The organism is Mesorhizobium sp. M8A.F.Ca.ET.208.01.1.1, assembly GCF_004791315.1.
GTDB lineage: Bacteria > Pseudomonadota > Alphaproteobacteria > Rhizobiales > Rhizobiaceae > Mesorhizobium.
On the sequence record NZ_SRUT01000009.1, the window covers coordinates 115,344 to 173,014 of the forward strand.

A 57,671-nucleotide genomic window follows, 5' to 3' on the forward strand; every position below is an offset into this window, starting at 1 on the left:
AATGACTGCCTTGCGGCGCCCGCCTCAGGACAACCCGTCTGCAAGCCAGGTCAGGCTTGATTATGAGCGGAATGGCGCGGGGGCTAGATGACCCTCCCGGAGCGGTGAACGAATGTGCGAGCGGAAATGCGCCGGCGCACCGACCTCAGATCTAAGCCGTCGGGCATGAGCGCTTGCCATTCAAGCATGTCTTCAAGTCTTCCTGCTACCTCTAATGCCCCCCGATCTTGACAGAGCGGTGCTGCCGTCCGATGCCGTATCTCCCGGCGAAAGAAAGCGAAACTCGATGATCCAGGACAAAGCTACCGTAAGCGTTGTGGGACCGACGTCCAGGCGCGGGTAAGATCGCGTGGCGCATAATCCATTGGTTTCAATCGTAATTCCTGCGCACAACACGGAGGCAACGCTGGCGCGCGCGCTCGATTGCCTTCTCGAGCAGGAGGTCTTGGACTGGGAGGCGATCATCGTCGACGACGCCTCCACGGACAGCACCCCCGCGATCATCGCCGGTTATGTGGAACGAGATGCCCGATTTCGGACGTTGAGTTCTTGCGCGCATAGCCCCGCCGGCGCGCGCAATGACGGGATTTCGACGGCGCGCGGCCAGTGGCTGATGTTCCTGGATGCCGACGACTGGGTGGATGCCAGCTTCCTTGCGAAAATCCTGGCCGCACTGAAAACCGCTCCCGATGCAGTGGCCGCCTATTGCGGTTCACGGCGCGTGATGCCCGATGGAGCATTCACCCCTTCGAGCATCGCCCCCGAAGTCGCGATCCAGCCCTTCGAAACGTTCGCCCGCCGATGTGCCATCGCCACTCACGCGGTGCTGGTCGACCGGGAAACAATCGTCGAGTTGGGCGGTTTCGATGCGTCGCTGCATACCTGCGAAGACTGGGATCTATGGCAGCGCGTCGCACGCCTCGGCAAAAATTGGGTGATGGTCGACGAGCCGCTCGCTTTCCATCGGGCCAGCCCCAACGCGCTCAGCCGCAATTCGACGCAGATGCTGGCGGATGCGGGAATCGTGATCGCCCGCGGCTTTTCTCCTGATCCCAGGGTCAAACGCCCAGGATTAGCTCACGCCAATGGAGCGACCGAGGCGACCGGGCGAACCGCTTCGGAAGCACTCGCGTGGTTCGCGTTGTGGAACGCTGCATCGGATTGCGGCAGCGGCGGCAGTTCGATCGATCCGCAATCCCTGCGCGCGCTCCCGGCAGGACGTAAATGGGCGCGTGAGATCGCCAAGGTAGCCTTCGATGGCCTGATGGTGGGAAGCCTGTCGGTGCCAGCGCATTTGGCTGCCCGGTGGGACAGGTTTGGCGGCGCCCTGACCGCGTTGATCATCGAACTCGGCAAGGTCTGGGGCGATCCGGTCGCGGCTCGTCGCGTCCAGTATCATCTCGAGCAAATGCTTCTCGATGCCGACGATCTTGCCGCACCTCGCAGGCTGGCGCGGACACTCGGAATTCGCGTCGACGCTCGAAATCCAACCTCAACCGAGCTTCCGGAAGGAATCGATCAAATCTATGCCTACCTGATGATGGATGGCCGGATCGAAGCTGTCGTTCAGTTCGGCGTGCTCGGGAACGTGACAAGGCGTCATTGGATTGAACTCATCCTGAATTTGGCACCGCAAAAGGACGACGGTGCCGACACGTCAGAGACGCTTGCAGCCGAGGCACTGTCGACCACGGCGGAACGCCGGCCTGATCCGGACAGTCACTTCGGCAAACTCGCGCGATTGGCCTCGGAAGCGCGGGAACTGGTTCTGTCGAGCGCCGAAGCCACGCAGCCCCTTCCGGCGCCGCGCCGTTCACCGGCCTCGGATGGACACGACAAGGATCGTACGGCGTTCTGGAACAGCTATTTTGCGACAGAGGATCCCTGGAACTACACCTCGACCTACGAGCAGGAAAAATATGAGCGGCAGCTCGAAATTCTGCCTGCCGGCCCCATTGGACAGGCGCTTGAGCTCGCCTGCGCAGAGGGCCATTTCACGCGGCAGCTGGCGCCGCGAGTGGGTCATTTGACTGCAACTGATATCTCCGCGATAGCGGTTGAGCGGGCGCGCGCGCGATGCAGCGATCAACCGAATGTTGAATTCGGCGTACTGGATTTCATGGCGGACACGCTCCCGGGCGAGATGGATCTGATCTTCTGTTCGGAAGTGCTCTACTATCTCGATGATCTGGCCGAGTTGCAGCGCTTCACCAAAAAAGTCGCCGAGGCGTTGGCGCCTGGCGGCAGTTTCATCAGCGCACACGCATTCGTGCTTCGGGACAATCCCGAAAGGACGGGCTTCGACTGGAACACATTCGGTGGCCAAACGATCTCGGAGACGTTGACGGCGACAGAAGGCCTCGTCCTCGAGCAATCGATCCAGACCGAACTCTATCGCATAGATCGCTTCCGCCGCCTGTCACCGGGCCACATGGCGACGGAGCCGGTGATTGATCATGTGCCGGTCCGCGCATCCATCGGAATCGGGGTCGCGCGAAATATCGTCTGGGGCGGAGCGCGGGCCTTGCGCCGCGACGTCGCGCGTAGCGAGCGGCGGCAGCGTATCCCTGTCCTCATGTATCACGGCGTCGCCGATGAAGGTCCAGCCGCGCTCGCCCGTTTCCGGCTCACGCCTGCCGCATTCGCTGGCCAGATGGCATGGTTGCGGGCCAACGGCTTTCACGCGGTCATGTCCGAGCAACTGGAATGGTCCATCGCCAACCGTCAGCCTTTCGCTGGCCGCCCGGTGCTCATCACCTTCGATGACGGCTTCCAGAACTTTGCCGACCATGCCTGGCCGATCTTGCGCGCGCACGACCTGACCGCGGAAGTGTTCCTGGTGACGGACCTGGTGGGTGAAAGTGCAAAGTGGGACGCCGTCAGCGGTCCGCCGACGCGGCTTATGGATGCCGGAACGGTGCGACGTCTCGCCGCCGAAGGTGCATTCTTCGGAAGCCATCTGGCGACGCATCGCGCCATCGATGGTCTGTCGAGCTCTGACCTTGCGGCCGAGCTCCTGCGCTCTCGGATGTTCGTCGAACGGTGGACCAGTCGGCCAACCTCGGCGTTCGCGGCCCCCTTCTCCGTCACCGACCGGCGGCTTGGCAGGCTGGCCAGGGAGTGCGGCTATCGGATTGGCTTCGGCGGCAGACACGGGCCGGCGGACCTTGACAGCGATCCCATCGACCTTCCGCGCATCGAGATTCGTGGGGATCGCTCGCTCGACGACTTTGTTGCCACCGTCGAGGCCGTGCTCAATTGAACGGCGAACTTTGTCGGTGTCATTATTTCCGCTCACAGTGCGCAAGAGCGACGAGACGCTTCGCACCAGTATCGCACATGCCGCCCTAAGGCCCGAGACAGACGAAGGCTTTCCATCCATTCGCATCGGGGCAGGATTTTGGTAAGCTGTCGCATCGCAACCGGGTGGAGCTGTCGTTCCTGTGGTCGACGATCGTCTTCTCGAACGCAAGATGACCGAGATCGAGCAAGCGCGAGCTTGGAGCCCGCGCGTCATGTCAAAATTCGAAATGCTTATCAGGAGCGGCGACGACCGCGCGCTGTATCGGGTCAATCCTCTGGCCTTCGCCCGCGAAGCAGTGTTTCTCTGGGGGACTCGCCGAAGAGCTGGCGATAGTTCGCTGCGAAGCGGCCAAGATGGGTGAGCCCAACCTCCATCGCGATGCTTGTGACACTCGAGCCTCTTGCTCCCCGGGCGGTGAGCAGTCGCCTGGCTTCATTGAGACGGAGCGCCCTGATGAATTCCAGCGGGCTTAGAGCAAAGGTGGTGCGAAAGGCGTACTCCAATTGACGGCGGCTGACGCCGATTTCCTTACACAACCGGATGATGGGGATGTCTTCGCGGATATGGGCGCGAATGAAAGCCTCGGCCGCCCATGCCTGCCTGAGATGACGGCTGGAGGACCGATCCAATCCTGCGTTGCTAGGCGCACCAGCGAAGGCGTCAGCCATGCCTCGCAAATATTCCATCAACGCGATCGGAGTATGCTCCGGCAGAGCTGCACCGCTTGCGGCTGCTTCGAAGCGATCTGCCATCGCCTCCATTTGGCTTCGAAACATTTTCGCATCGGTGGTGGTGAGCTGAACGGCGTTTGGGTGGTCTGCAGCCCTAGCCAAGATCGTGCCAGCGGAAAGTGCCTGGATCTCTACCCAGATCGACATCGGGACAACGGCGCCTGTATAGCTAAGGCCGGGCCGGACCGTTGCTGTTACGCTCGTGCCGGCGGGGATTTTCACGATCATGTCGTCTTTGAGCGGAATGCCGCAGATCGTTGAGTCCCGGGCCTGCTCTATGGCCACTATCGCCACGGAACCTGGGGCAAAGCCGCCGCTGGCGCGGAAGGCGCAGTTGAATTCGGCCAGATCGAGCGCCCACTTGCCGTGGGACCGGATTTGCCGGAGTCGCGACGGCAGTTGCCCTGGCGAAAGCCTGTCGACCTTCACAGGCAGCCCAGAGGCGGCATCGCCGAGCCCGTCTGGGCCGAACTGTACGTCCCTGTGCGAAGGCGATGAAGGCCAGGTGCTCAAAAATACGTCCTTTGCGCAAAGTGGATAGCAGGATGATTGTATTAGCTGTAACTTAAATGCAAATTGCGCGAGATCAATCGGCGCAAAGTATCGTCGACTCACGGCCAATGGGGACTGTGGACGAAATAGATCTCTCGGTCAGCCGGATGCGCCGAGAACATCGAGCGCCTTTGCCATGATTATCGTGTGGCGCCGAGACCGGAAGGGCGTATTGCACAGGGTGTTGGTGTGTTAATCTGTCACGTTCCGCTGCATCGCGGCCGAATTGATCTAGCGCAAAGCGAGACTTCATCCAGTCTAAGATGCTGCATCGAATATGACTTGGTCGATGAAGCCGTCTCTTCGTCGCGATTGACGGTCTACGAGGAAGAGAAATGGGGGCTATCAAGAACAGGCTTTGTCGGTTATCGGGCCGTGCACGACAACTATAGCCACGATGGCTTCGTGAACAAACTCACTCAGCAGGGGCCGATGTTGGGGTTCACCTATCAATTCGCGGTCGCCCAATAGAGGATTGTTGTGAAGTGGCTGCTTCATGGCGGCCGGGAAGCAGAACGTGGTCTGAAGCGTCGGCCTTCAGAGTGAGTGACGATGATATCTCAAAAGCATTTACCCCTAAGGGGAGAAGGGTGGGAGAGTATGAGTATCGATCGAGACTTCCCGGCTGAAGCCGGCACAACCAACAGAATAACGCGGCGCGATGCATTGATGGCCGGCACGGCGGCTGCCGTTTCGCGCTTTGCGGTTCCAGCCGGTCTATCAGGCGCGCTTGCCGGCCTTGCCGGTGTTCAGCCCGCGGCGGCTCAAGGGACACCTCCCAACATCGTCTACATCATCTCCGACGACCAGGGCTGGAGGGACGTTGGCTTCCACGGCTCGGACATCAAGACGCCAAACATCGACAAGCTGGCTGCCGAGGGCGCGCGGTTGGAACAGTTCTATGCCCAGCCGATGTGCACGCCCACCCGGGCGGCGCTGATGACGGGACGCTATCCGTTGCGCTATGGGCTGCAGATGGGTGTTATCCCGTCAGGCGGCGGCTACGGCCTAGCCACGGACGAGTACATCTTGCCTCAGATGCTCAAGGACGCCGGGTACAAGACGGCGATGGTGGGCAAGTGGCATCTGGGTCACGCGAAGGCCGAATACTGGCCGCGCCAGCGGGGATTCGATTCGTTCTACGGCGCCCTGGTTGGCGAAATCGATCACTTCAAGCACGCTTCCCATGGCGTGATGGACTGGTATCGCAATAACAAGCCGCTAAAGGAGCCCGGATACGATAACACCCTGTTCGGCACGGAAGCCGCCAAGGTGATCGAAAAGCATGACGGGAAGGCGCCGCTATTCTTGTACCTGGCATTCACCGCGCCGCATTCGCCTTATCAGGCACCCGAAGAACATATCAAAAGATATGCTCATGTTGCCGACGACCAGCGCCGGCTCTACTCCGCCATGGTTTCCGCGATGGACGACGAGATCGGCCGGGTCGTTGCCGAGCTCGAGAAGAAGAAAATGCGCGACAATACGATCATCCTCTTCCAGAGCGACAATGGCGGTGTGCGAGATGCAATGTTTGCGGGTGAATCGAAGGTCGGCAACAGCCTACCGGCCGACAATGGGCCGTACCGCAGCGGCAAGGGCACGCTTTACGAGGGCGGCACCCGCGTCTGCGGCCTGGTGAACTGGCCGGGCAAGGTGAAGGCTGGCGACGTGAACGGCCTGATACATGTCACTGATATCTATCCGACACTTGCCGGACTTGCCGGGGCAAAACCGACCAAGAACAAGCCGCTCGATGGCATGGATGTTTGGGAAACGATTAGCGAAGCCAAGCCCTCGCCCCGCACCGAGATGGTCTACAATGTCGACCCGACCGGCGGCGCAATCCGCCAAGGCGATACGAAGCTCGTATGGGCAGCCGGTGTGTTGGAGCGGGTCGAACTGTTCGATCTTGCAGCCGACAAATCCGAAAAGACCAATCTGGCCGACAAGAATCCTGACAAGGTCAAGGAATTGAAAGGAAAAATCGTGGATCTCGCCAAGCAAATGGCGCCGCCGCTGTTGATAGGAGAGGCGATCAAGCTGACCTTCGGCGCACCGCCCATTTCGGCTGATCCAGCCACGGCGTTCAATGAGCTTGGAGACTAAACGCGCAGGATCGAAGTCCGTAGCTGCCAAAACCATGGACGATGTCGCCACGGCTGTGCCACCTGGAGGGGATCTGGAGTCCGTACGCTCCGTTCCCGGGCGCAGCCCGCCATTTCCAAATATGGTGTGGGTGCCAGGCGGCGAATTCCTGATGGGCTCGAACAGCCACTATCCCGAGGAGGCGCCCGCGCACCGCGTCATGGTCGCCGGCTTCTGGATGGATCGCACGACCGTCACGAATGACGAGTTCAGGCGCTTTGTCGAGGCCAGCGGTTACGTTACGCTGGCCGAGCGTCCGGCAAATGCTGCGGACTATCCTGCGGCGGGCGCCGAGTCATTGGCGCCGGCTTCAGCGTTGTTTGTCAGGCCCACGCGCGGCATCGATCGCAGCAATCACTACAACTGGTGGGCCTACGTGCGCGGAGCGAATTGGCGGCATCCGCGCGGCCCGGCCAGCACCCTCAAGGGCCTTGAAACCCATCCAGTCGTCCATATCGCATACGAGGATGCGCAAGCCTATGCGGACTGGGCGGGAAAGGCGCTGCCGACCGAGGCCGAATGGGAGTTTGCCGCGCGCGGCGGACTGAACGGCTCGGAGTTCGTATGGGGCGACGAACTAACCCCGGGTGGCCAGCATATGGCCAACACGTACCAGGGTGAATTTCCATACCGAAATAGCTGCGAGGACGGCTACGAATGGACCGCGCCCGTTGGCTCGTTTCCGGCAAACGGCTATGGGCTCCACGATATGGCCGGCAACGTTTGGCAGTGGACCGCGGACTGGTATCAGGAGCACCGCCGGATCGAGAGCCCATGCTGCACGATGACCAATCCGCGCGGCGGTGAGCGCGAGGCGAGCTATGATCCGCTGACGCCCGATATCACGATCCCACGCAAGGTCACCAAGGGTGGGTCTTTCTTGTGCGCTCCGAGATATTGCCGGCGTTACCGACCGGCCGCTCGCATGGCGCAGCCCGTGGATACATCCACTTGCCACCTTGGGTTTCGCTGCATCGCTCGCCCGGAACGGTGACGTCTTGCACAGCAACATCGGTTTCTTCAAGGTAGGGGCAACGGCGGGCATAGATGTCGTTGCTTGCCGATTCTATCGGAAGGTCACAGCACGATGCCACTCATGATTCGACGATTGGGAGCCTGGTATCTGGCACGCGCGGCGCGACGTCTCGGAGATTTGACTGCGATGTTCGTCCTGATTGCCAGGCCGCTCGTCTTTGGCATCGCCCTCTTGCTGGCTGGTCAGGCAGAGGCGCAGGCGCCGGCGACCGTGCCGCCTGAAAGGGTCAAGCAGCTGTTCGAGCTTCTCGACGATCCGTCCGTGAAGGCCTGGGTGGTCGAGCAGCGAAAACAGGACGCCGGGCCAACCGAAGCGCCTGCCAAGGCTGGAGCTTCGCCGGCCGACGCATCGTCCGATGCCGTGGCCGCACCAGGCCAGATGAATACGATGGCATCCTCGACGCTCGATCGGATCAAGCATCATATCGAAAGAATCGTACAGACTTTGCCCTTGCTGCCGGGCCAGTTCGCGCACGTTCGCGCAAAGACCATGGAGGATATGTCCGGCAAGAGGCCTGCAGGCGTATTTCTGCTGATTGCGCTGTTCATCGCAGCCGGCCTGGCGCTCACTTGGGCAACGTACAAGTTGACCCGCCCATTCCGCCTTTGGATTATCGCGCAACCGAAGAATACGCCCATGGGGCGAGCCAAGAAGATTGGTGGCCGCCTGCTTTATTCCAGCCTGCTGATCGTCTCGTTCGCACTGGGCAGCGCCGGCGCATTCATGTTGTTCGACTGGCCGACGCTCATCCGCGAGATTGTACTGACATTCCTGATTGCGGCGGTCGTTACATGGGGTGTGCGCATGTACGTCATGGCCACGCTCGTCCCTTCCTTCATGAAGGTCGAGAGCGCCGTCGAGGTTCGTGCTTTGCCGGTCCCCAACGAAGCGGCTGACCATTGGTCCTATTGGCTACCCCGGATCGTCGGCGTCTTCGCCTTCTTCGGCGCCGCGTTCCACCTCTTGCCGGGTCTCGGCATCGATCCGGACGGAATGATGGTCCCGTCGCTGGGCGCCGATTTCGTCCTGCTGTTGCTCTTTCTGTTTGCCGTTTGGCGCCGGCCAAGGAAGCGAGACGGGGCGCCCCAAAGCGGTCACACGGGAGCGACATGGCTATTGACTGCTTATTTCGTCGTTCTGTTCCTGGAGCGCATTGCCGGCTTTAACATAATCTTCTGGTTTACCTTGGCCGCATTCTTCCTGCCTTTGGCAATCGTGCTGACGCAGCGCGGGGTTAATTTCGTGCTGCGGCCGGGTTCGGAAGAGGCCGGCCGGCCGACGATCCCGGCGGTGACGATCGCTGTCATCGATCGCGGTATCAGGATGATTTTCATCCTGGCGGCGGCTTACCTTCTCGCGCGTGTCTGGGGCCTGGACATGCAATCCATGCAGGGCAGCGATACGACGACGATGTTCATATTGCGCGGCTTGATCAATGTCGTGGTCATTGCGCTTGCAGCCGATTTCGGCTGGTCGATCATCAAGGCTTTGATCGAACGAAAGCTGGGCATCGAAGTACCGCACCCTGTGATCAGCGAGGAGGAGGGCCCGATCCTCGATCCGCAGCAGGCGCGACTGCACACGCTGTTGCCGATCCTCCAGAACATTCTGCTCGCATCGATCATCGTGATGGCGGTGCTGATGATGCTCTCCTCGCTGGGTATCCAGATCGGCCCGCTGATCGCCGGCGCTGGCGTTGTCGGCGTTGCGGTGGGTTTTGGGGCGCAGACCGTCGTCAAGGACATCATTTCGGGCGTGTTCTTTCTGCTCGATGATGCGTTTCGTGTCGGCGAATATATTTCCTCGGGCAATTACAAGGGTACCGTGGAAAGCTTTTCGCTGCGCTCGGTGAAGCTGCGCCACCATCGCGGTCCGCTGTTCACGATACCTTTCGGTGAACTCGGGGCAGTCCAGAACCAGAGCCGTGACTGGGTTATCGACAAATTCAACATCACCGTTGGCTATGACACCGATATCGACTTCGCTCGCAAGCTGATCAAGCGGATCGGCCTCGAACTGGCGGAAGATCCCGAGTTCAAAAACTGGGTGCTCGACCCGATCAAGATGCAAGGCGTGCAGGAGTTCGGTGAGTACGGCATCGTATTGAGAGTCAAGGCCATGACCAGACCGGGAGGCGCCTTCGGTATGAAACGCAAATTCTATGTGCGGCTGCGCCAGGTCTTCAAGGAGCAGGGCATCGAGCTCCCATTCCCGACCGTTCACGTCGAGGGGCTGCAGACCCCGCATGAGGCACAGAATGCGCCGTTGGAGATCACACCCGCGTTAAAAATGGCCGCCGCGCAATCGCACACTATTCGTCGCAGAAAAAAAGCTGGCGCAACGGAATAGGCAAGAGCGCCGTCACCGGACCGACTGGAACGGAAACTGATAAGGGTCGATCCAGAAGAATGGTAAATCGATGGGCCGCGCCGGCGCTCTGCGCAAAACGGCTATTGAGGCTGGATTCTCCAAACCCCTTTTGCTAGCCAGACAGGATGAGCAACCGATTGCCGCCCGCGTGGGCAAAGCACCTCAAGACCCAACCCTCGCCGAAGGCGGCATCACCGAAGGCTGCGCCATACAAAGCGCAGTCCAAGGCAGGCCCCGACCGCAGCCACGCCGACGACTTGCTTTTACGGCAGGCGCTCGAGTTGCAGCAGGCCCAACGTCTGTCCGAGGCCGAGGAACTGTGCCTCAGGGTCCTGGCTCGCACGCCCAACCATCCGCTGGCCCTGTATATCCTGGGAACGCTCGGGCTCGATTTCGACAACGAAAAGTCACTGCGGTATTTCGCTCGGGCGGTGGCAGAGGATCCGCGGAATCCTTACTACCATCTTAGCCTCGGCGAGACCTATTTGAAGGTCAGCGAATTTACGCCGGCGATCAAGCACTTTCAGTACGCCCTGGACTTGAAGCCGGATCTGGTGGAAGCGCTTTGCGCCTTGGGCGATGCCTACAATGCGTTTGACAAGGGGGAGATGGCGCTGCCGCTCTTTGAGAAGGCGCTCAGGATCGACCGAGATCATCCCGTAGCCCGGTTGGGGTTGCCCCGCGCGCTCGCAAGCCTCGGCCGTATGGACGAAGCCGCGGTTCATCTGAAAGAGGCAATAGAACGGCGCATCGCGGTACCGGCTGCCCACAACGCGCTCGTACGCACGCGCAAATTCGCTGAAGAGCCGCCAGAACTCGGGGCAATCCTGACGGAGCTTCAAGACCCGGGCCATGGGCCGGAGGGAGCGGCAGCGCTCCATCACGCCGCGGGAAAGGTTCTCAACGACCTCCGTCGCTATAAGGAGGCGATGGATCACTTTAAGAAGGGGAATGAAGCCGGGGGCCATACATTCGATCTGCAATCTTACCGCCGCTCGGTCGACGGCATGATCGCAACCTTCACGCCGGAACTGGTGGCTTCAAGAGCCGCGTACGGCAATCCCTCGGAGGCGCCTGTATTCGTCGTGGGCATGCCTCGTTCGGGCACGACATTGACAGAGCAGATCTGTGCCAGTCACCCCAATGTTCATGGCGCCGGCGAACTCAGCAAACTCAGGCGAACAGCCAATGGACTCGGTGTCGCAGACCGCTCCAGTGTGAACTTCGGCCAATCCATCGCGATGATTACTCCCGAACTGACCAGGACTTTGGCCGAAGAGCACCTTGCTTATCTGCGCGAGCGGGCTCCCGACTCGCTGCGAATTGTCGACAAGATGCCTCACAATTTCGAGCTGATCGGCCTGATTGGCCTTCTTTTCCCCAAAGCGCGTATCATTCATTGTCGTCGCGACGCCATCGACAATTGCATCTCCTGTTTCGTCCTGCAGTTCAATAAAGCCCACAGCTACAGTGCCGATCTTGAGACGCTGGGGCTTTACTACAGGGAGTATGATCGCTTGATGCGGCATTGGGATAATGTTTTTCCGGGTCGTATTTTCGAAAGTCGCTACGAGACGTTGATCGAAAATCAGGAGGAGCAGTCGCGCCGGCTCATGGATTATCTCGGATTGCCGTGGGACGATGCCTGCCTGCGCTTTTTTGACAAAGGCGGCTCCGTAAACACCTATAGCAATTGGCAGGTCCGCCAGCCGATCTATACGTCGTCCGTCAAGCGTTGGAAGAATTACGAAAGCGAGATTCAGCCGTTGATCGAAGCCTTGGGCGATCTTGCTGAGTTTTGACCGGTAGTGCCTGATGCTGCGCGCAGTTGGTTGCACCCAATCCCGCCGGCGTACGCTTTCCGCCGTTAGACCAGTCTAACAGGCTTTCCTCAGGCTGAACGCCGCGTTCCTTCACCTGTCCGGCCAGCGTATCCTGGCCACGGGCCTGCCGCCGTTTCGCGCGTCGCTTGCCAAGCAGTTTGGCTTCCTCCTTTCCTTTCGCTGCGAGGGTTGTTCTTCCACGTCTGCAAGCGCGGCAGCAGGCGGGCGGCCATGCCATTGGCTGTCCGAAGTTCCATACAGACGACATGAAAAAACCCGGCGGTTGCCCGCCGGGTTTTCGATTTCAATAAGGCAGCGCCTTTTAGAACGAACGCTGGAAGCGAAGCATGCCGCCGATTGCGTCGTCTTTGCCAGGAGTAATACCCGTCCAGTTCGACACGGAGTCGTCGCCGAGATGCGAGTAGTCGACTTCGGCCGTGATCGTGAGGCCGGGAACGATGTCATAGGCAACGTTCGCGGCGATGCCGATGTTCTTGCCTTCGTCATACGACGCCTGGAGGTTGAACGAGGTCTTTTCGTTGAACTTGTAGGTGCCGCCGCCCCAGACGGCCCAATTGCCGCTCCACGGCTTGTAGAAGCCGCGACCGCCAGCCGGGAACGTCCAGGTGCCGTCGGTGAGGTTATCATCGGAGCCGTAGCCGCCCATGATGAAGAGCGAGATCTGGTCGGTGGCGTTAACGTCCAAGCGAACCTTGCCGGAGACTTCTTCATAGTTGCTATCGTAAGCGATGACGCCAGTGACCGCGCCCCAGCCCTGCGTCCACTTCACACCACCGACGACATGCGGAACGTAGCTGTCGATCGTGTCGAAGCCCGAGCCTTCTTCGAGAGAGACGACGGCCGAGAAGCCGTTGCCAGCGTCGAAGTAGTACTGCACGACGTTGGTGTCGAAACCGCCATAGGGAACCAACGTATCCTGGATGACGCTGCCGGCGTAGCCGATGAACGTATCGAAGGCCGATTCGTCCTTACCTACGCGGAGACCACCGAGCTGGATCCAGGCGAAGTTCAGCGAGACGGTGTCGCCGTTCGTAGCTGTATTGAGCTGTCCGAACCTGCCCGAATCACGGTTGTTGTTCTGGAAGTTGAAGCGGGTCTCGGTGTAGGTCTTCAAGGTGCCGAGTTCGGTTTCCTGGCCGGTCCAGGTCTTCAGCGAGAAACGGGCATGCTTGTAGAAGGTGTCGTTGCTGCCGCCGTCCTCGTGATCGGCGCTTGTCGCACCGTCGAACGAACCCACGTCGCCGACGCCGATGTCGTAACGGATATAGCCGCCGATGCGCAGGCAGGTTTCGGTGCCGGGGATGTAGAAGTAGCCAGCGCCGTAGACGTCGCAGATCTTGACGTATTCAGCGGGTTCCGGCTCGGCGACGACGACGGCGTCGGCGGCGCGCGCACCGGAAACTGCGATCAGGGCCGCAGCGGAGCCGAGAAGCAGGCTCTTGATGTTCATTTTCTGACCTCCAGTCAAAAGTTAAAAAACGGGTCTGGGTATTCTTTGCTGAAGGACAGCGTTCCCTGCCCCATCCCCACTACCGAAAAAGATGCGCACCGCGCCGCTCCTTCGAATTCGACATTACCCATGAGCCGGCGGCGTTCAACAACGATCGTACCGGCGAAAGGGCTGTTCGGCTGCTATCCCCCAGCGTTGTTGCACAAATGACACGATTTGGCCTCACTCAGAAAGCTCTCGTTAACCATCGGGTCCGCGGCAACCGCTTATTCCCGGCCGAATCCGGCGATCGGCTGACGGAATCATGGCAAGGCCTTGCGTCAACTGCCAGGAAACTGCCGCGGATCCGCCGCATCCGGGGAAAAGCCGATGTTCGGCGCGTTCACATTTCCTTGCTGGTTGACATCGGATGCCTCCTCGACGTCGCCTCAGTTTCCGGACCAGCAAATCCGGCCGCAGCCGCACCATTCCGATGACCGGGCGGAAGGAAGTCATCAAGCTGCCTCCGACCGGGCGCCAGCCGAAAGAACCGCCACCAGGCTTAGCCAGGCATGGTTCCGAGCCACCTGGAACGATGCCAAGGCGGAAGTCGGCCTCGGCGCCGATGATCAGGTCGTCCCCACATCCTGCGCCACCACCTGTGCTTCACATCTTGTCCAGGGCGGCATCGACATCAGGCGCGTGCGGATGTGCCTCGGCCGTCCGCCGTCTGAATGACGCCCCCCCGAGCGCTCGGCGGCTGCGCCTCTGGGAACTTCCACGTTCCGTCCAGAACCTCCGCGCGTGGCCGATAGAGCCGCCCACATAGTTCCAGTCAGCCATTGTCGACAGGGGCAGCCTTGCCATCACGTCCTCCCCCTGACGAATAGTGGCACGATCAAGCCATCGGTGCCGCGCCGTGCCGCTCGCGCGCGGTCTTGCGGATGATTTCCGCGATTTCCGGGCTGCTGCTGCACAGCATCTGGAAATCCGCCGCGTGCAGCGACAGGAGTGAGACCGCCGTTGCGGCGCTGACGGTCGCCATGCGCGGTTCGCCGCTCATCAACGCCATCTCGCCGAAGAAGGCGCCAGGGCCAAGCTCCACCGGGTGTGGCGTCGCGACGCTGACACGCCCCTCCACAACGAAGAACATCCGATCCCCGGTCTCGCCCCTGCGGCAGATCACGGCACCCGCCGGCAAATTACGAGGTCTCAACGCGCGCACGATCTCGACCAGCGCGGCCGGGCCGAGCTTCTGAAACAACGGCACGCCGGCGACCAATTGCCAATTGCGGACGAAATCCTCGCGACGGATTTCTTGATAGAAGCCGGAGGCAAGAATGCCGGCCCAGAGCGCGAAGACGCCGATGCCACACATCATGACCGCCCCGGCAAGGACGCGGCCGGCGAAACTTTGCGGAATGGCGTCGCCATAACCGGTGGTGGACAGCGTGACCACCGCCCACCACATTGCCTGGGGGATGCTGCCGAACTTTTCCGGTTGGATGTCGCGCTCGATGACATAGGCGGCGAGCGCGACACCGAACAGAACGACGCCGAAGAGCGTGGTGACGCCGATCAGGTTGCGCGCTTCGTTGGCCAGCACCCTGCCCAGTACCGGGAAGAATGTCGAGTCGCGCAGCGGCTTCAGCAGCCAGACAGCACAGTAGAGGCTGCGGTCGGGGGTGCCGTCGAGCAGAAATGCAGCGAGCGGAACCAAAACCGCGAGCATATCGATGGCGATTGCCGGCGTCCTGTCCAGAAGGTCTCCCGCCCGGCGCTTGAGCAGCGTCTCGGCCATCTGCAGAAGATAGGCGCCCCAAATGACCGCAAGCACGGCAGTCAGAGCCAGCCTGCTTCGTCCCGACATGTTCGGCATCGTGAGCGCAGCCACCGCCAGCAGCCCAGGCGCGGCCAGCACCGCGTTGAGCGGCGCGTAAATTCTCAGGAAAGGCAGTACCGACATTCTATGCCCACGAGCGGATGCTATTCCTCCAGAATAGGATGCCTTCAAGGCAAGCGCAAAGGTGCTTACTTTCGTCTTTCGCGTACTCAAAGATACGGTCCATGAGATCCGATTCGCTTGCGGTCGTCCCGCCAGTCCAGAATGAGGCGCCCTACCTTGACTTTATGGTCCAATGACTCAGTACCCGCGCCTTGAATACAGCATGAATGCCGTTCGCAAGGCAGGCGAGCGGCTGGCAACACCCATGCTTTTCGGACCAGACATCACTGCCGGCCAGTACGTGGACGCACTCGAAATCTTCTCGATCGCCAACAGCTGGCGCGCCTCGCACTTTCTGCCGATGCGGAGCGTCCAGTTCTCTGTCGGTCACCACATGAGAGCCCTGCGACTGAAGGGCGACATGGCATCGCGTCCGAAACGCATGGCATCGATTCGTCGGAAGCTTCGAGAGTCCACCACCAATTTGGACACCATGAACGACATCGGCGGTTGCCGAGCGATCATGCCCGACATCAAAAGTGTCCGCTCGCTTCTCGCATCGATGCGAGACAACTTCCCCCATGAGATACACCCTCGGGAATTCAACTATATCGATGAGCCGAAGCCGGACGGCTATCGAAGTCACCACATTGTTTTCCAGTACCGACCCAGAGCTGCCGACACCGAGGCTTTCGAGGGTCGACGCATCGAACTGCAAGTTCGGACCACACTTCAGCACTCATGGGCAACCGCAGTTGAGGCTGTCGGGCTATTCCGACGCCAGGATTTGAAGCACGGAAAGGGCGAACAAGATTGGCTACGCCTTTTCCAGCTTATGTCGGCGGAATTCGCGCACATTGAGCAGTGCCCCGTTCATATCGGTGCTCCGGATCACAATGACCGAGTGCGAGAATTGCGGGATATCGACAGACGTATAGGGGCGACGAGCATATTGGAAGACATAAAGAATATTACTCTCTCCTCGAAGAACTTCGCACAGTCGACTGGAAAATATAGATACTACTTTATTCAATACAGCAATGATCATAATGTGACCGTCGAGCCATTCCGAACTCTTATGTCCGGCGCGCGGAAATTGGAAGATATAGAGAAGAAAATCGAACTAAGGGACAGTGATGCAAAAGCGGCCTTGGTCGAGGTAGACAGGGTCGAAAAACTTGTTGAAATGTATCCTAACTACTTTGGGAACGTCTCCTTGTTTGTAAGCAATCTGAAATCCATCTGCACGGGAAAGGCGGCGTCGAATACAGTCTAGGTCAATCGTGCCCGCGTCGTGCGCGGGGTGGCCAGGAGCAGGCTCGTTTCGCTGCCCGTTATGCCGGGAATCAACCGGATACGCCGCAGCACCGCATCGAAATCCGTCAGGGATGCCGTCCCGAGCTCTACCACCAGATCCCAGCGACCATTGGTGGTATGGATGGTCGAGACTTCCGGGAAGCCGCCCAGTGCCCGGACCACGCGGTCGGCGGCATGGCCCTCGATCTCGATGAGCATGATGCCGCGGATGCGCTGATCGACCGCGTCGGCGCGCAACACCACCGTGTAGCCAATAATGTCGCCCGACCGTTCCAGCCGCTCCATGCGTGCCCGAACCGTGGCGCGCGAGACGCCGAGATCGACGGCGAGATCCGATACGCTACGCCGGGCGTCATGCCGCAGCAAGGTCACGAGCCGTTCGTCCAGTGCATCCATGGGGTACCATTTTGCTCAGTTTCGCTGCCATTATGATAAACTACGCTTTTCGGATTGCCAATTTTACCTGTTCGTATCGCCGGCTCGGCATGGTTCCCTCGCGGCCATCAGAACTTGGAGCGCGGGAGAAACAATGCGTTGCAGAATCGTCGGGGCGCCCGTGCAGGACGGTGCCGGCCGAATGGGATGCGAAATGGGGCCGAGCGCGCTGAGGACCGCCGGGCTTGCTGAGATGCTGTCCGGCCTCGGCCATGCAGTGGAGGATATGGGCGCCGTCCAGCCAATTCCGGTAAGGCGCGTCGTGCATGGCAACCTGGCGCTGAAGGCCCTGCCCGAAATATCGGCCTGGACATCCGCCATTGCCGCCGCGGCCTACGCAGCAAGCGAGGACGCCATGCCGATCTTTCTCGGTGGCGACCATTCGATCTCCGCCGGGACCGTGTCGGGCCTCGCCCGCCGTGCCTCGGAGGCCGGTCGCCCCCTATTCGTCCTGTGGCTCGACGCGCATCCCGATTTTCATACGCTCGACACCACCGCCAGCGGCAATCTGCACGGTGTTCCTCTCGCCTACGCCAGCGGCCAGGCGGGTTTCAGCGGCTATTTTCCCGATCTGCCGGCGGCGGTCGATCCCAAGCGTATCTGCACCATGGGCCTGCGCAGCGTCGACCCGGCCGAGCGCAGCGCGCTCAACCAGGCGGGCGTGATCGTGCACGACATGCGCGCCATCGACGAGCATGGCATCGCGCCGCTGCTGCGCGCCTTCCTGGCGCGCGTGTCTGATGAGGACGGGCTGCTGCATGTCAGTCTCGACGTCGACTTCCTCGACCCCTCTATCGCGCCGGCGGTCGGCACCACGGTTCCCGGCGGCGCGACGTTTCGCGAGGCGCATCTGGTGATGGAGATGCTTTCCGACAGCGGGCTCGTCTCCAGCCTGGACCTGGTCGAGTTGAACCCCTTTCTGGACGATCGTGGCCGAACCGCGACACTGATGGTCGACCTGACGGCGAGCCTGATGGGCCGCCGCATCATGGACCGCCCGACTCGCAGCCATTCAGGGAGCTTTTGACCATGACCGCGGCAAAACTGAACATCGTCCCCTTCGTCAGCGTCGATCGCATGATGAAGCTGGTGATCGCAATCGGCGTCGAGCGCTTCCTGACCGAGCTCGCCAGCTACATCGAGGAAGACTTTCGTCGCTGGGATCTTTTCGACAAGACGCCTCGCATCGCCTCGCACAGCCATGACGGGGTCATCGAGCTGATGCCGACAAGCGATGGGCGCCTCTATGGCTTCAAATACGTCAACGGCCATCCCAAGAACATGCGCCAGGGCCTGCAGACGGTCACCGCCTTCGGCGTGCTCGCCGATGTCGGCAGCGGCTACCCGATGCTGCTCACCGAAATGACCATCCTGACCGCGCTGCGCACCGCCGCGACATCGGCCGTTGCGGCCAAGTATCTGGCGCCGAGCGGTGCTCGCACCATGGCCATTATCGGCAATGGCGCACAGTCGGAGTTCCAGGCGATCGCGTTCAAGGCGCTGACCGGCGTCGATCGGCTCCGGCTCTACGACATCGACAGATCCGCGTCGCTGAAATGCGCGAAGAACCTGGCTGGCATGGGATTCGACATCACGATCTGCGAAACAGGGCAGGAAGCGGTTGAAGGCGCCGGGATCATCACGACCGTTACCGCCGACAAGCAGAACGCCACCATTCTCACCGACAACATGGTCGGCGCCGGCGTCCACATCAACGCCGTCGGTGGCGACTGCCCGGGCAAGACCGAACTGCACAGGGACATCTTGCTGCGTTCCGACATTTTCGTCGAGTTTCCGCCGCAGACACGCATCGAGGGCGAAATCCAGCAGCTGGATCCCGACCACCCGGTGACCGAGCTCTGGCAAGTGATCGCCGCCAAGACCCAAGGCCGCCGCGAAGCCAAGAAGATCACGCTGTTCGATTCAGTCGGCTTCGCCATCGAGGATTTTTCGGCCCTGCGCTATGTGCGCGACCAACTGCGAGCGACCGGCCTCTATGAGGAGCTCGACCTGCTCGCCGATCCCGACGAGCCACGCGACCTCTTCGGAATGCTGCTGAGGGCGGCCGTGCAAACGGCAGCGTGAGGACCTCGACCAAAACGAGCCCGTGGTTTTCTGGATGCCTGCTTTCGGGCGGACGTAAAGCCGACGTCGACGACCGAATGAGGCGCAAAGCTGCCGCGTCCTGGCAAATCTAGCATTCCCAATGCGGGGAACAACATAACGCTTTTGGTCACCCATCTCGCGTGGCCGAGAGGTTGGCCACAAGCCGGGCCACCGAGGTAACTTCGGCAAACACGCCAGTCCCGCCGGCGTGGAAATGCCCATACGGTCTCCTTCGACCAATATGAATCATAAGCCGTCCATCAAGGAATCCTGAATCCATTGAAACGCGACTGGTTTTAGCCCGGTGGCGCGGCAGCCACAGGCTGGACATTTCAGCCCACATGGAAAATGATCATGTTGCCGTGCACAATACTGCAGTGCTCTGATCTCGACGAAAGCCTGAGCGTAGAAGCGGATCAACCGACCCCCCGGGTCTAGCGAGCGAGGACGCAGATGGACACCCCAGGGAACGGGCAATTGCATCGCGACGCGGGCGGGCGACCCCGTCGATCGGCCGGCTGGCTTGCCCGCGCCGCCCTGTCGGCGGCATTACTGCTCGGCATGGCTTTCAGCGGTACTGCGTTTGCGCAGGAGCAGCAGCTACCCCTGGTGACGGCGGCCAAGCCGGTGGTCCGTGAAATCGTCGAAGACGACGAGTTCGTCGGGCGCTTCGAAGCCGTCGACCAGGTCGCCATCCGTTCGCGCGTCAGCGGCTATCTGGACAAGGTCAGCTTCCAGGACGGCGCACTGGTCAACAAGGGCGACCTGCTCTTCACCATCGACCAGCGTCCGTACCAGGCGGCCTATGATGCCGCCAAATCGCAAGTGGACGTCGCCAAGTCACTGCTCGAATTCTCCAAGATGCAGCTCGATCGCGCCGACGAACTTGCCAAGACCGGCAATATCTCAACCGCGACGGTCGACGACCGCCGGCGGGAATACCTTTCGGCGCAGGCGCAGATGCAGGGCGCGACGGCGGCGCTGACGACGGCCAGCCTGAACATGGAATTCACCGAGATCAAGGCGCCCTTGTCCGGCCGCATCGACCGCCGGCTGGTGTCGGTCGGCAACCTCGTGCAGCCGGATTCCACCTTGCTGACCACCATCGTTACGCGCGATCCGATCGACTTCTATTTCGACGTCGATGAGCGCCTGTATTTCAGCTACGCCCGCGACGCGAAGGCGCGTGGCGGCACCATGCAGGAAGGCGCCGGCGGGCTCGATGTGGAGGTTCGTGTCGCCGACCGCGCGGAGGCGGTATTCAAAGGCAAGCTCGATTTTGCCGAGAACCGGATCGACAATGCGACCGGCACTATGCGGGTGCGTGCGACGTTTCCCAACGCCGACGGCATTCTCCAGCCAGGCATGTTCGGGCGCATCAATGTGCCGGGGTCGCTGCCGCATGGCGGCGTGCTGGTGCCCGACGAGGCGATCGGCGCCGATCAGGATCGCCGCATCGTGCTCCTGGTGGATGAGGCCGGGATGGTGTCTGCGAAGCCTGTGCGCACCGGCCCGCTTCTCGACGGCTACCGGGTGATCCGCTCGGGCCTGACCGGCGGCGAGACGATCATCGTCAACGGGCTGATGCACGCCAGGCCCGGCACCAAGGTGAAGGTCGAGATGGTGACGTTGCCGCCCAAGGCCGAGACCGCCGGGTTGCAGCAATGAGGTTCGCACATTTCTTCGTCGACCGCCCAATCTTCGCGTCGGTCGTTTCGATCGTCCTGCTGATCCTCGGCGGAATTGCCTATACCCAGCTGCCGGTCGCGCAGTATCCCGAGATCGCGCCGCCGACCATCGTCGTACGCGCGCAGTATCCGGGCGCCGACGCCGAGACGGTCGCTGCGACCGTGGCAACGCCGATCGAGCAGGAGATCAACGGCGTCGAGGGTATGCTCTACATGTCGTCCTATTCGTCGGGCGACGGGGCGATGGCGCTGACCATCACCTTCAAGCTGGGCACCGATCTCGACAAGGCGCAGGTGCTGGTGCAGAATCGCGTGTCGGTCGCCGAGCCGCGTCTGCCCGAAGAAGTCCGCCGCCTCGGCATCACCACCACCAAGAGTTCGCCCGACCTGATGATGGTCGTGCACATGCTGTCGCCCGACAATACCTACGACCAGCTCTACGTCTCGAACTACGCCCGCTCGCGGGTGCGCGACATACTGCTCAGACTGGATGGCGTCGGCGACCTCATCATCTTCGGCGAACGCGAATATTCGCTGCGCATCTGGCTCGATCCGGAAAAACTGTCCGCCCTGGGGATGACCTCGGGCGATGTAGTGCAGGCGCTGCGCGACCAGAACGTCCAGGTGTCGGGTGGCTCGATCGGCGCGCCGCCGACCAACACCGGCACGGCGTTCCAGTACACGGTCACCACGCAAGGCCGCTTCAACGATGCACGCGACTTCCGATACGTGATCGTCAAATCGACCGACGACGGCCGCCTGATCTCGCTGCAGGACGTGGCGCGCATCGAGCTCGGCGCCAAGGACTACGTCACCAACTCCTATCTCAACGGCAAACCGGCGGTGGCGCTCGCCATCTTCCAGCGGCCGGGCACCAATGCGCTCGCCGCAGCCGCGGAGATCCAGGACAAGATGAAGGAGCTTTCCCGCGACTTCCCGAAGGGGTTGAGCTACGACATCGTCTACAACCCGACCGAGTTCGTCGCCGAGTCGATCCAGGAGGTCTACAAGACGATCCTCGAGGCGATGCTGCTGGTCATCATCGTCATCATCGTCTTCCTGCAATCGTGGCGCATGGCGATCGTGCCGATCGTGGCGATCCCCGTGTCGCTGATCGGCACGCTGGCGGTGCTTTACGCCGCCGGCTTCTCGCTCAACATGCTGACGCTGTTCGGCCTCGTTCTGGCGATCGGCATCGTCGTCGACGATGCGATCGTCGTGGTCGAGAACGTCGAGCGCAACATCGCCGGTGGGCTGGCGCCCAATCCGGCGTCGCATCTGACCATGAACGAAGTCGGAACGGCCATCATCGCGATCTCGCTGGTGCTGATAGCCGTGTTCGTACCGACAGCCTTCATCCCCGGCATTTCCGGGCAGTTCTACCTGCAGTTTGCGATCACCATCGCGGTGTCGACGGCGATCTCGGCATTCAATTCGCTGACGCTTTCGCCGGCGCTGGCCGCACTGCTGTTCAAGCCGCACCACACCGCAGCGGCGCCGCCGCGCTTTTTCCTGGCGCGGTTCGGACGGGCGCTCGCCGACGGCTTCAACCGCGGCTTCGACAGGGTCGCCCATTGGTATTCGAGCATCATCCGCGTGCTGGTCGGATCGTGGATAGCGATCGCCGCCATGCTGGCTGTTTTCGCGGCTCTCATCTACGCCACGGTCTACATGGTGCAGACGGTGCCGCGCGGTTTCATTCCGTCGCTCGACCAGGGCTATGCGATCGTCGTCGTCCAGTTGCCGGACGGCTCCTCGCTGTCGAGGACCGATGCGGTCATCCAGCAGGCGTCGCAGATCATCCAGAAAACGCCGGGCGTCGACTACGCCGTCGCCTTCGCCGGCTTCTCCGGCGCGACCTTCACCAACGCCAGCAACGCGGGCGTGATCTTCGCCAGGTTCAAGCCATTTGACGAGCGATTGAAAGCCGGCCAGTCGGCGACCCAGGTCATCGGCAATCTGTTCGGCAGCCTGCAAAGCATCAAGGAAGCCTTCATCATCGCACTGCCGCCGCCGCCGATCCGCGGTGTCGGCAATGCCGGCGGCTTCAAGCTGCAGATCCAGGAGCGCAACAGCGCCGACATGCGGCAGATCCTGGCGCTTGCCTACGAAATCGCCGGCAAGGCCAACAAGACGCCGGGGCTGACGGGCGTGTTCACCACCTTCTCGGCGTCGAGCCCGCAATTCTTCCTGGCGATCGATCGCGACAAGGCGCGCATCCTGAACGTGCCGATCCCCAACATCTTCGAGACGCTGTCGATCAATCTGGGGACCGCCTACGTCAACGACTTCAATGCTTTCGGGCGCGTCTACCAGGTGCGGGCGCAGGCCGACCAGGCGTTCCGCCTCGATCGCGCCGACATCTTGAAACTGAAGGTGCGCTCGGCGAGTGGCGCGCTGGTTCCGCTCGGCACGTTGATCGAGATCCGCGACGTCACCGGCCCGGCGCTGGTCCAGCGCTACAACATGTACGTCTCGGTGCCGCTGCAGGGCAACGCCGCGCCCGGCGTTTCCACGGGCGACGCGCTGGCATCGATGGAAAAGATCACCGCCGCGACGCTGCCGGCCGGTACCTCCTATGAATGGACCGAGCTCGCCTACCAGGAGCGCAACACCGGCAATGCCGCTGTCTATATCTTCGGACTGTCGGTGCTGTTCGTGTTCCTGGCGCTGGCGGCGCAATATGAAAGCTGGGTGCTGCCATTCGCCATTGTGCTGGTGGTGCCGCTCGGCGTGCTGGCGGCGTTGCTCGGCGTATCGTTCCGAGGGCTGGACAACAACATCCTCGTGCAGATCGGCCTCATCGTGCTGATCGGGCTTGCCGCCAAGAACGCGATCCTGATCGTCGAATTCGCGCGGCAGGCGCAGGAACGCGGCCTGTCGGCCGCCGAGGCTGCCGTCGAAGCCTGCCGGCTCAGGTTGCGGCCGATCCTGATGACCGCCTTCGCGTTCATCCTCGGCGTCGTGCCGCTGATGATCGCAACGGGCCCGGGCGCGGAAATGCGCCAGTCGCTCGGCACCGCGGTGTTCTCCGGCATGCTCGGCGTCACCTTCGTCGGCCTGTTCCTGACGCCGGTGTTCTACGTCACGCTCAGGTCGCTGTTTTCACGGCGCAAGCCCCGCGCCGAGGCAGAGCCTTCGGGCCCGGCAGAGGTGCCATCGGAGACGGCCGCCGAGTAGCGTTAGGAATTCGCCGCGTCGAGCGCGGCTTATCCCTCCAGGAAATCGGCGCGATGCGCTGCACACGACCCCACCAAACGGTCAAAAATCAGCCACTTACGCGGTCGTTTTGGTGGGCCCGCCGGGTCATCGTTTTCTACAGGAAGTCAATACGTTAGCGGCTGGTTCGCCAATCCATTTCCTTCGTATTCTCTCGTATGGTCTGGCGAACCTCTCAAACCGCCCGCTGTTGGCAGGACAGCTGGCAGCTGTTCCGGGGACCAGGAATGAGCCGCTCATTGTGCCGCAGCCCCACATTCCTTGACATCGGGTATTTATCCGAAATTATGTAGGAAAGAAGGATCGCAAGCATGACGGGAATCGCGCTGTCGGGCGTATCAAAGCACTTTGGCGCTGTCGAAGTGATCCGCGACGTGAGCCTGGACATTGAGCCAGGAGAGCTGGTCGTGTTTCTCGGTCCGTCCGGTTCCGGCAAGACGACGCTGCTCCGGATGATCGCCGGCCTCGAAAGCATTGACCAGGGGACGCTGACGATCGACGGGGTGCGCTCGGAGAACCTTGCGCCTGGCAGGCGCAACGTTGCCATGGTCTTCCAGAACTATGCGCTTTACCCACATATGACCGTCGCGGAGAACATGGCCTTTGGGCTGAGGAACATTCGGGTCGCGCCGGATGTCATACGCCAGCGGATCGCCGAGGCTGCGCGTATCCTGGAGATCGAAGCGCTGCTTCACCGGCGGCCGTCGCAACTCTCCGGCGGGCAGCGCCAGCGCGTGGCCATCGGGCGTGCGATCGTCAAGGAGCCCAAGGCATTCCTGTTCGACGAGCCACTCTCCAATCTGGACGCAGCGCTTCGGGCCCGTACACGCGTCGAGCTTGCCGAACTGCATCAGCGTTTGAAATCGACGATGATCTACGTCACCCACGACCAGGTGGAAGCGATGACGCTCGCCGACCGCATTGTGATCCTCAACGATTGCCGGATAGAGCAGATGGGAAGACCCGTCGATGTCTATGCACGTCCGGCGTCGCGCTTCGTCGCGACCTTCGTCGGGTCGCCGGCGATGAACATCCTGCCTGTCACGGTTTCGGGCTCGGGCGACAGGCTCAATGCGCGCTTAACCGATGGATCGCTCGTCGAACTTCCCGGCGCGCCAATCGACATGGATTGGCGCGAACTCGGAGTGCGGCCGGAATCGCTGACTGTCGTCGCCGAGGGCAATGAAGCATTCGCCACGGCGACCGTTGTCGAGCGCCTTGGCGAGCGAACGCTCGTCTATGCGCGGCTCGCGGATGGGACGCAGGTGACGGCACAGGATCGCGGGCTTTCGAGCGTCAAACCGGGCGACGCCGTTCGGCTGAAGTTCGACACCACGGCCCTGCATCTCTTCGCCGCGGACGGATCGGCCTGGCACGCACGCGCCGACGGAGCCTGAACCCGCCGAGCGGGTCGTGCCCTCCGGCATTGCGGTGCACCTGCCGGGGCTCTAGCCCTTGATACCTGCCGAGAGCGTTATAGCCTCGGTCACCCGGCGCTGGAAGAAGAGGTAGGCCAGTGCCACCGGCAGGCCGGCCAGTACGGCTGCCGACAGCTGGCGCGCGTAGTAGACACCGAAGGCGTCGTTGACCTGCGTAATGCCGACCGTGATGGTCATCATCTCGGTGCGGGTCACCGAGAGGAACGGCCACAAGAACGCGTTCCACGTCCAGATGAAGCAGACGATCGACAGCGCGGTGGTTACCCCCCAGTTCATAGGCATGTAGATCTTGAAGAGGATCCCGAATTCGGACGCATTGTCCATGACCGCGGCCTCGCGGAAGTCCTTCGGGACCTGATCGAAAAACTGCTTGTACACGATGATGATGACCGGGTGGATAAGCTGCGGCAACATGATTCCGGCCCAGCTGTTGAGCAGGCCGAGGTTGGCGACCAGCACGAAGTGATTGATGATCAGCGCCGAAGTCGGCACCATAAAGGAGGCAAGGATCAGCCACCAAAGCGCGATCCGCCCCGGGAACCGCAACTGCGAGATTGCGTAGCCGCACAGCATCGAGATGAAGATGGTGATGACCGTTACGCCGACCGCGACCGCCACTGAATTGACGTACCAGGCGCCTATCTGCGTGGTGGTCAGGGCGCTGACGTAGTTCTCCAGCGTCGGCGTCTCGGGCCAGAGTTCGATGTAGGGCCGCACGACCTCGTCGTCCGGTTTGAGCGATGAGATCACACCCCAGTAGAGCGGGAACGCCCATAGGATGGCCCAGACGAGCGTCAGTGCGGTGATGATCCCGCCCCAGAAGTTCCAGCGTTGAGCAGCCACCGCGTTCATCGGCGCCGCCTTTCGGCGAACCGGAGCAGTTGGAATTGCAGGACCGAGACGACCACCACAAGCACGAAGAGGGTCACGGCGACGGCTGCCGCCCTGCCTCCCTGGTTCTGCTGGAAGGCCTTCTGGAAGACGTAGTAGACGAGCACCATATTGTCGTTCGGCCGGCCGCCGATCGAGAACAGATAGACTTGGTCGAAGATCTTAAGCTGCAGGATGAGCTGGATGGTGAACACCAGCGAGGTGATCGGCCACAGCAGCGGCCAGGTGATGCGCCGGAACGTGGTCCATCGCGTCGAGTTGTCGAGCGCCGCGGCTTCGTAGATCTCCGCTGGTATGGACCGCAGTCCGGCGAGGAAGAGGAGGATCGAGAAGCCCGCGGTCCACCAGATCGTCACCCCGGCCACAGCCGGCAAGAACCAGACGCGCGACTTGAAGACCGGCACGCGCGGGATTCCGAGCCAGTCCAGCACATGCATCGCGATCCCGAACTGGAAATTCAGCGTCCAGTCCCAGATCAGATAGACGACGGACACCGGCAGGATGTAGGGCAGGAAGAACAGCGCCAGCACGATCGACTGGAAGCGGCCCTTGAGCCGCGACACGCCTAGCGCGATCAACAGGGCGATGAGTGTCCCTGGGACGACCGTCATCAGCACGAAATAAGCGGTGTTCCAGAGCGCGCGCCGGAACATCGGGTCGTTGTCGAGCCGCAGGTAGTTGTCGAGACCAACCCATCGACCAGCGCCGATCAGCGGCGCATCGGTGAAGGAGATGCGGAACATCTGGACCGTCGGATAGACGAACGCCAGCAGATAGATCGCCAGGAAGGGAGCGACCAGCACCAGCGCGACAAGACGTTCAGTGCGGGAGTTGCGAAGCATGGCTCTTCCTCGAACACGGCTGGGGCCGCCCTGGGCGGGGCGGCCCCAGCCTTGAGCCCTACATGCTGTTCAACTCTTCCTTGATGGATTTCACCGCCTCGCCGGGGTCCATCTCTCCATTGAGGGTCGGCACAAAATAATTTGACATGATGTCGAAGATCGGCCCGGCGACACCAGCCTTGGGCGACTTCGGATCGAAGATCATGTTGGCCGTCAGCGTCGAGTAGGTCGCATTGGGCTCCATTGCCTTGTATTCACCGGTTTCGGTGACTGGCTTGTAGGCCGGGATGTGCCCTGCCGTGGCCCAGAACAGCGAGTGCTTGTCCATCCAGGAGATCACCTCGAGAACGGCAGCACGCTTTTCCGGGCTGATTTCCTTGCCCTTGTTCTTCGGGATTGCGAATGAATGGCTGTCCGCATAGGTGCATGGCTTGCCGAAGATCACCGGGATCTCGACGGCGCCCCAGTCGAACAGCTTGCCTTGCTTGGCGAGGTCGGTCATCGTGGGAACTTCCCAGACGCCGTTGATCATCATCGCGGCCTTGCCCGAGGTGAACAGGGCGACGGTCGCGGGATAGTCCGTATAGGTCGACTGCAGCCCGGCCTTCGTCCACCCTTGCAGGACCGCTAACGCTTTCGCCAGCTTTTGAGGATTGTCGCCGGCGAGGAACTCGTTGCCCGTCAGAAGCTCGCCGCCTTGCTGGCACACCAGCGAATAAATGGTGCGGTACATGAAGTTGCCGTCGGCAGTGACGCTGCCCAGCGGGAACTCGACGCCGGCATCCTTCAACTTCTGCAGTGTCGCGGTGAATTCCTCGTTGTTTCTCATACCCACGGGACGGCCGTCGTCGCCGAGCACGCCTGCCTTCTTCAGGAGGACGCGATTGTAGTACAGGACGATCGGATGGGTATCGAGCGGCACCGCGTATTGCTTGCCGTCGACCGTCACGGCGCCCATCGTCGTCTGGGCGAAGTCCGAGGCCGAGAGGCCCATCTTGCTCATATCGTCGGCGGTGATTTCTTCGAGAATGTCCTGGCTCACCGCCAAGGGGATGCGGCTGGCATGATAGGTCATGACGTCAGGCGCCTCACCGACCGCGGCCGAGGTCTGCACCTTCGCGTAGAAGGGCGTGCCCCACTCCAGCGTCGTGGCGTCGATCTTGATCTTGCCGGCGTGGGCGGCGTTGAAGTCGGAGATCATCTGCTTCATGCGCACGCCGTCACCGCCGCCGAGGAAATCCCACCATGCGACGGTTTCTTCGGCCTGGGCCGCGACGGCCCAAAATCCTCCGGCCGCAACCACCGCTAGGGCCATCATCTTGCGAAAGTTCATCTCAGCTTCCTCCCGAGTACGGCGGTTAGATCCGCCTTGAACGTTTCAATGCTACACCAAACCACTTCGCCTGCAACGGATTTTACGGTATATATCTGATACTCGGATATTAACTCAAAGTGTCACGCGCACCATCGAGTAGGAGTGCGGCGGCAAGTTCAGCGTCATTTCCTTGCCGCTGAGCGCTGCCCCATTGCCTTTGACCGGTGATACGTTGTCCGGCGCGTCCTTCGTGTTGCAGGCCTCGAGATCGTCATGACGGATGATCGTATGCTCGATGGACTTGGCGGCGAACCGCTCTAGGGCGACGTCGGCCTCTATCGTCTCGGACCCATGCCGGTTGATTGCGAAGAAGGTCAGCGTGCCGGCGTTCGAATTATGCACGCCCGCAATGTCGAGCCATGGCACTTTGTCGGCAGCGGCCGCGTCATAGGTAGGCACCTCGACCGCGAGCTGCAGCGCGGTGCCGCGGCCGTGCTTGGAGGCCAGCATAAAAGGCCAGTAGATCGTCTGCCGCCAGGCGCTGCCGCCGGGATCGGTCATGATCGGCGCGATAACGTTCACCAGCTGCGCAATGCAGGCGATGCGAACAATATCCGACCGTCGAATGAAGGTGTTAATGATGCAGCCGACCTGCAGCACGTCCTCGAAATTGTAGATGTCTTCCAGAAGCCTGGGCGCTTCCGGCCAGTCCCAGTCGCGCATACGCTCGGCGTCCCGCTTGCGCTGATGGTACCAGACGTTCCACTCGTCGAAGGAGATCTTCACCTCCCGCTTCGAGCGGGTCTTGGCCTTCACGTAGTCGATGATGCCGGAGACCGTGCCAATGTAGCGGTCGAGTTTCGCCGGAAGAGCGAGATATTCGGCCGTATTCTTCTCGTAGTTTTCGAAATACATGTGGAGAGAGATGTAGTCGACCTGCTCGTAGGTCGCTTCCAACACGGTTGCTTCCCACTGCGGATAGGTCGGCATATTGGAATGCGACGAGCCGCAGACAACCAGTTCCACCGTTGGGTCGAGGCCGCGCAACGCCTTGGCCGTCTCGTTGGCCAGATGGCCGTATTCTTCCGCCGACTTGTGGCCGACCTGCCAGGGACCGTCCATTTCATTGCCGAGACACCAGAGGCGGCAGTTCCAGGGCTGCGCGCGTCCGTTCTTGGCCCTGAGGTCGGACCAGTAGCTGCCGCTCGGGTGGTTCACGTATTCAACGAACGCCCGCGCCTCGTCGAGGCCGCGGGAACCGAGATTGACCGCAAGCATCATCTCGGTGCCGGCCTTTTCGGCCCAGTCGGCGAATTCGTGGATTCCAACCAGGTTCGGCTCCGTGGTGCGCCAGGCAAGATCCAGCCGCCGCGGGCGGTTCTCCTTTGGGCCTATGCCGTCTTCCCAATTGTAGGCGGACACGAAGTTGCCGCCCGGGTAACGGCAGATCGGCGTGTCGAGCGCACGCACCAACTCGATCACGTCCTTGCGCATCCCCTCTGCGTCCGCTTGCGGATGTCCGGGCTCGTAGATGCCCGTATAGACCGCCCGACCAAGATGCTCGAGGAACGAGCCGTAAAGACGTTTGTCGATATCCGCGACGGCATAGGCCGCGTTCGCCGTGACTCTGGCCTTCATGATCCCTCCCACTGCGGATTATCAATCCGACTTTCCGGTCTATATCCGGGTCGCGGGTCAGTTAAGGGCGGAGTTCGTTCGCCCGTCAAGGGCCTAATACGCTCTCAAGCCTTCAGCAGGCGCAGAACGATGTCGTTGCTGTAATTGCCGAAGCCGCTACCGAAGATGTTTATGCCGCCGGGGTGACGTGCATCTTCCTTCACGCCGATTCGTATCCGGATCGAGCGGTGCCGCTCAAGCTCCAGATCAGCCAGCGAGCATTTGGAAACCTTGTTGTTGTTGCGATAGGTGCCGTTGTTCGTGACGCGCCAGTGTGTGAGGTCGCCATATTGCGAACCGGCCAGTTTCCACCAGCCGGGCGTATGCTTGCCGCGCTTGTCGCCATAGTCGGCTGGGGCCGTCCAGGTATCTATCTCGTGCCCGTTGATCGCTACCGTGATGTCCGATGGCCAATCCTTCGATGTGCCCGGGACCTCAGACGAAAGCTCCATCGCCAGTTCCAATCCGCCGACTTTGGCATTGGCAAGCGTCGCATTGTTGGGAAACTGGTATTCGACGAAGCCGCGCGTGAACCACAGCAGCCCTGCCCGCATACGGTCAGGATCGAGGAAGGTGTCGGGCACATCGAGAAGTCCGATGACGCCGTCTTTTGAACACAGGCCGCAGGGAGCGGAAACTTCGCATCTCGTATAGAGTCCAAGCGGCATCGCCACTTCTATGACGCCGAGATCCTGCGCCGGCGGGCGGTCCTTAAAGACGACAACCAACTCGGAGAAGGTCGAATAGCAAACCTTCTGGCTTCCCTTGCGCGCCTTCTGTGATTTCGTCTCGATCAAACCGACATCGACAAGAACCTGGATGTTTGCGGAAATCGTTGATTGCGGAAGACCCAGTTCTTCGGCCACTTGATTGACGTTTTTCGGCCCCTTGCGGTGCAGCAGATCGAGAATCCGGACCCGGACCTCGCTCGCGAGGCTCTTCAACAAGTCAAGCCGCTCAAGCGGATCGACAACCATGATTTCATTCGACATATGGCCCCGCAGTCGTCACACGGGGTTATGTATCAGCAGATCAGATACAAATAAAGACGGTGGCGTTATGAATTGAACCTCCTGGCTGGCATATCCTTCGTAACGACTTCGTCATTCAGTAGTTGACTAGCACGGCCACAACGGCGGCGCGTTGCCTGCGTTGACCAGTCCGGGGGAATGCCTGGCCGTCAGCATGCCCATGCACTTGGCAAAAGCGTCGCGGAACTTCTCATGCGCCGTTTGAAAGGTGAAATGCGCGCCCCAGAACGGCTCGTCTTGCCGACAGAGATCATTGAGCGCGGATCCGTCGGTCTGATCAGAATGAGCGCTAGGTCCTCATGCTCAGCCGATCAGGACTTTCCCAGTCCCATGTTTGAGCGGGGTTGGATGAAGCGCGCACAGCGCGCACTCGATATGTCAATCCCTTGACGCCCTTAGCCCTCAGCAGCCCACCGTAAGGCAACAAAATCAAAGTGATGCGCGGAGGCTCGCCGCCTCCCACTTGGCTAACACGAGGAAGAAAATGGCCATAAAGCATTGATAAATAACGACGATGGTGGGCCCGGAGGGGCGTCGTTTTCCACGGAAAATCAATATGTTAGAGGATGGTTCGCCAACCCATTCCCTTCGTATTCTCTCGTATGGTCTGGCGAACCCAAGGTCGAGCAGCAGGACTAGTTTTAATGCAAGCGGTAAGTCTGTCTTGTCTCACAAAGTGTCGATGGACGCATGTTGACCAGGGATTTTGCGGACGTCATAGACGACTGAGGGGTCACAAGCCCACACTCGACCTTCTCATGGCGCTTGGTTAGATGCATCAGCGATTGAGCACAATGCAGATAGATAGATATCTGTTTCATTGCCGAGGTTTTCTGTGAGCGAGCAATATCGATTCCCCTGGCGGGAGCGCATGACGATCCTCGGCGATGTCGAGGCGGCATCCTTCCTGCCGTGGATCGAGCGTCATGCCGCCAAGCTCGGGCTCGCGCAGGCAATATGCGTTGCCGGTCCCGATCGCATCGAACTCGACATTTCCGGCCCGGCCGAACTCATCGACATGATGGAGATGGGATGCTCGCTTGGACCAATCGATGTCTGGGTCGAGGCCATCCGCCGCACGCCGATCGAGAGCGAATCGGGCTAGTTTCCGGCCTGCGGCTTCTGCCTGCCAAGGTGCCATGCACCTTTTTTGGGCATTATTGCCCGTGAGGAAATGTTGTGCAAACGTGACCCGCCTATTAGCATATGCTTGACCGCGAAGCTGCGCTCAGGAAGATGCTGGTGTTGTTTGAAAGTTGATATATGCCGCCTTATCCGACCGGCTCATGGATACCTGTTGCCCTCTCCGCGGACTTGCCGGCGGGAACCGTAATGCCCGCGCAGTCCCCGGCTGGGCCGGTTGCGCTTTGGCGAAGCCGTTCGGGCCGAGCATCGGCGTTTGCGGACAGATGCCCCCATCGCGGCATGCGCCTTTCCCACGGCTTTGTACGCGGTGAGACCCTGTCCTGCATCTATCACGGCTGGGGCTATGCTCAGGAGGGAAATTGCCTGCGCATTCCCGCTCATCCGGCGCTGACTCCGCCGGACACGATTCGCGTTGCAACGCAGCATGTCGAGGATGGCGACGGTGTCATCTGGATTTCCGCCGGCGAAGCCGCTGCCCCTCCGCCGCGGCTCGACGGCGTTGCCCCGCTGCGTTCCATGATGGTGGAAGCGAACGTCGCGGCGCTGGAGGCGGCCGCGGGCGCGAAGGCCGCGGGAGGCCTGCTCGACCATAGCAACCATGGCCTGACGCTTCGGCTGCTGCTTGCGCCCGATGGGGAAGCCCGGACGCTTATGCATGTTCTGGTGGGCGAGGACGCCAATCCGACCGAACGGATCGCCGCGTCGAGGGCCGCCGAAACGCTGCGGCGGGCGGCCGAGAGAATTCGGAGCGGTGGGGCCGTCCAATGACCCGCAACGCGATGATCGACGAATGGTATCCCGTCGGCCTTGCGAGCCAGCTCGACGCGCATGGGCGCGGCACGGCCCTGATGGGCGAGCCCATCGAGGTGAGACGCGGCGAAGACGGAACCGCCAAGGTCACAGGCGGCAACGGACGTGTCCTCCCAACCTGCATCCGCTATGGCCATGTCTGGTCATCGCTCGGCGATCCGAAAAAGCCGCTGTTTGCGATCCCCGAGGCCGATCAGCCTGGCCGCCGGCTCGTCGATGTCGGCGTGGTTCGCGTGCGCTGTTCGCCATTGCGCGCGGTGGAGAACTTCCTGGACATTGCGCATTTTCCATTCGTCCACACCGACATATTGGGCTCCGAACCGCACACGGAGGTCCAGAACTACAAGGTCGAAATCCGCGAGGACGAAGACGAGGTTTGGGCTACCCAGGTGAAGTTCTACCAGCCGCAGGCCGCGAAGTCGGCGGAGGGCGGCATAACGACGGAGTACATGTATCGCGTGCCCGCGCCGACATGCTCGATCCTCTACAAGACCTGCCCGCCGCGTCCCGGCGAATGGGACGTCATTACGCTGTTCGTGCAGCCGCTTGCCGAAGACCTTTGTGACGTGTGGCCCTGGATGGCGCTGTTCGACGACGAGACGCCGATGACGGACCTGATCCATTTCCAGCAGACGATCTTCGTCCAGGACCGGTCGATCCTCGAAAACCAGATCCCGAGGTTGCTGCCGCTCGACCCCGGCATGGAGATTCCCACGCGAGCCGACCTGACTTCGGTTGCCTACCGGCGCTGGCTGAAGCGCCATGGCTACACCTACGGCGCGCAACTGGTGGCGCAATGAAGCTCTACGACTACGTGCTGTCGCCGAGCTGTTACAAGGTGCGCCTGATGGCGGCGCTGGCAGGGGTGAAGCTCAGCATCCGGCCCGTCGATTTCCATCCCGGCGCCGAGCATCGCGGCCCGGAACTCATGGCGCTCAACCCGGCGGGTTCGATCCCGATCCTGGAGGATGGCGACCTCGTCCTGACCGAATCCTCGGCCATGCTTGTCTACCTCGCTACAAAGGCGGCACCGCAATGGCTGGGCAACGATACGGCCGTGCAAGCGGCGCGTGTCCAACAATGGCTTTCGTTCTCGCATCGACTGACAGCAAGCCTGGGGGCGGCGCGCCTGCACGAGATGCTGCTGCGCCCGGGCAACATCGATGCCCTTAAGGGACAGGGGACGGCAGCCCTGCGGGAATTGGAAGCTGGTCTCGTAGAACAGAGTATCCGCGGCCAGCGCTTCCTCGCATCGGACCGGCCGACGGTCGCGGACATCGCCTGTTTCCCCTATGTGGCGCTGGCGCCGGACGGCGGGGTCTCGCTCGATCCTTATCCCACGATCCGTCTATGGTCGCGGGCCATCCGCGGTCTCGACGGCTTCATCGAGATGCCTGGCATCCACCGGCTGCATGAGCTCAAACCCGAGCCCGTCCCAGAAGTAGGCGAGGCCTGAAATGGCGGGTTATCTGTTGAAGAACTGTGCCGCGGTCATCGTGGACGATGGCGACGGTCCGCGCGTCCGCCGCAACGTCGATGTGTTGACCGACGGCCCGGCTGTACGGGCCATCGGCGAAGCCCTGGATAAGGGTGAGTTGCCTGTGGGGACCGTCACGCAGGACGCCGCCGGTTGGTTCGTCTATCCCGGCCTCGTCAACACCCATCACCACTTCTTTCAGTGCTTCGTGCGCAACCGCGCCGATCTGGACTGGACGAAGCTGTCGGTCATCGAATGGCTCGACCGCATCTATCCCATCTTCTCACGGCTGACCGAGGAGTGCTTCTATCACTCATCGGTCACGGCCATGGCGGAATTGATAAAGCACGGCTGCACGACGGCATTCGATCATCAATACTGCTTTCCGCGGCATGCCGGCAAAAGGCTGATCGACCGACAGTTCGAGGCGGCCGAACTGCTCGGCATGCGCTTCCATGCCGGACGTGGCGGCAACACGTTGCCGAAATCGGAAGGCTCGACCATCCCCGACGCCATGCTGGAAACGACGGACGAGTTCATCGCCGACTGCGCCCGGCTGATCGACACCTACCATGATGACGGTAAGTTCAGCATGCGTCAGGTCGTGGTCGCGCCCTGCCAGCCGGTCAACTGCTATCGCGAGACATTCGTGGAATCGGTAGCGCTGGCGCGCGACCGCAAGGTGCGCATGCACACCCATGTCGGCGAAGGCGAAAGTCCGGTCATGCAAGCCCGCCACGGCCTGCGCACGGTGGATTATTGCGCGGAGATCGGTTTCTCCGGGACGGATGCCTTCTATGCCCATTGCTGGGAACTGACCCACGACGAACTGCGCAAGATGGCCGCTATCGGCACCGGCGTGGCGCACTGCCCGGAGCCGGTCTATCTCGTCGGCGCCGAAATCACCGACATACCGGCGATGTCGGCCCTCGGGCTGAGTGTAGGACTGGGTTGCGACGGCGCCGCCTCGAATGACAATTCCAACCTGATGCACTGCATCCATTCAGCCTACATGCTGCAATGCCTTGCGGCGTCGACACGCGACCACCCGGTTCCGCCGCCGGTCGATTTCCTCGGCTATGCGACGACAGGTGGCGCGGCGCTGCTCGGGCGCGGCGATATCGGCAGGCTGTCGCCCGGCATGGCCGCCGACCTGTTCGCCATCGACACGCGGCGCATGGACTATGTCGGCACGCGGCATGATCCGCTGAGCCTGCTGGCCAAGGTGGGCATCGGCACGCCGACCGACATGACGATGATCAACGGCCGCATCGTCTGGGCCAAGGGAGAATTCCCGGGACTCGACGAGGCAAGGCTGTTCGCGCAAGCCGAGGCGGCGCTCGCCACCGTGGAATTCTAGCAACCAAAACCAAAACCAAAAGCAAGGGGAACCGACATGCTGACAAATCTTACCCGCAGAACCTTGATGAAGGGCGCCGCCGCTACCGGGCTCGTCGCCGCGGTGGGCAGCCGCGTGCTCGCCGCCGACGGACCGCTGGGCATCGTGCTGGTGGTCCCCTCGCCGGTCGGCGACGTCGGCTGGGGCCGTGCGCTGGCCGACGGGCTCGAGCCGGTCAAGGCCGCCTATGGCGACAAGGTGAAGGTCACCATCCTCGAAAACATTCAGGAAGGCCCCGACGCCGACCGCATCATGAACAAGGCGGTCGCGGACGGGAACAAGGTCCTCATCGCCGGCTCCTTCGGCTATCAGAACGGCGCCCTGCAGATCGCGCGCCGCAATCCTGATGTCACCGTGCTGCACGCGTCCGGTTTCGAGGTGGCGCCGAACTTCTCACCCTTCGCGGCACAATATTCCCAGGGCACCTATCTGATGGGCATGGCGGCGGCCTCGCTTTCGAAGACGGGCAAGCTCGGCTCGGTGTCGGCCTTCGCCATCCCCGAGCTGATAACCTCCATCAACGCGTTCACGCTGGGTGCGCAGGCTGTGAAGCCCGATGTCGAGGTTTCCGTCGTATGGGTGAATTCCTGGTTCGACCCGGCCAAGGAGCAGGAAGCCGCCAAGGCGCTGCTGGCGCAGAAATGCGACGTCATCTTCTCCAACGCGCAGGACACGCCTTCCGTCGTCGCGGCTTGCGAAGAGGCAGGCATCCCCGCCTTCAACCTCAACTCGTCAATGAAGAAATACGCGCCCAAGACCTATCTCGGCTGCGTGGCGACCGATTGGTCGCCCTTCTTCAAAGCCTCGGTCGACGCCCACTTTGCTGGTACCTTCAAGGGCGCCAGCGCCTTCCTGGGGGTCGGCGACAAGGTCGTCGAGGTCGTCGACTGGAACCCGGGCATCCCGGCAGACATCATGACCAAGATCAAGGAAGTCGAAGCCAAGATCGCCGACGGCAGCTTCTCGCCCTTTGCCGGTCCGATCGCCAAGGCCGACGGCAGCGAAGGCGTCCCCGCCGGCAAGACTATGGCCGTGGCCGAGATCGTCGCCATGGACTGGCACGTCAAGGGTGTCACCACGCCGCTGCCCAAGTAACCATGACCGCCCCGCTCCTGTCGCTGCGCGGCATCTCCAAGAGCTACGGCCAGATCCATGCCAATCGGGACATCGATCTGGACGTGGCTCCGCGCTCTATCCACGCGATCCTCGGAGAGAACGGTGCGGGCAAATCGACGCTGATGAAGCTCATATACGGCGTCGAGCAGCCGGACGCCGGAACAGCGACCTGGAAAGGAGACCCCCTGGCGCTCGCGTCCCCGGCGGATGCGAGGCGCAAGGGGATCGGCATGGTCTTCCAGCATTTCTCGTTGTTCGAGACGCTGACGGTGGTGGAGAACGTCCGGCTGGTCGTGCCCGGGAGGAAATCGGACCTTGCGCAAGGCATCTGCAAGCTCGGCCGCGACTTCGGCCTGGAAGTCGATCCGCTCGCCCATGTGCACGCGCTCTCGGTTGGAGAGCGGCAGCGGGTGGAAATCATCCGCTGCCTGATGACCGAACCGCAGCTCCTGATCCTCGACGAACCGACCTCCGTCCTGCCGCCGCAATCGGTGGAGAAGCTTTTCGAGACATTGCGGCGGCTGCGCGACGGCGGCGTGTCCATCCTTTTCATCTCGCACAAGCTGGAGGAAATCCGTGCGGTCTGCGACCGCGCGACCATCCTGCGCGGCGGTCACATCACCGGCAATGTGGATCCCCGCGACCACGACGCGCACGACCTAGCCCGCATGATGATCGGCCGCGACATGCCGCAGCCCATGCCGGCAGTCGCACATTCCGGCGGGGAAAAGCGCCTTGAAATCGTCGGCCTCGACCATCGACCCGACGATCCCTTCGCCGCGGCGCTTTCCGATGTCAGCCTGACGGTCCGGGCGGGCGAGATCCTCGGCATCGCCGGCATCTCGGGTAACGGGCAGAGCGAACTCGCCGCGCTGATCTCGGGCGAGACGATGCTGCCGCGCGAACAGTCACAGCGTATCTTCATCATGGGAAAGGATGTCGGCGCGCTCGATGCGGCTGCCCGCCGGCGGCTGGGCTTCGCCTTCGTTCCGGAGGAACGGCTGGGCCGTGGCGCGGTGCCCGAAATGTCGCTCGTCCTCAACAGCCTGCTGACCGCACATCCCTCCGGCCTCTTGAAACGCGGCCTCGTCGACACGGCCCGTGCGAAGGCCTTCACAGAAGACTGCGTGCGGCAGTACGACGTGCGTACACCGGGTCCCGAGGCCGAGGCGGGGGCGCTTTCGGGAGGCAATCTGCAGAAATTCATCGTGGGCCGCGAGATTATGTTATCCCCTAAATTGCTGTTTGTGGCGCAGCCCACCTGGGGCGTGGACGTCGGCGCGGCATCCGCCATCCGCCAGCGCCTTGTCGCCCTGCGCAACGAAGGCATGGCCATTCTGGTCATCTCGGAGGAACTGGAGGAACTGTTCGAGCTTTGCGATGCGATCCAGGTGATCCATCAGGGTCGGCTGAGCGCGCCGCTAGTGACGCGCGACACCAGGCCCGAGGAGATCGGCCGTTACATGATCGGCGCGCATTCGACGGCCGAAAAGATCCCCGCATGAGCGCTTCGTTCCGACCCTCCCTTCCCGTGCTGATTCGACGTGAACACGCCTCGCCAGCAATCAAGCTGGCCGCACCGGCCGCGGCACTCGGCGCGGCGACGCTGCTCAATCTCGGGCTCTACCTCCTGATGGGCCGCGATCCGGTCGCCGTTTTCCAAGCGATGCTTCTTGAGCCCTTCCTGTCCTGGGCCTCGTTTTCGGAAGTCCTGCTCAAGATGGGGCCGCTGTTGCTGATTGCGCAGGGGCTTGCCATCGGCTTTCGCGCAAAGATCTTCAACATCGGCGCCGAGGGCCAGTTCATCCTCGGCGCGATCTTCGCGTCGGCCATTCCCATTTGGCTCCCGCAGGCAACAGGTCAGTGGATCTGGCCCGCCATGCTCGTCCTCGGCGCGCTGGGCGGCGCGCTTTGGGCCTCGCTCACGGCGTTCTGGCGCGTGCGGCTCAACGCAAACGAGATTCTCGTGTCGCTCATGCTGGCGCTCGTTGCGGCGCAACTTCTCAACTATCTGCTTCTTGGCCCCTGGAAGGACCCGGCCGGCTTCAACTTCCCGCAGTCGGTGATGTTCCAGTACGACGCGATGGTACCGATCCTGATCCCCGGCACCCGCGTCAACGTCTCGCTGCTTATCGCCTTCGCGTTCTCCCTCGCGGCCTGGGTCTTCATGCAGAGGAGTTTCGCTGGCTACAAGCTGCAGGTCGGCGGCCTTGCTCCACGCGCGGCCGGATACGCCGGCTTCAACGAAGGACGCGCGATCTGGCTTTCGCTCCTCATCGGTGGCTTAGCGGCTGGCCTCGCCGGGGCTGCCGAGGTGGCCGGGCCGCTCGGCCAGTTGCAGCGCTCCATCTCGACCGGCTACGGCTACGCCGCCATCATCGTGGCCTATCTCGGTGGCCTTCACCCGATAGGCATCGTTTTTTCCGCGCTGCTCATGGCGGCCCTCTATATCGGCGGCGACAACGCCATGGTCTCGGCAAATCTGCCGATCGCCGCTGTCCGGGTCTTCCAGGGCAGCCTGCTGCTCGCCTATCTCGTCGCCATGGCCTTCGTCCGCTACCGGCTCGAATGGCGCCATGCCGCTCACGGAAGCACTCCATGAATGCCCTCGAGTTCATCGTCGCCGGAATGCTGGCGGCGGCCACGCCGTTCCTTTTGGCCGCGCTGGGCGAAATGGTGGCCGAGCGGGCCGGCGTCCTCAATCTCGGCGTGGAGGGAATGATGGCCATGGGAGCGGTCGTCGCCTTCATTATCGTCTATCACGGCGGCGGTCACCTCCTGGGTTTCCTCGCCGCGGGCCTCGCCGGCACGGCTCTTTCCCTTGTCTTTGCCATCATCGCGCTGGGGTTCCGCGCCAACCAGGTCGCGGTGGGTCTGGCCATCGGCATACTCGGCCAGGGCCTCTCGGCACTGTTCGGCAAGAGCTATGAGAGCCTTACGGTCAAGGGCCTGCCGAAGCTTTCATTGCCCTGGCTTTCAGATATCCCGGTCATCGGCGGCCTGTTCGCTCAGGACGTCATCGTGTGGCTCTCGCTGGCCGTGACCGTCGCCATCTGGGCGATATTCGCCTACACCAAGACCGGCCTTGTCGTGCGCGCCGTCGGCGAGAATCCCAAGGCGGCCCATGCGCTGGGCTATCCGGTGATTGCCGTGCGCTTCGCCGCTGTCGCTTTCGGCGGCGCGTTTGCGGGTTTCGCCGGTGCCTACGCGGCCGTGGTCTACACGCCGCTCTGGGCCGACGGCATGATCGCCGGGCGCGGCTGGATCGCGATCGCGCTCGTGGTCTTCGGCACTTGGCTCACCAGCCGTATCTTCCTCGGCGCCTGCCTCTTCGGCGCCGTCTCCCTCGCAAGCCTCGCGGCCCAGGCGACCGGGCTCGACATTTCCTCGCAACTTCTGTCGAGCCTGCCTTATCTCGTGACAATCGTCGTGCTGGGCGTCATTTCCTCGAACCGGCGCCTGCTCAAGCTCAACGGCGTGGCTTCGCTGGGAGAGCCTTTCGAACACTGAGCAATTCCAATGCCGCTTGTGAGCAGGCCTCAGGGGCCAACATACTCGAAAGTGGATGAGCCTCAGAAGCTCAGGTCATTTGCCTGATAAGGTGGCGGCGAATGGCGTTGCTGCTCTTGGGCCACTTGGCTGCTCACCGACGGCAAAAACTGCGCTTGCCACGCTGACGATTGCGACATGGTCCTTTGCGGCCGCCCCCGCAGCGGCACTGTCGCCACGCAGGATCGCGGTGACTATGGCGTCATGCTCCTGCCAGGATTTGGCAAGGCGTCCGGCCAACCTGAACTGGGCACGCCGGAAAGGGGCAAGACGGCTGCGCGTCGTCGCTGTCAGCTCATAGATGTGCGTGCTGTGAGCGCCGCGATAGAGCCGGCTGTGGAACTCGGTGTTGAAATATTCATAGTCTTCCTCGGCGCCCAGCCGCACCAGCCGTGCCGAGGCCTCGTGCTCGGCCTCGAGCGCGCGGCGCTCGCTGACGGTCATGCGCTCGGCGCAGAAGCGCGCGCATATGCCTTCAAGTTCGGCCATGCTTTCGAACATCGAGGTGAGATATTCCTGGGTGACGACGGCGACGATGGCGCCTCTGTTCGGTCGCCTTTCAACCAGACCCATGGCGCTTAGCTGTCCGAGCGCCTCGCGCACGGGGGTGCGCGACACCTCGAAGCGGGCGGCAAGCGAGGTTTCGTCGAGCTTTTCACCAGGGCGCAGTACGCCGGTGACGATGCGGTCGCCGATGGCCCTCACCATCTGATCAACGGTCGTTCCCAATCGGACCAAGCTGCGCTTTCCCGACACGCCTCCTCCAAGCCTCCGTTTTCATTTCCAGACCATGAACCGGCCGAACGAAAGTCCGCTTCCGACTCAGTCGTACCCTGTATGCCTATGTTTTAATCTTCCTGTCAAATTGTCTGATTTCAAGGCAAAAAGTGCATGCAGTTGCCTTTCGATTGTGCAATGCCAAAAGATATTATTACTGATTTTATTGGGTAAATTTTAATTTCTGGATTGGCATAGCAATTGCATGCACTTTCTTGAGAAGGCGTTAACCGACCCGGAAAAGGTCCTACAGGGGAGCATAAGAAATGACCGACCGATTCTTGCTTAGCCGCCGCCAGCTGCTCAAGACCTCCGCCGCCGGAGCGGCACTCGGGCTTGCGTCCGCGGCCTTTCCCGTCAGCAGGGCCTTTGCCGCCAGCGCCACCGTCGGCTTCATCTATGTCGGGCCGAAGGATGACTATGGTTACAACCAGGCGCATGCCGAAGGTGCGGCGACGCTGAAGGCCATCGAGGGCATTACCGTCGTGGAGGAGGAGAACGTACCGGAGACGGTCGACGTCCAGAAGACGATGGAATCGATGATCAATCTCGACGGCGCCTCGCTGATCTTCCCGACCTCTTTCGGCTACTTCGACCCCCACATGCTGGCCATGTGCGCGAAATTCCCCAACGCGCAGTTCCGCCATTGCGGCGGCATGTGGGACAAGGCGAAGCACCCGATGAATGCCGGCTCCTATTTCGGCTATATCGGCATGGGCCAGTATCTCAACGGCGTTGTCGCCGGCCACACCTCAAAGACCAAGAAGCTCGGCTTCGTCGCGGCCAAGCCCATTCCGCAGGTGCTGCTCAACATCAACTCCTTCCTGCTCGGCGCGCGCTCGGTCGATCCGACCATCACTTGCCAGGTCATCTTCACCGGCGAGTGGTCTCTGGCGGTCAAGGAGGCGGAAGCCACCAACGCGCTGGTCGACCAGGGCGCCGATGTCATCACTTGCCATGTCGACAGCCCGAAAGTGGTGGTCGAAACCGCCGCCGGGCGCGGCGCTTTCGTCTGCGGCTACCATGCCAACCAGAGCCCGCTGGCGCCCGAAAAGTATCTCACCGGCGCCGAGTGGAACTGGGCCAAGGTCTACAAGATGTTCGTCGACGATCTCGTCGCCGGCACGCCGCTGCCGAACTTCACGCGTGGCGGCCTTGCCGACGGCTTCGTCAAGATGAGCCCGCTAGGGCCCGCCGTCGGCGAAGCAGGCCGCAAGCAGTTCGACGCTACCCTGGCTGAAATGATGAAGGGCGGCTTCGCCGTCATCAAGGGACCGCTGAAGAGCAACAAGGGCGCCGTCGTCGCCACCGCGGGGCAGGCTTTCCCGGAGACAGCGATCGAGCTCGAAAGCATGGACTATCTGGTCGAGGGCGTCGTCGGCTCGACCGCCTGATCTGGGGGTGGGACGATGGTGGACACGGTGACAGGGGCCGGCATGCCGGCACTCTTCGGCGCCAGGGGATATCCTCCGGTGCTGGAATGGATCGCGCGGCGGGCGGAAGCCTTCGTCATTCCGCTCGCAGCACTTGTCGTCGGCATGGCGCTGTTCAGCCTGTTCATCGCACTGGTCGGCAAGTCGCCGATCCTGCTCTACGAGACCATGTGGCGGGGCGGCTTCGGCTCCTGGTTCTCGATCCAGAACTCGCTGTCGCGGGCCGCACCGCTGCTTCTGGCGGCGCTCTGCGTGGCACTCCCGGCGCGGCTTGGCCTCGTCGTCATCGGCGGTGAGGGCGCCATCGTGCTGGGCGGCGTTGGTGCTGCTGCCATCGGCGTGGCGCTCAGCGGCTCGCCATCGTCAATCGTCATTCTTGCCATGGGCGTGGCGGGCATGGCCGCCGGCGGCATCTGGATCGGTGCCGTCGGCGCGCTGCGCCACTACCGGGCCGTCAACGAAACCATCTCCAGCCTGCTGATGGCCTACATCGCCATCGCGCTGATGAACCAGTTGGTGGAAGGGCCGCTGCGCGACCCGGCCTCGCTCAACAAACCTTCGACCCAGCCGCTGGCGGACATCTACCGCATCGGCAACATTCCGGGCATGGACGTGCATTGGGGGCTGGTCATTGGCGTGGTCGCCTGCGTTCTCTCCTGGGTGCTCATCGAAAAGACCCGCTGGGGTTTTGCCGCGCGCATCGCCGGCGGTAATGTGCGCGCGGCACAGGTGCAGGGGCTGGCCGTCGGACCGCTCATCGTCGGCTTCACGGCACTGGCGGGCGGCTTCGCCGGGCTTGCCGGCATGCTGGAGGTCGCCGCCGTGCAAGGCAGCGCCAATGCCTCGCTCGCCGCCGGCTATGGTTACACCGGCATCCTCGTCGCCTTCCTCGCCCGCCACAACCCGCTGGCCATCATTCCGGTCGCCATCCTGCTTGGCGGCATCGACGCCTCGGGCGGGTTGATCCAGCGCCGCATGGACCTGCCCGACGCCACGGTGCTGGTGCTGCAAGGCATGATCTTCATCGTCATCCTGTTCAGCGAAACCTTTTACGGCCGCTTCAAGGCCTTCAATCCCGACCTCTGGAAAAGGGCCTCCTGATGGACGCGACCGAGATCGGCCTCTGGGGCGTGCCGCTGGCCATTCTGGGCGGCGCCATCCGCGTGTCGACGCCCTTCATCTTCGTCTCGCTGGGCGAGGCGATCACCGAGCGTTCCGGCCGCATCAATCTGGGGCTGGAAGGCACGCTGGTCTTCGGCGCCATGACCGCCTATGCGGTCGCGGTGATGACCAACTCGCCGTGGCTCGGCCTGCTTGCCGCAGCTTTCGCCGGCCTGTTCTTCGGCCTGTTCCATGGCTGGATCTGCAAATTTCGTGGGGTCAACGACATTGCCATCGGCATCGCGCTGATGCTGTTCGGCTCGGGCCTCGCCTTCTTCTTCGGCAAGCCGTTCATCAAGCCGAAGGCGCCCAACCTACCGGCCATTCCGTTCGGCGGTTGGTCCGATATCCCGCAGGTGCAGGCGGCGCTCGACGTCAACGTGCTGTTCCTGATCGGCGCGGTGCTTTCCGTCATCCTGTGGTGGGCGTTCCGCAACACGCGCGCCGGCCTCATACTGCGTGTCGTCGGTGACAGTTCCGATGCAGCACGCGCCATGGGCCTCAACCCCGACACGGTGCGGCTGCTCGCCACCGGCGTCGGCGGCGCGCTGGCCGGCATCGGCGGCGCCTACCTATCGCTCTACTATCCCGGCAGTTGGACCGAGCGCATCTCGTCAGGCCAGGGTCTGATGGCGGTGGCGCTGGTCATCTTCGCGCGCTGGAACCCGCTCGGCTGCTTTGCCGCGGCCCTTTTGTTCGGCGGAGCCGGCGCGCTCGGCCCGGCGCTGCAATCGGTCGGCGTCACGCAAGGCTACTACCTGTTTTACGCCGCTCCCTACATCCTCACCCTCATCATCATGATCGTCACCTCCTCGCCGACACGAACGCTTGCCGGCGCGCCAGGCGAATTGTCGATCACCAAATGAGACTTGGCACCAAATGACTGGAGTTTTGCCTATGAACGCCAGAGCCGAGATTGCCCAGCACACCATCGATGCCGAGCCCTATCCGTGGCCCTACAATGGTGACCTGCGGCCCGACAACACGGCGCTGATCATCATCGACATGCAAACCGATTTCTGCGGGCCAGGCGGCTATGTCGACCATATGGGTTACGATTTATCGCTGGTGCGGGCGCCGATCAAACCGATCAAGGCGGTGCTGTCGGCGATGCGGGCCAAGGGGTATACCATCATCCACACGCGCGAGGGGCACCGGCCCGATCTCGCCGACCTGCCGGCCAACAAGCGCTGGCGTTCGCGCCGCATCAATGCCGGTATCGGCGATGCCGGCCCGTGCGGGCGCATCCTTGTGCGCGGCGAGCCGGGCTGGGACATCATCCCCGACCTCTACCCGATCGAGGGCGAGCCGATCATCGACAAGCCTGGCAAAGGCTCGTTCTGCGCCACCGACCTGGAGCTGATCCTCAACCAGCGCCGCATCGAGAACATCGTACTGACCGGCATCACCACGGATGTCTGCGTGCACACCACAATGCGCGAGGCCAATGACCGCGGCTATGAATGCATGATGCTGGAGGATTGCTGCGGGGCGACCGACCACGGCAACCATCTGGCGGCGATCAAGATGATCAAGATGCAAGGCGGCGTCTTCGGCACGGTGTCGAATTCGACGGCGCTCGTGGCTCAGTTGCCATGAGGAGGCCGCGATGAGCGACAGCGTCCGAAAAGCCGTCGGCGTCGAAACCATCGGCATGACCATGCGCTTTGGCGGCTTCACCGCGCTGGACGCCGTGTCGGTGAAAGTGCCGGCAGGTTCCTTTCACGCGCTGCTTGGCGAGAATGGCGCCGGCAAGTCGACGCTGGTCAAATGCATGATGGGTTTTTATCACCCGACATCAGGCGACATGCTGGTCGACGGCCGCGAGGTGGCAATCGCCAGTCCGCGTGACGCTTCGGCGCTTGGGCTCGGCATGGTCTACCAGCATTTCACCCTAGTGCCGTCGCTGACAGGGGCGGAAAACCTCGTCATCTCGCGCGAGAAGGTTCCTGGCATCATCGACTGGCGCAAGGAGCGCAGCGACCTTGCCGTGTTCATGGAGCGCATGCCGTTCAAGCTGCCGCTCGACGTCAAGGTGGCGGAGCTTGCTGCTGGCGAAAAGCAGAAGCTCGAAATCATCAAGCAGCTTTATCTTGGCCGCTCATTCCTGGTGCTGGACGAGCCAACCTCGGTGCTGACGCCCGGCGAGGCGCAAGAGGTGCTGGGGCTTGTGCGCGACATGACGAAAGCCGGCGACCTCACCGTGCTGATGATCTCGCACAAATTCCATGAGGTGACCGCCTTCGCCAACGATGTCAGCGTGCTGCGCAAGGGCAAGCTGACGGGAACCGGCCGCGTCGCCAACCTGGACCATAAGGCGATGGCCGCGATGATGATCGGCGACCAGCCGATCGCCGCCCTCGACAGCCGTGCGGCGCCAAAACCGGATGCCGAGATCGTGCTGAAGGTCAGATCGCTGAAGGCGCCTGACCGCACCGGGCTGAAGTCGATCCGTATCGAGGATCTCGGTGTGCGATCGGGCGAGATCGTCGGCATCGCCGGTATTTCCGGCAACGGCCAGAAGGAATTTCTGGAAGTGCTGGCCGGTCAGCGTCCGCGCGAGGCCGGCGAGGTGCTGGTGCGCGGCGCCACCTACGCAGCGACGCGGGCCGAGGCGCGCGCGCTCAATGTCCGGCTCATTCCCGAGGAGCCGCTGAAGAATGCTTGCGCGCCGAAAATGACCGTGGCCGAGAACATCTCCTTTCGCACCTTCGACATGGACGGCAATGGCAGACCGGTGAGCTGGATCAATGCCAGTGCGATCCGTGCTTTCAGCGCCAGGCTAGTCGAACAGTTCAAGGTCAAGACCGCATCGCTGTCGTCGCCCATCGCCTCGCTGTCAGGCGGCAATGTGCAGCGCGCGGTGCTGGCGCGCGAACTGACCGGCGGGGTCGATCTGCTGATTGTTTCCAATCCCTGCTTCGGCCTCGACTTCTCGGCCGTGGCCGAAATCCGCGCCCGCATCATGAAGGCGCGCAATGCGGGTGCTGCCGTGTTGCTGATCTCGGAGGACCTCGACGAACTGCTGGAACTGTCGGACCGCATCTTCGTCATGTCGGACGGCGCGCTGGTCTACGAAACGCCGATCGCGCAGGCGAGCGTGCAGACCATCGGCGAACATATGGCGGGACATCATTGATGGCTGAAATCGATGCGCAGCCGTTTGCATTTGCATTCAAGTCCGACACGATGGCGCTGGTGGTCATCGACATGCAGCGCGATTTCGCCGAGCCGGGCGGCTTCGGCGCCAGCCTCGGCAACGATGTCAGCCGGGTCACCGCGATCGTGCCGACGGTGAAGAGACTGATCGAGGGGTTCCGCGCCGCCGGCCTGCCGGTGATCCACACCATGGAGTGCCACAGGGCGGACCTCTCCGACCTGCCGCCGGCCAAGCGCGACCGCGGCAATCCGTCGATCCGAATCGGCGATGTCGGGCCGATGGGCCGCGTGCTGATCGTCGGCGAACCGGGTACGGCGATCCTCGACGAGCTGGCGCCGCTGCCCGGCGAGGTCGTCATCGAGAAGCCGGGCAAAGGCGCCTTCTACGCGACCAGTCTTGATGAGGAACTGAAGCGGCTCGGCGCGCGGCAACTGGTTTTCGCCGGCGTCACCACCGAGGTCTGTGTGCAGACGACGATGCGCGAGGCCAACGATCGCGGTTATGAGTGCCTGCTCGCCGAAGACGCGACGGAAAGTTATTTCCCGGAGTTCAAGGCGGCGGCCATCGCCATGATCCGCGCGCAGGGCGCCATCGTCGGTTGGACGGCGACGACCGATCAGGTGCTGCAGGGACTTGCCGATGGCTAATCTGAGTTTTGCCGGCCTGATCGATGGCGGCTGGCGCGGGCTGGCGTTCGAGCCTTTTCGCGAAGGCATCACGGTGCACTGGCTGCTCAAGGGCGGACCAGTCGAACCCTCGGTCGCAATCTTGAAATACCAGTCCGGGGCGGCCGTGCCCCGCCACCGCCATGTCGGGCTCGAAACCATCGTCGTGCTCGAGGGCACGCAGAGCGACGAGAATGGCAATTATCAGGCCGGCAGCGTCGTCCTGAATCCGGTGGGGACCGAGCATTCGGTGTGGACCAAGGACGGCTGCGTCGTGCTGATCCAGTGGGACCTGCCCGTGATTATTCTGGGAGAGGCCACATGAACGAGATCCGCTTCGACATCGGCGGCCTGCACGCCGCCTATGCGGCCGGCGTCAGCGTTGCTGACATGGTCGATACAGTCCACGCCCGCATCGAGGCGGCTGACGATCCCGGCATCTTCATTCATCTCGCCGCCAAGGCGGAGATGCTGGCGCAGGCGCAAAAGCTCGGACCGTTCGATCCGGTGGCCAAGCCTCTGTGGGGCGTGCCGTTCGCGGTCAAGGACAACATCGATGTCGCCGGCATGCCGACAACCGCCGCCTGCGCCGAATATGCCTACATACCAGACAAGGACGCAACCGTGGTGGCGCGGCTGAAGGCTGCCGGGGCGCTGGTGGTCGGCAAGACCAATCTCGACCAGTTCGCCACCGGTCTGGTCGGTGTGCGCACGCCCTATCCGATCCCGAGGAACGCTGTCGATGCCAGCCTGGTGCCCGGCGGCTCCTCTTCGGGATCCGCCGTTGCGACGGCGCGCGGCATCGTCTCCTTCGCGCTAGGCACCGACACGGCCGGGTCCGGCCGCATCCCCGCCGGTCTCAACAACATCGTCGGGCTGAAGCCGACGGTCGGCGCGCTTTCGGGCGCCGGCGTTGTGCCAGCCTGCCGTACGCTCGACTGCATCTCGGTATTCGCGCTCACCGTAGACGATGCCTACGCAGTGTACGGCGTGGCGGCGGCCAAGGACCCGGCCGATGCCTATTCGCGCGCCATCAAGGTGCCGGCGCTTGCCGCTCGCCCACCCGTGCTGACGGTCGGCGTGCCGCAGAAGGCGGATTTGAAATTCTTCGGCGACGCATCGATGCAGACGGGCTTTGAGGCGGCGCTTGGCTTGCTGGAAAAGCTTGGTTGTCGGCTGGTCGAAATTCCGTTCGCCGATTTCTACGCCACCGCAAATCTTCTCTATGAAGGAGCCTGGGTTGCCGAACGCTACGCGGCGATCCGCGACTTCATGGACGCCAACGAAGCCGCAATGCATCCGGTAACGCGCAAAATCATTGGCGGCGCGCGCGGCCTGTCAGCGGCCGATGCCTTCAACGGCCTCTATGCGCTTCAGGCCTACAAGGCCAAGCTCGCCCCGATCATCGCCTCTGTCGACCTTTTCTGTGTGCCGACGGCACCAACGCATTACGCTCTCCAGGCGGTGCTTGCCGATCCGATCACCACCAACAGTCGGCTCGGTACCTACACAAATTTCGTCAATCTGCTCGATATGTGCGGCATCGCCGTGCCGACCGGCAAGCGCGACGATGGGCTGCCGATGAGCGTGACCCTGCTGGGTATGGTGGGCAAGGATTGGCTCACGGCGTCGCTCGCGCGCGACGTTCATGCCATGAGCGCTCTTCCGCTCGGCGCGACCGGCTGGGCGCAGCCGGGGAGTGCCTTGCCTGGCAACGTTGCACAGGACCAGACGATTGATCTGGTGGTGGTCGGCGCGCATCTGTCGGGGATGCCGCTCAACGGTCAGCTAAGGGACCTAGGCGCCCAATTCTCGAGAGTAACGAAAACCACACCTGCCTACCGGCTCTACGCGCTTGCCGGCCAATCCGTGCCCAAGCCGGGCCTTGTCCGGGTCTCCAGGGATGGAATGCGAATAGACGTCGAGGTCTGGCGGCTGGGTCCGGAGGCGTTCGGACGATTCGTCGCCGCCATCCCCCCACCGCTGGGCGTAGGAACGATCGAACTCGAGGATGGCAGCGCAGCCAAGGGGTTTTTGGTGGAAACCGCCGGCCTGACTGACGCCGCCGATATCTCCGCCTATGGCGGGTGGCGCAGTTTTGTAAGACGCGACCAAGAAAGGGCCAACATTCTCGCGACCTAGAAACGCAGTCTCCGACGATGTCTGCTTCAGGAAACGGCGAAGGTGAACTTAATGACCAAGCGATTCCGAGATCGCAAGGAAAATCGCCGGGGGTAGTTCTGGTCAGGAAGAGGGGTTCGAGTCCACGTTGTGGCCGCCTCTGAAATATATATCAAAATCAACTACTTGAGTGAGACTTTTGGTGGGCCCGGAGGGACTCGAACCCCCAACCAAGCGGTTATGAGCCGCCGGCTCTAACCATTGAGCTACAGGCCCCACGCGGGCTGGATTAATGTTTTTCGCATCGCCGCACAAGCCTTTACCGGCGGGCTTTCGCAGATCGCCCAAATCAACCCATAATCGCGCTCTACGCGACCCTTGCGACCTGATCGCAGACCAAGGAGATTTTCATGACCAGACATCTTTTGCCACTCGCGCTCGCCGTTGCAATCGCTTTTCCGGCGATGGCTGGAGCCACCGATCTGCCGACGCCGCCCCGCATCATCGTGTCCGGCGAGGGCGAAGCAACCGTAGCCCCCGATCTGGCGATCCTGACGCTCAGCGTCATGCGCGAAGCCAAGACGGCGCGCGCCGCGCTCGACGCCAACAATGACGCCATGGCCGCCGTGATCGCCGCGATGAAGGCCGCCGGCATCAAGGATCGCGACCTGCAGACCGCGGGCATCCAGATCAACCCCCGCTACAACTTCACCAACAAGCCCGACGGCAGCCAGGAGGCCGAACTCGTCGCCTATCAGGTGACCAACACGCTTTCGGTGCGCGTGCGCGACGTCGACAAGACAGGCGAAATCCTCGACAAGGCGGTGTCGCTCGGCGTCAACCAGGGCGGCGGCATCGCCTTCACCAATGACAATCCGGCGGCCACCGTCACCGAGGCGCGCAAGAAGGCTGTCGCCGACGCCACGGCCAAGGCCAGGACGCTGGCCGAGGCGGCCGGCGTCAGCCTCGGCCGGGTGCTCGAGATCACGGATCAGAACATCAGGCCGGCGCCGATGCCGATCAACGCCAAGGCCTTCGACGCCGCGGCCGGGGCAGCGCCGGTGCAGGCCGGCGAGAACGCCTACAATGTCCAGGTCACCGTTACCTTCGAACTGAAGTAACCGGGTTGAGTGGATGGCCGGTCCTGCCGGCCATCGTCCGTCCCTTGGCCCGCATGAAAAACCCCGCGGGATCGCTCCCGCGGGGTTTTTTCGAGCCGCATCCGCCCAATGGGACAGGGGCTCCGCTAGTCCAGACCGACCTTCATGGAAGGTCGTGTCTCCAGGCTGGTCTTCGCAGAAGATCAGCCTCCAGGCCTAAGCCTCAGCGATAGATGACCGGGCAACCGCGCTCGTTGGCGAACACGATGACGACACGGTCGCCGTCCTGACGGCCCATCACCTTGACCACGCGACGGTTGGCATCGACGATGCGGGCTCGGTAGAGGCCCATGCGCTCGGCCTTGTCGAGCGCGCGATCCGGCGAGCAGCCGCGGCGCCAGCCGTCGCGGCGCCAGTCGTCGCGGCGATGCCGATAGCCGTCGTCGCCGGCATAGACGCCGAAGCGCGGATCCTGGTTGTTGCCGAAGCCGAGATAGAGGCTGTCGGCATGGGCGGGGATGGCCGTCAGCGCGCCGAGGCCGACCAGAGCCGAAAGCGCTGCCGTCTTGATGGTGGTGTACATGGTTCTCTCTCCTTGTTGCGGGCTTGCGCCCGTCCTCGTGAAACCGATGGCGGGAGAATGCACTGGCCTGCCTGAACTGTTTACGAACTGCCCGTTCATCTGCGGTTCATCTGGCGCCGGCGGGGCAAAGCCCCGGTCATTTGCAAATCCCTCGCCGGCCAAATCCCTTGCCGGCATTCAACAATATCCGCGCCAAACGCCTCCCTCGTCCTTGTTCCCGACAGGCAAACTCCTGCCGATGTCCGCGCGTCAGGGCTCGTCGTCGAGCATATAGTCAAAATAGTCTTCCGCCTCGGCAAGGTCGGTCTCGCTGGCCTTGACCCGGCCGCGCATCGAGATGCCGGCCTCGTGTACGGTCTCGGCACTGCCCGATACCAACCGGTGCCACCAGTAGAGGTCGCGGCCCTCGGCCACCAGCCGGTAGGCGCAGGTGCTGGGCAGCCAGCTGATGGTGCGCACATTCTGCGGCGTCAACCCGACGCAATCGGGAACGCGCGCCAGTCGGTTGGCATAGTCGGCACAGCGGCAGCTTTCGGCGTCGAACAGCCGGCAGCCGACGCTGGTCCAGTAGATTTCGCCGGTGTCTTCGTCCTCGAGCTTCGACAGGCAGCACTTGCCGCAGCCGTCGCAGAGCGATTCCCACTCCGTGGGGCTCATCTCTTCCAGCGTCTTGGTTTTCCAGAACGGCGTTTCCATATCCGGCATGTGGCCCCAGCCGCCGCCGAGGTCAAGCGCTGCAAGAGCGGGAAATGGCGCGGTAACTCGTTCGAATGACACGAATTTGCCTTCAAAAGGCCGGCCAATAGCCCCGTACGGCCCCTAACGATGCGCCGCTGGAACCAATTTCGTTAAAAGCGGTTTCGGCAAGGATGGGACCCCACAAGGAGAATTTCGATGAAACGCCAACCACGGATTCTGGCAGGCACAGCCCTTGGCCTGTTGATGGCATCCGCGCCGTTAGGCGCGTCCCCGCTCGAGGGGACAGCCGCGTTCGGCCCCATGCAGCGCGGCGCGACACCGCTGATCATCCTGGCGCAGGACACGCCCACCGATCAGGGGCAGAGCGACCAGGAACAGCTGCGCAAGAAGAAGCGCGAGCAGCAGCAGCAGCAGACGGAGTCCGCTCCCGCCGCCGAGAAGCCCGCCCCCGCGGCCGAAGAACAGCAGCCGCGCAAGAAGAAGCGCGACCAGCAGCAGCAGGCTGAGCAGGCACCGGCCGGCGAGGCAGCGCCCGCCACCGACGAGCAGCAGCCGCGCAGGAAGAAGCGCGACCAGCAGCAGCAGGCCGAGCAAGCGCCCGCCGGCGAGGCAGCGCCCGCCACCGACGAGCAGCAGCCGCGCAGGAAGAAGCGCGACCAGCAGCAGCAGGCCGAGCAGGCGCCCGCCGGCGAGGCAGCGCCCGCCACCGACGAGCAGCAGCCGCGCAGGAAGAAGCGCGACCAGCAGCAGCAGACCCAACAGGCGCCCGCCGGCGAGGCAGCGCCCGCCACCGACGAGCAGCAGCCGCGCAAGAAGAAGCGCGACCAGCAGCAGCAGACCGAACAGGCGCCCGCCGGCGAGGCCGCGCCCGCCAACGACAACCAGCCGGTCAAGCCCGGCAGGAAACACAAGCAGGATCAGCAGAAAGAGGCGCCGGCCGCCGTGCCGGAGACCGCCCCGACGCCCAAGGAAGCTCCTGCCGGCGAAGCGACGCCGAAGGTTGAACCGGCCCCCGCCGGCGAGCAGCCTGCCGCCCAGGGCGAGCAGTCGCAGGACAAGACGAAGAAACACGGCAGGAAACCGGCTGGCGAACCGCCGGCGACCGGTGAGCAGCCTGCGACCGGCGAACAGCCGCTGACCGGCAAACAGCCCGCCACCGGCGAACAGCCGGCGACGGGAGAGCAGCCCGCCACCAGCGGGAAGGCCGCGCCTGTCCAGGGCGAAAACCCCGTTCAGGGGGAAGCACCCGCCGACAAGAACGCCGCCCCCATCCTCGACAGCCAGAAGGATGCCAAGCGCAAGGGTCGCGGCGAGAATGGCCAGGGCGGCCGCAAGCCCGCCAACCAGAATGGCGAAGAGCAGAATGGTGGGCAGCAAAATGGCGGGCAGAATGCCCAGCAGGGCGGTGACCAGGGCCGCAAGCCGGTAGTGGCGCCGGTGGATCAGGGTCCGCCCCCAACGGACGATAGGACCGCCCAGGAGGCGATCAAGCCCGAAAAGATCGCGCCTGTGACTCAGGAGCAGGGCAAGCGCCTCGAGCGCGCGCCTGACGAGGACATTCGTGATCGCCGCCGGCCCGAGGGCGTCGACGTGCTCAAGGAGATCGGTGACCGGGTCATCATCCAGTTCAACGATCAGACGTTCGTCCAGAGCAATGATCGCCCACGCCTGACCCGCGGCGCCAAGGACGTCTACTACGAGGACCTGCCGCAGGGCCGCACGCGCGAGACGGTCGAGCGCGACAATGGCTTCCGGATCGTCACCATCCGCAACCGCTACGGCGACATTCTGCAGCGGTCGCGCATCGCGCCCGACGGTCGCGAATATGTGCTGAGCTATGTCGACGAGCGCAGCTACCAGGACGAAAACGACTGGCGCGATCCCGGCGATGACCTGCCGCCGATGCGGCTGACCATCCCGCGCCGGGATTACATTCTCGATTCCGAGGATGTCGAAAGCGACGACGACTATTATACCTTCCTCGAACAGCCGCCGGTGGAGAAGGTGCAGCGCCTCTATTCGATCAACGAGGTCAAGCGTTCGGCCCGCGTGCGTGACATTGCTCGGCGCATTGACCTCGACACGCTGAACTTCGAATTCGGCTCTTCTTCGATCTCCGACACCGAGGTGCAGAAACTGGAGGGCGTCGCCAACGCCATGGAGAAACTGCTGAAGAAGAACCCAGCCGAGACCTTCCTGATCGAGGGCCATACCGACGCCGTCGGAACGCCGGAGGCGAACCTTGCACTGTCGGATCGCCGTGCCGAAGCGGTTGCGGAAGCGCTGACCAATGCCTTCGGCATCCCGCCCGAGAATCTGACGACACAGGGTTATGGCGAGGAGTATCTGAAGGTCGACACCTCGGCGCCCAACCGCGAGAACAGGCGCGTCGCCATCCGTCGCATCACCTCGCTGGTGGCGCCGGTGGCGAGCAACAATTGACCTGCGTTTCCAGCGCCTTGCGGTGATTTCTGGAATCAGGTCGGCAATAGCAGCTCATCCCGGTCACCGGGATGGGCTGGAACTGGCAGCAGCGCTGCCGGGTCAACAAGAATTGTACAGCCCTTGGAGCCGGCTCATTGAATCACCGGGCTTCGCACCCCAGATTCTGCACTGGGCGTTCCCTGCCCCGTCCCGACTCCAGCGGGACGCATCGAGCCCCGCCGGCCCTCTCCGGCGGGGTTTTTTGCTTCAAGCCCATCTAACGATGGTCTGGTGGCCGAATACGCTGCCAACGCCGGCTGAGGGGCCTGAGCAAGGCAGGCGTGAATGAGAGACCGCGCTCCAATGCTTGTCAACTTTCCGACGAATTGATACCATCTATTGGTATCGGAGATTGATGATGCCCAAGAACACGTCCATCACATTGGGTGATCAGTACGACGCCTTTATCCAGCGACAGATCGCGAGCGGCCGCTTCGGCTCAGCCAGCGAAGCCGTTCGCGCAGGCCTGCGTCTTTTGGAAGAACAGGAACTGAAGCTTGAGCAGCTTCGGGCTGCTATTGATGAGGGGGACAAGTCTGGCGATCCCGAGCCATTCGACATCGAGGCTTTTCTCAAGTCCAAGAAACACCGGTGAAGCGGACCGTCCGGTTTTCGCCGAAGGCGAAAGCAGACCTGGACGCCATATGGGACCATTCCTTAGGTGAATGGGGCGCGGAGCGAGCGGAGGCGTATATCCGCACCATCCACTCCGTGGTCAAACTTATAGATCAATTCCCAACGATCGCGAGAAGCGCCTCGAATATCCGGTCGGATTTGTTGAAGTATGCCGTCGGGTCACACGTGGTGTTTCTGCGAATGGGCCAGGGATCCATCAACGTCGTACGCATTTTGCATCAGCGCATGGACTATCCCAGGCATTTCTAGAAGGCTGTCCTGATCTTCGTATCGGAATTCGCAAACACCTCGTCCGGCACAAAGAAATCTCCCGCCAGCGGTCCGGTAGCCCCGGGCGCATAGACCGAGAAATCGTTGACGCCCTCGGCGCGCAGCACCTCCTCGTCGATGTAGAAATTGCCTGTTGCCTCGCGCGACGGCCGCATGAAGATCGCATGCGCGGCGTCGGCCATGATATCGGGCGAGCGGCTCATCGCCGCCACGGTCGCCCCGCCCAGGAGATTGCGCACCGCCGCCGTGTCGATGGTCGAGATCGGCCACAGCGAATTGACCGCGATGCCATCCCTGGCGAATTCCGCGCTCATGCCCAACGTGCACATCGACATGCCGAACTTGGCCATGGTGTAGGCGACGTGGCTCTTGAACCATTTCGCCTTCATGTCGAGCGGCGGCGCCAGATTCAGGATGTGAGGGTTTTTAGCCAACTTCAGGTGCGGAATGCACATTTTGGACACGAGGAAGGTGCCGCGCGCGTTGATCTGATGCATCAGATCATAGCGCTTCATGTCGGTTTCCAGCGTGCCGGTGAGCTGGATGGCACTGGCATTGTTGACGCAGATATCGATGCCGCCGAATTTCTCGACGGTTTTGGCGACCGCGTCGGCCACCTGCGCTTCCTCGCGAATGTCGCACAGCACCGGGAGCGCCTTGCCGCCCGCCTGCTCGATCTCTTGCGCCGCGCTGTAAATCGTGCCCGGCAGCTTCGGATGCGGCTCGGCGGTCTTGGCCGCGATCGTCACATTGGCGCCATCGCGCGCGGCGCGCAGCGCGATCGCCAGCCCAATGCCGCGCGACCCGCCGGAGATAAACAGCGTCTTTCCCTCGAGCGACATATTCTTCGCCTCCCTGCAACTTTTCGTCGGCGCGATCCTTGCCCGCGGCGAACCCGGATACAAGAGGCTGGAGGGGGGACTGATGATGACGCTACGGAGGGTCCGTCTAGCATGGTGGAGCGGCTCCTCATTGCCCTGCCGGGCATTTCTCCCCGCATAGTGACGGCGACAAAGATGCCGTGGTCGCCGCCTTCGCCATCATTGACGTTGCAAAGAATAGCGCCGAGGTGGCTGCCAATTCCCTTCTCCCCGTCACTATACGGGGAGAAGGTGCCGGCAGGCGGATGAGGGGCAGCGCTGGCCTTGGTGATGATTACCGCTAAACCAGCACCAGCCCCTGACGCATCGCAATGGCGATGGCATCCGTACGATTGGCGGCGCCGAGCTTGATCAGGATCGCGGCGACATGGAACTTCGCCGTGTGCACGGAAATGTTGAGCCGCCGCGCGATCACCTTGTTGGGCGCCCCTTCGGCAAGCAGCGCCAGCACTTCCGCCTCGCGTGGCGACAGCGCTGGCCGGGCGGCGTGCTCGTCCAAAACTTCATCCTCGAACGGCTCGCCTGCGTGGAAATCCTCGCGATGTCCGGGCGCGCGGCCATTGCCCGATATGCTGTAGCCAGCGGCGGCCAACCGCGCCGCCGCGGCGATCAGCAGGTCGTCCGCGCCGGCGGGCATGACGGCAAACACTTCGCCGGCAGGCCGCTCTGCGCTGGCACGCGCCGAGAGCAGCACCCGTGGCACCGAGGCCGGCACGGCATCACCGCTCCTGTCGTCGACGACCGCAACGTCGGCCCTGCCGCCGCCAACGACCATCGGCAACAGGTCGTCGCTGGCGGCAAGCGATGCCGCCAGGCGCTCGGCGCGCCCGGCATCGGCAAGCGCAATCAGCACTACCAGCCGCCGCGAAGCCGCGCTGTCGGTCT

General features: G+C 62.5%; 47 protein-coding genes, 1 tRNA gene and 1 pseudogene (1 of these 49 only partly in view). 34 read left to right on the top strand and 15 right to left on the bottom strand.

Annotated elements, in window-relative coordinates; all coding sequences use genetic code 11:
• Positions 1 to 349: 349 nt before the first annotated feature.
• Positions 350 to 3,262, top strand: coding sequence for a trifunctional glycosyltransferase/class I SAM-dependent methyltransferase/polysaccharide deacetylase (locus tag EN851_RS28620; protein ID WP_135930507.1), 2,913 nt, complete (start codon positions 350 to 352; stop codon positions 3,260 to 3,262).
• A gap of 308 nt (positions 3,263 to 3,570) precedes the next feature.
• Here the strand turns inward: EN851_RS28620 and EN851_RS37910 are convergent, their stop codons facing one another.
• Entirely contained in the window at positions 3,571 to 4,263 is a 693-nt protein-coding gene (locus EN851_RS37910) for an AraC family transcriptional regulator (protein ID WP_348630738.1), read from the bottom strand.
• A gap of 606 nt (positions 4,264 to 4,869) precedes the next feature.
• Between EN851_RS37910 and EN851_RS28635 the strand changes: the two genes are divergently transcribed.
• The 5 genes from EN851_RS28635 to EN851_RS28655 all read left to right on the top strand — a co-directional run bounded on the left by EN851_RS28635 (position 4,870) and on the right by EN851_RS28655 (position 11,943).
• A complete protein-coding gene (locus tag EN851_RS28635) occupies positions 4,870 to 5,058 on the top strand; it encodes a hypothetical protein (protein ID WP_135867312.1) in 189 nt (62 codons plus the stop codon).
• Between the two features lie 198 nt (positions 5,059 to 5,256).
• Positions 5,257 to 6,696, top strand: a complete 1,440-nt coding sequence (locus tag EN851_RS28640) for an arylsulfatase (protein WP_245520828.1) — start codon at positions 5,257 to 5,259, stop codon at positions 6,694 to 6,696.
• Positions 6,697 to 6,817: 121 nt separating this feature from the next.
• Positions 6,818 to 7,729, top strand: coding sequence for a formylglycine-generating enzyme family protein (locus EN851_RS28645; RefSeq protein ID WP_135930559.1), 912 nt, complete (start codon positions 6,818 to 6,820; stop codon positions 7,727 to 7,729).
• A gap of 168 nt (positions 7,730 to 7,897) precedes the next feature.
• On the top strand, positions 7,898 to 10,120 hold the full coding sequence (locus EN851_RS28650) for a mechanosensitive ion channel family protein (RefSeq protein WP_135930509.1): 2,223 nt from the start codon (positions 7,898 to 7,900) through the stop codon (positions 10,118 to 10,120).
• A gap of 146 nt (positions 10,121 to 10,266) precedes the next feature.
• Positions 10,267 to 11,943, top strand: a complete 1,677-nt coding sequence (locus EN851_RS28655) for a sulfotransferase (protein ID WP_135867311.1) — start codon at positions 10,267 to 10,269, stop codon at positions 11,941 to 11,943.
• Positions 11,944 to 12,286: 343 nt separating this feature from the next.
• On the opposite strand, the gene EN851_RS28660 is transcribed toward EN851_RS28655, so the two are convergent.
• A complete protein-coding gene (locus EN851_RS28660; RefSeq protein WP_135867310.1) occupies positions 12,287 to 13,435 on the bottom strand; it encodes a porin in 1,149 nt (382 codons plus the stop codon).
• Positions 13,436 to 13,812: 377 nt separating this feature from the next.
• On the opposite strand from EN851_RS28660, the pseudogene EN851_RS37400 reads away from it, so the two are divergent.
• Positions 13,813 to 14,134 (top strand): annotated as a pseudogene (locus EN851_RS37400) (site-specific integrase); the annotation flags it as partial.
• 178 nt (positions 14,135 to 14,312) lie between these two features.
• Here the strand turns inward: EN851_RS37400 and EN851_RS28670 are convergent.
• Positions 14,313 to 15,380, bottom strand: coding sequence for a cyclic nucleotide-gated potassium channel (locus tag EN851_RS28670; RefSeq protein WP_135930510.1), 1,068 nt, complete (start codon positions 15,378 to 15,380; stop codon positions 14,313 to 14,315).
• Positions 15,381 to 15,582: 202 nt separating this feature from the next.
• On the opposite strand from EN851_RS28670, the gene EN851_RS28675 reads away from it, so the two are divergent.
• Positions 15,583 to 16,635, top strand: a complete 1,053-nt coding sequence (locus tag EN851_RS28675; RefSeq protein ID WP_189587327.1) for a RelA/SpoT domain-containing protein — start codon at positions 15,583 to 15,585, stop codon at positions 16,633 to 16,635.
• Here EN851_RS28675 and EN851_RS28680 read toward each other — a convergent pair.
• Positions 16,632 to 17,072: an Lrp/AsnC family transcriptional regulator gene (locus EN851_RS28680; protein WP_095771477.1), complete on the bottom strand. Its 441-nt coding sequence runs from the start codon at positions 17,070 to 17,072 to the stop codon at positions 16,632 to 16,634. The two genes, EN851_RS28675 and EN851_RS28680, sit on opposite strands and share 4 nt — an antisense overlap.
• 133 nt (positions 17,073 to 17,205) lie before the next feature.
• On the opposite strand from EN851_RS28680, the gene rocF reads away from it, so the two are divergent.
• The 5 genes from rocF to EN851_RS28705 all read left to right on the top strand — a co-directional run bounded on the left by rocF (position 17,206) and on the right by EN851_RS28705 (position 25,521).
• On the top strand, positions 17,206 to 18,138 hold the full coding sequence (gene rocF, locus EN851_RS28685) for an arginase (RefSeq protein WP_135867308.1): 933 nt from the start codon (positions 17,206 to 17,208) through the stop codon (positions 18,136 to 18,138).
• A gap of 2 nt (positions 18,139 to 18,140) precedes the next feature.
• Positions 18,141 to 19,196 carry an ornithine cyclodeaminase gene (locus tag EN851_RS28690; RefSeq protein WP_135930512.1) on the top strand — a complete coding sequence of 352 codons (1,056 nt, stop codon included), beginning with the start codon at positions 18,141 to 18,143 and terminating at the stop codon, positions 19,194 to 19,196.
• Between the two features lie 582 nt (positions 19,197 to 19,778).
• Complete coding sequence (locus tag EN851_RS28695) at positions 19,779 to 20,885, top strand: efflux RND transporter periplasmic adaptor subunit (protein ID WP_245511731.1); 1,107 nt, start codon at positions 19,779 to 19,781, stop codon at positions 20,883 to 20,885.
• Positions 20,882 to 24,085 carry a multidrug efflux RND transporter permease subunit gene (locus EN851_RS28700; protein WP_127870100.1) on the top strand — a complete coding sequence of 1,068 codons (3,204 nt, stop codon included), beginning with the start codon at positions 20,882 to 20,884 and terminating at the stop codon, positions 24,083 to 24,085. The genes EN851_RS28695 and EN851_RS28700 overlap by 4 nt, the downstream gene beginning before the upstream one ends.
• 350 nt (positions 24,086 to 24,435) lie before the next feature.
• Positions 24,436 to 25,521 (top strand): ABC transporter ATP-binding protein, encoded by a 1,086-nt coding sequence (locus EN851_RS28705; RefSeq protein WP_135882383.1) that lies wholly within the window; start codon positions 24,436 to 24,438, stop codon positions 25,519 to 25,521.
• A gap of 51 nt (positions 25,522 to 25,572) precedes the next feature.
• On the opposite strand, the gene EN851_RS28710 is transcribed toward EN851_RS28705, so the two are convergent.
• From EN851_RS28710 to EN851_RS28730, 5 genes are all read right to left on the bottom strand, one after another.
• Positions 25,573 to 26,415 (bottom strand): carbohydrate ABC transporter permease, encoded by an 843-nt coding sequence (locus EN851_RS28710; protein WP_127276611.1) that lies wholly within the window; start codon positions 26,413 to 26,415, stop codon positions 25,573 to 25,575.
• Positions 26,412 to 27,296 carry a sugar ABC transporter permease gene (locus EN851_RS28715; protein WP_127276608.1) on the bottom strand — a complete coding sequence of 295 codons (885 nt, stop codon included), beginning with the start codon at positions 27,294 to 27,296 and terminating at the stop codon, positions 26,412 to 26,414. Before EN851_RS28715 ends, EN851_RS28710 begins: the two co-directional genes overlap by 4 nt.
• Before the next feature lie 58 nt (positions 27,297 to 27,354).
• Positions 27,355 to 28,629 (bottom strand): extracellular solute-binding protein, encoded by a 1,275-nt coding sequence (locus EN851_RS28720; RefSeq protein WP_135930513.1) that lies wholly within the window; start codon positions 28,627 to 28,629, stop codon positions 27,355 to 27,357.
• A gap of 114 nt (positions 28,630 to 28,743) precedes the next feature.
• Positions 28,744 to 30,249: an alpha-N-arabinofuranosidase gene (locus EN851_RS28725; protein WP_135930514.1), complete on the bottom strand. Its 1,506-nt coding sequence runs from the start codon at positions 30,247 to 30,249 to the stop codon at positions 28,744 to 28,746.
• Between the two features lie 104 nt (positions 30,250 to 30,353).
• Positions 30,354 to 31,280: a transcriptional regulator gene (locus EN851_RS28730; RefSeq protein WP_127276601.1), complete on the bottom strand. Its 927-nt coding sequence runs from the start codon at positions 31,278 to 31,280 to the stop codon at positions 30,354 to 30,356.
• A gap of 910 nt (positions 31,281 to 32,190) precedes the next feature.
• Between EN851_RS28730 and EN851_RS28740 the strand changes: the two genes are divergently transcribed.
• The 9 genes from EN851_RS28740 (at position 32,191) to EN851_RS28780 (ending at position 40,777) form a co-directional block, all read left to right on the top strand.
• Positions 32,191 to 32,424, top strand: coding sequence for an acylphosphatase (locus EN851_RS28740; protein ID WP_135882370.1), 234 nt, complete (start codon positions 32,191 to 32,193; stop codon positions 32,422 to 32,424).
• A gap of 158 nt (positions 32,425 to 32,582) precedes the next feature.
• Positions 32,583 to 33,233 (top strand): Rieske (2Fe-2S) protein, encoded by a 651-nt coding sequence (locus EN851_RS28745; RefSeq protein ID WP_135882369.1) that lies wholly within the window; start codon positions 32,583 to 32,585, stop codon positions 33,231 to 33,233.
• Entirely contained in the window at positions 33,230 to 34,075 is an 846-nt protein-coding gene (locus EN851_RS28750) for an aromatic ring-hydroxylating dioxygenase subunit alpha (protein ID WP_135882367.1), read from the top strand. Before EN851_RS28745 ends, EN851_RS28750 begins: the two co-directional genes overlap by 4 nt.
• On the top strand, positions 34,072 to 34,731 hold the full coding sequence (locus tag EN851_RS28755) for a glutathione S-transferase family protein (RefSeq protein WP_127870092.1): 660 nt from the start codon (positions 34,072 to 34,074) through the stop codon (positions 34,729 to 34,731). Before EN851_RS28750 ends, EN851_RS28755 begins: the two co-directional genes overlap by 4 nt.
• 1 nt (position 34,732) lies before the next feature.
• On the top strand, positions 34,733 to 36,112 hold the full coding sequence (locus tag EN851_RS28760) for an amidohydrolase (protein ID WP_135930515.1): 1,380 nt from the start codon (positions 34,733 to 34,735) through the stop codon (positions 36,110 to 36,112).
• Positions 36,113 to 36,151: 39 nt separating this feature from the next.
• Positions 36,152 to 37,246 (top strand): BMP family ABC transporter substrate-binding protein, encoded by a 1,095-nt coding sequence (locus EN851_RS28765; RefSeq protein ID WP_189343778.1) that lies wholly within the window; start codon positions 36,152 to 36,154, stop codon positions 37,244 to 37,246.
• Between the two features lie 2 nt (positions 37,247 to 37,248).
• Positions 37,249 to 38,772: an ABC transporter ATP-binding protein gene (locus EN851_RS28770; RefSeq protein ID WP_127278481.1), complete on the top strand. Its 1,524-nt coding sequence runs from the start codon at positions 37,249 to 37,251 to the stop codon at positions 38,770 to 38,772.
• Positions 38,769 to 39,869 (top strand): ABC transporter permease, encoded by a 1,101-nt coding sequence (locus EN851_RS28775; protein ID WP_127870088.1) that lies wholly within the window; start codon positions 38,769 to 38,771, stop codon positions 39,867 to 39,869. The genes EN851_RS28770 and EN851_RS28775 overlap by 4 nt, the downstream gene beginning before the upstream one ends.
• A complete protein-coding gene (locus EN851_RS28780; protein ID WP_135930516.1) occupies positions 39,866 to 40,777 on the top strand; it encodes an ABC transporter permease in 912 nt (303 codons plus the stop codon). The genes EN851_RS28775 and EN851_RS28780 overlap by 4 nt, the downstream gene beginning before the upstream one ends.
• A 75-nt stretch (positions 40,778 to 40,852) precedes the next feature.
• Here the strand turns inward: EN851_RS28780 and EN851_RS28785 are convergent, their stop codons facing one another.
• Complete coding sequence (locus tag EN851_RS28785) at positions 40,853 to 41,524, bottom strand: GntR family transcriptional regulator (RefSeq protein ID WP_127278478.1); 672 nt, start codon at positions 41,522 to 41,524, stop codon at positions 40,853 to 40,855.
• 335 nt (positions 41,525 to 41,859) lie between these two features.
• Here EN851_RS28785 and EN851_RS28790 point away from each other — a divergent pair, with 335 nt between their 5' ends.
• Genes EN851_RS28790 through atzF form a run of 8 tightly spaced genes read left to right on the top strand, consistent with a single transcriptional unit; the run spans position 41,860 to position 50,154 of the window.
• Complete coding sequence (locus EN851_RS28790) at positions 41,860 to 42,987, top strand: BMP family ABC transporter substrate-binding protein (protein WP_135930517.1); 1,128 nt, start codon at positions 41,860 to 41,862, stop codon at positions 42,985 to 42,987.
• A 15-nt stretch (positions 42,988 to 43,002) separates the two neighbouring features.
• The gene (locus EN851_RS28795; RefSeq protein WP_135930518.1) at positions 43,003 to 44,127 is read left to right on the top strand and encodes an ABC transporter permease; all 1,125 of its coding nucleotides are present in this window, start codon (positions 43,003 to 43,005) and stop codon (positions 44,125 to 44,127) included.
• On the top strand, positions 44,127 to 45,053 hold the full coding sequence (locus tag EN851_RS28800) for an ABC transporter permease (RefSeq protein WP_135930519.1): 927 nt from the start codon (positions 44,127 to 44,129) through the stop codon (positions 45,051 to 45,053). The genes EN851_RS28795 and EN851_RS28800 overlap by 1 nt, the downstream gene beginning before the upstream one ends.
• 31 nt (positions 45,054 to 45,084) lie before the next feature.
• On the top strand, positions 45,085 to 45,786 hold the full coding sequence (locus EN851_RS28805; protein ID WP_135930520.1) for an isochorismatase family cysteine hydrolase: 702 nt from the start codon (positions 45,085 to 45,087) through the stop codon (positions 45,784 to 45,786).
• Between the two features lie 10 nt (positions 45,787 to 45,796).
• Complete coding sequence (locus EN851_RS28810) at positions 45,797 to 47,326, top strand: ABC transporter ATP-binding protein (RefSeq protein WP_135930521.1); 1,530 nt, start codon at positions 45,797 to 45,799, stop codon at positions 47,324 to 47,326.
• Positions 47,326 to 47,994, top strand: a complete 669-nt coding sequence (locus EN851_RS28815; protein WP_127276916.1) for a cysteine hydrolase — start codon at positions 47,326 to 47,328, stop codon at positions 47,992 to 47,994. The genes EN851_RS28810 and EN851_RS28815 overlap by 1 nt, the downstream gene beginning before the upstream one ends.
• The gene (locus EN851_RS28820) at positions 47,987 to 48,337 is read left to right on the top strand and encodes a cupin domain-containing protein (protein WP_135930522.1); all 351 of its coding nucleotides are present in this window, start codon (positions 47,987 to 47,989) and stop codon (positions 48,335 to 48,337) included. Before EN851_RS28815 ends, EN851_RS28820 begins: the two co-directional genes overlap by 8 nt.
• Positions 48,334 to 50,154 (top strand): allophanate hydrolase, encoded by a 1,821-nt coding sequence (gene atzF / locus EN851_RS28825; RefSeq protein ID WP_135930523.1) that lies wholly within the window; start codon positions 48,334 to 48,336, stop codon positions 50,152 to 50,154. Before EN851_RS28820 ends, atzF begins: the two co-directional genes overlap by 4 nt.
• 179 nt (positions 50,155 to 50,333) lie before the next feature.
• On the opposite strand, the gene EN851_RS28830 is transcribed toward atzF, so the two are convergent.
• Positions 50,334 to 50,409: transfer RNA gene (locus EN851_RS28830), tRNA-Ile, on the bottom strand.
• Between the two features lie 134 nt (positions 50,410 to 50,543).
• Between EN851_RS28830 and EN851_RS28835 the strand changes: the two genes are divergently transcribed.
• A complete protein-coding gene (locus EN851_RS28835; RefSeq protein ID WP_135930524.1) occupies positions 50,544 to 51,254 on the top strand; it encodes an SIMPL domain-containing protein in 711 nt (236 codons plus the stop codon).
• 202 nt (positions 51,255 to 51,456) lie between these two features.
• On the opposite strand, the gene EN851_RS28840 is transcribed toward EN851_RS28835, so the two are convergent.
• Positions 51,457 to 51,816, bottom strand: coding sequence for a hypothetical protein (locus tag EN851_RS28840; RefSeq protein ID WP_127276908.1), 360 nt, complete (start codon positions 51,814 to 51,816; stop codon positions 51,457 to 51,459).
• A gap of 249 nt (positions 51,817 to 52,065) precedes the next feature.
• The gene (locus tag EN851_RS28845) at positions 52,066 to 52,512 is read right to left on the bottom strand and encodes a YcgN family cysteine cluster protein (RefSeq protein WP_135930560.1); all 447 of its coding nucleotides are present in this window, start codon (positions 52,510 to 52,512) and stop codon (positions 52,066 to 52,068) included.
• Between the two features lie 198 nt (positions 52,513 to 52,710).
• Here EN851_RS28845 and EN851_RS28850 point away from each other — a divergent pair, with 198 nt between their 5' ends.
• From EN851_RS28850 to EN851_RS28860, 3 genes are all read left to right on the top strand, one after another.
• Entirely contained in the window at positions 52,711 to 54,957 is a 2,247-nt protein-coding gene (locus tag EN851_RS28850; protein WP_135930525.1) for an OmpA family protein, read from the top strand.
• A 397-nt stretch (positions 54,958 to 55,354) separates the two neighbouring features.
• Entirely contained in the window at positions 55,355 to 55,594 is a 240-nt protein-coding gene (locus EN851_RS28855) for a type II toxin-antitoxin system ParD family antitoxin (RefSeq protein ID WP_245511728.1), read from the top strand.
• Entirely contained in the window at positions 55,591 to 55,884 is a 294-nt protein-coding gene (locus tag EN851_RS28860) for a type II toxin-antitoxin system RelE/ParE family toxin (protein ID WP_135930526.1), read from the top strand. Before EN851_RS28855 ends, EN851_RS28860 begins: the two co-directional genes overlap by 4 nt.
• Here the strand turns inward: EN851_RS28860 and EN851_RS28865 are convergent.
• Together EN851_RS28865 and EN851_RS28875 are read right to left on the bottom strand one after the other, a co-directional pair.
• Positions 55,881 to 56,747: an NAD(P)-dependent oxidoreductase gene (locus tag EN851_RS28865; RefSeq protein ID WP_135930527.1), complete on the bottom strand. Its 867-nt coding sequence runs from the start codon at positions 56,745 to 56,747 to the stop codon at positions 55,881 to 55,883. The genes EN851_RS28860 and EN851_RS28865 overlap by 4 nt on opposite strands.
• A gap of 319 nt (positions 56,748 to 57,066) precedes the next feature.
• A protein-coding gene (locus EN851_RS28875) for a helix-turn-helix transcriptional regulator (RefSeq protein ID WP_135930528.1) crosses the window boundary here: on the bottom strand, positions 57,067 to 57,671 show its 3' portion. The gene runs 28 nt beyond the window's last position; the window shows 605 of its 633 coding nt (coding positions 29-633); its start codon lies off the right edge, out of view; it ends in the stop codon at positions 57,067 to 57,069.

Bases quoted from the DNA above. Each gene is read 5' to 3' on its own strand.
- EN851_RS37910 (WP_348630738.1), bottom strand. From the start codon at position 4,263: ATGATCGTGAAAATCCCCGCCGGCACGAGCGTAACAGCAACGGTCCGG.
- EN851_RS28640 (WP_245520828.1), top strand. From the start codon at position 5,257: ATGGCCGGCACGGCGGCTGCCGTTTCGCGCTTTGCGGTTCCAGCCGGT.
- EN851_RS28645 (WP_135930559.1), top strand. From the start codon at position 6,818: ATGGTGTGGGTGCCAGGCGGCGAATTCCTGATGGGCTCGAACAGCCAC.
- EN851_RS28650 (WP_135930509.1), top strand. From the start codon at position 7,898: ATGTTCGTCCTGATTGCCAGGCCGCTCGTCTTTGGCATCGCCCTCTTG.
- EN851_RS28655 (WP_135867311.1), top strand. From the start codon at position 10,267: ATGAGCAACCGATTGCCGCCCGCGTGGGCAAAGCACCTCAAGACCCAA.
- EN851_RS28660 (WP_135867310.1), bottom strand. From the start codon at position 13,435: ATGAACATCAAGAGCCTGCTTCTCGGCTCCGCTGCGGCCCTGATCGCA.
- EN851_RS28670 (WP_135930510.1), bottom strand. From the start codon at position 15,380: ATGTCGGTACTGCCTTTCCTGAGAATTTACGCGCCGCTCAACGCGGTG.
- EN851_RS28675 (WP_189587327.1), top strand. From the start codon at position 15,583: ATGAATGCCGTTCGCAAGGCAGGCGAGCGGCTGGCAACACCCATGCTT.
- EN851_RS28680 (WP_095771477.1), bottom strand. From the start codon at position 17,072: ATGGATGCACTGGACGAACGGCTCGTGACCTTGCTGCGGCATGACGCC.
- rocF (WP_135867308.1), top strand. From the start codon at position 17,206: ATGCGTTGCAGAATCGTCGGGGCGCCCGTGCAGGACGGTGCCGGCCGA.
- EN851_RS28690 (WP_135930512.1), top strand. From the start codon at position 18,141: ATGACCGCGGCAAAACTGAACATCGTCCCCTTCGTCAGCGTCGATCGC.
- EN851_RS28695 (WP_245511731.1), top strand. From the start codon at position 19,779: ATGGCTTTCAGCGGTACTGCGTTTGCGCAGGAGCAGCAGCTACCCCTG.
- EN851_RS28700 (WP_127870100.1), top strand. From the start codon at position 20,882: ATGAGGTTCGCACATTTCTTCGTCGACCGCCCAATCTTCGCGTCGGTC.
- EN851_RS28705 (WP_135882383.1), top strand. From the start codon at position 24,436: ATGACGGGAATCGCGCTGTCGGGCGTATCAAAGCACTTTGGCGCTGTC.
- EN851_RS28710 (WP_127276611.1), bottom strand. From the start codon at position 26,415: ATGAACGCGGTGGCTGCTCAACGCTGGAACTTCTGGGGCGGGATCATC.
- EN851_RS28715 (WP_127276608.1), bottom strand. From the start codon at position 27,296: ATGCTTCGCAACTCCCGCACTGAACGTCTTGTCGCGCTGGTGCTGGTC.
- EN851_RS28720 (WP_135930513.1), bottom strand. From the start codon at position 28,629: ATGAACTTTCGCAAGATGATGGCCCTAGCGGTGGTTGCGGCCGGAGGA.
- EN851_RS28725 (WP_135930514.1), bottom strand. From the start codon at position 30,249: ATGAAGGCCAGAGTCACGGCGAACGCGGCCTATGCCGTCGCGGATATC.
- EN851_RS28730 (WP_127276601.1), bottom strand. From the start codon at position 31,280: ATGTCGAATGAAATCATGGTTGTCGATCCGCTTGAGCGGCTTGACTTG.
- EN851_RS28740 (WP_135882370.1), top strand. From the start codon at position 32,191: ATGACGATCCTCGGCGATGTCGAGGCGGCATCCTTCCTGCCGTGGATC.
- EN851_RS28745 (WP_135882369.1), top strand. From the start codon at position 32,583: ATGCCGCCTTATCCGACCGGCTCATGGATACCTGTTGCCCTCTCCGCG.
- EN851_RS28750 (WP_135882367.1), top strand. From the start codon at position 33,230: ATGACCCGCAACGCGATGATCGACGAATGGTATCCCGTCGGCCTTGCG.
- EN851_RS28755 (WP_127870092.1), top strand. From the start codon at position 34,072: ATGAAGCTCTACGACTACGTGCTGTCGCCGAGCTGTTACAAGGTGCGC.
- EN851_RS28760 (WP_135930515.1), top strand. From the start codon at position 34,733: ATGGCGGGTTATCTGTTGAAGAACTGTGCCGCGGTCATCGTGGACGAT.
- EN851_RS28770 (WP_127278481.1), top strand. From the start codon at position 37,249: ATGACCGCCCCGCTCCTGTCGCTGCGCGGCATCTCCAAGAGCTACGGC.
- EN851_RS28775 (WP_127870088.1), top strand. From the start codon at position 38,769: ATGAGCGCTTCGTTCCGACCCTCCCTTCCCGTGCTGATTCGACGTGAA.
- EN851_RS28780 (WP_135930516.1), top strand. From the start codon at position 39,866: ATGAATGCCCTCGAGTTCATCGTCGCCGGAATGCTGGCGGCGGCCACG.
- EN851_RS28785 (WP_127278478.1), bottom strand. From the start codon at position 41,524: ATGGTGAGGGCCATCGGCGACCGCATCGTCACCGGCGTACTGCGCCCT.
- EN851_RS28790 (WP_135930517.1), top strand. From the start codon at position 41,860: ATGACCGACCGATTCTTGCTTAGCCGCCGCCAGCTGCTCAAGACCTCC.
- EN851_RS28795 (WP_135930518.1), top strand. From the start codon at position 43,003: ATGGTGGACACGGTGACAGGGGCCGGCATGCCGGCACTCTTCGGCGCC.
- EN851_RS28800 (WP_135930519.1), top strand. From the start codon at position 44,127: ATGGACGCGACCGAGATCGGCCTCTGGGGCGTGCCGCTGGCCATTCTG.
- EN851_RS28805 (WP_135930520.1), top strand. From the start codon at position 45,085: ATGAACGCCAGAGCCGAGATTGCCCAGCACACCATCGATGCCGAGCCC.
- EN851_RS28810 (WP_135930521.1), top strand. From the start codon at position 45,797: ATGAGCGACAGCGTCCGAAAAGCCGTCGGCGTCGAAACCATCGGCATG.
- EN851_RS28815 (WP_127276916.1), top strand. From the start codon at position 47,326: ATGGCTGAAATCGATGCGCAGCCGTTTGCATTTGCATTCAAGTCCGAC.
- EN851_RS28820 (WP_135930522.1), top strand. From the start codon at position 47,987: ATGGCTAATCTGAGTTTTGCCGGCCTGATCGATGGCGGCTGGCGCGGG.
- atzF (WP_135930523.1), top strand. From the start codon at position 48,334: ATGAACGAGATCCGCTTCGACATCGGCGGCCTGCACGCCGCCTATGCG.
- EN851_RS28835 (WP_135930524.1), top strand. From the start codon at position 50,544: ATGACCAGACATCTTTTGCCACTCGCGCTCGCCGTTGCAATCGCTTTT.
- EN851_RS28840 (WP_127276908.1), bottom strand. From the start codon at position 51,816: ATGTACACCACCATCAAGACGGCAGCGCTTTCGGCTCTGGTCGGCCTC.
- EN851_RS28845 (WP_135930560.1), bottom strand. From the start codon at position 52,512: ATGGAAACGCCGTTCTGGAAAACCAAGACGCTGGAAGAGATGAGCCCC.
- EN851_RS28850 (WP_135930525.1), top strand. From the start codon at position 52,711: ATGAAACGCCAACCACGGATTCTGGCAGGCACAGCCCTTGGCCTGTTG.
- EN851_RS28855 (WP_245511728.1), top strand. From the start codon at position 55,355: ATGATGCCCAAGAACACGTCCATCACATTGGGTGATCAGTACGACGCC.
- EN851_RS28865 (WP_135930527.1), bottom strand. From the start codon at position 56,747: ATGTCGCTCGAGGGAAAGACGCTGTTTATCTCCGGCGGGTCGCGCGGC.